The organism is Sorangium sp. So ce119 (assembly GCF_051524405.1).
Taxonomy (GTDB): domain Bacteria; phylum Myxococcota_A; class Polyangia; order Polyangiales; family Polyangiaceae; genus Sorangium; species Sorangium cellulosum_G.
In genome coordinates this window covers 6504532-6562202 of the sequence record NZ_CP150310.1, presented here as the reverse complement: position 1 = coordinate 6562202, position 57671 = coordinate 6504532, and the positions used below count along the sequence as shown (strand labels likewise).

At 70.4% G+C, this 57671-nt stretch carries 41 protein-coding genes (2 of these 41 only partly in view); 15 read left to right on the top strand and 26 right to left on the bottom strand.

Features of this window, described 5'->3' with window-relative positions; translation table 11 throughout:
• Positions 1-311, top strand: the 3' portion of a protein-coding gene (locus WME76_RS24700; protein WP_437954740.1) for a LysR family transcriptional regulator. Its footprint begins 640 nt before the window's first position; the window shows 311 of its 951 coding nt (coding positions 641-951); the start codon falls outside the window, past its left edge; it ends in the stop codon at positions 309-311.
• Here WME76_RS24700 and WME76_RS24695 read toward each other — a convergent pair.
• Entirely contained in the window at positions 292-609 is a 318-nt protein-coding gene (locus WME76_RS24695; protein WP_437954739.1) for a putative quinol monooxygenase, read from the bottom strand. The genes WME76_RS24700 and WME76_RS24695 overlap by 20 nt on opposite strands.
• A gap of 497 nt (positions 610-1106) precedes the next feature.
• Here WME76_RS24695 and WME76_RS24690 point away from each other — a divergent pair, with 497 nt between their 5' ends.
• Positions 1107-3536, top strand: a complete 2430-nt coding sequence (locus WME76_RS24690) for an alpha-glucuronidase family glycosyl hydrolase (protein WP_437954738.1) — start codon at positions 1107-1109, stop codon at positions 3534-3536.
• A gap of 48 nt (positions 3537-3584) precedes the next feature.
• Here the strand turns inward: WME76_RS24690 and WME76_RS24685 are convergent, their stop codons facing one another.
• Together WME76_RS24685 and WME76_RS24680 are read right to left on the bottom strand one after the other, a co-directional pair.
• Positions 3585-4814, bottom strand: a complete 1230-nt coding sequence (locus WME76_RS24685) for an SGNH/GDSL hydrolase family protein (protein ID WP_437954737.1) — start codon at positions 4812-4814, stop codon at positions 3585-3587.
• Positions 4815-5380: 566 nt separating this feature from the next.
• On the bottom strand, positions 5381-6982 hold the full coding sequence (locus WME76_RS24680) for a serine/threonine-protein kinase (RefSeq protein WP_437954736.1): 1602 nt from the start codon (positions 6980-6982) through the stop codon (positions 5381-5383).
• Positions 6983-7612: 630 nt separating this feature from the next.
• Here WME76_RS24680 and WME76_RS24675 point away from each other — a divergent pair.
• A complete protein-coding gene (locus WME76_RS24675) occupies positions 7613-10009 on the top strand; it encodes a hypothetical protein (RefSeq protein ID WP_437954735.1) in 2397 nt (798 codons plus the stop codon).
• A 98-nt stretch (positions 10010-10107) separates the two neighbouring features.
• Here WME76_RS24675 and WME76_RS24670 read toward each other — a convergent pair whose 3' ends face one another.
• On the bottom strand, positions 10108-10968 hold the full coding sequence (locus WME76_RS24670) for an alpha/beta fold hydrolase (RefSeq protein ID WP_437954734.1): 861 nt from the start codon (positions 10966-10968) through the stop codon (positions 10108-10110).
• A 429-nt stretch (positions 10969-11397) separates the two neighbouring features.
• On the opposite strand from WME76_RS24670, the gene WME76_RS24665 reads away from it, so the two are divergent.
• The 3 genes from WME76_RS24665 to WME76_RS24655 all read left to right on the top strand — a co-directional run bounded on the left by WME76_RS24665 (position 11398) and on the right by WME76_RS24655 (position 15586).
• On the top strand, positions 11398-12939 hold the full coding sequence (locus WME76_RS24665; RefSeq protein ID WP_437954733.1) for a sigma 54-interacting transcriptional regulator: 1542 nt from the start codon (positions 11398-11400) through the stop codon (positions 12937-12939).
• A 105-nt stretch (positions 12940-13044) separates the two neighbouring features.
• The gene (locus tag WME76_RS24660) at positions 13045-14685 is read left to right on the top strand and encodes a serine/threonine-protein kinase (RefSeq protein ID WP_437954732.1); all 1641 of its coding nucleotides are present in this window, start codon (positions 13045-13047) and stop codon (positions 14683-14685) included.
• A 10-nt stretch (positions 14686-14695) separates the two neighbouring features.
• Complete coding sequence (locus tag WME76_RS24655; protein ID WP_437954731.1) at positions 14696-15586, top strand: hypothetical protein; 891 nt, start codon at positions 14696-14698, stop codon at positions 15584-15586.
• 235 nt (positions 15587-15821) lie between these two features.
• On the opposite strand, the gene WME76_RS24650 is transcribed toward WME76_RS24655, so the two are convergent.
• From WME76_RS24650 to WME76_RS24625, 6 genes are all read right to left on the bottom strand, one after another.
• The gene (locus WME76_RS24650) at positions 15822-16970 is read right to left on the bottom strand and encodes a WD40/YVTN/BNR-like repeat-containing protein (RefSeq protein WP_437954730.1); all 1149 of its coding nucleotides are present in this window, start codon (positions 16968-16970) and stop codon (positions 15822-15824) included.
• Between the two features lie 93 nt (positions 16971-17063).
• On the bottom strand, positions 17064-17825 hold the full coding sequence (locus WME76_RS24645; RefSeq protein ID WP_437954729.1) for a hypothetical protein: 762 nt from the start codon (positions 17823-17825) through the stop codon (positions 17064-17066).
• Between the two features lie 11 nt (positions 17826-17836).
• Positions 17837-18115: a hypothetical protein gene (locus tag WME76_RS24640; RefSeq protein WP_437954728.1), complete on the bottom strand. Its 279-nt coding sequence runs from the start codon at positions 18113-18115 to the stop codon at positions 17837-17839.
• A gap of 16 nt (positions 18116-18131) precedes the next feature.
• Positions 18132-19133 carry a hypothetical protein gene (locus tag WME76_RS24635; RefSeq protein WP_437954727.1) on the bottom strand — a complete coding sequence of 334 codons (1002 nt, stop codon included), beginning with the start codon at positions 19131-19133 and terminating at the stop codon, positions 18132-18134.
• A gap of 402 nt (positions 19134-19535) precedes the next feature.
• The gene (locus WME76_RS24630) at positions 19536-21479 is read right to left on the bottom strand and encodes a Kelch repeat-containing protein (protein WP_437954726.1); all 1944 of its coding nucleotides are present in this window, start codon (positions 21477-21479) and stop codon (positions 19536-19538) included.
• Between the two features lie 3131 nt (positions 21480-24610).
• Positions 24611-25366, bottom strand: a complete 756-nt coding sequence (locus tag WME76_RS24625) for an SDR family oxidoreductase (RefSeq protein WP_437954725.1) — start codon at positions 25364-25366, stop codon at positions 24611-24613.
• A gap of 65 nt (positions 25367-25431) precedes the next feature.
• Here WME76_RS24625 and WME76_RS24620 point away from each other — a divergent pair, with 65 nt between their 5' ends.
• Positions 25432-26388, top strand: coding sequence for a helix-turn-helix domain-containing protein (locus WME76_RS24620; protein WP_437954724.1), 957 nt, complete (start codon positions 25432-25434; stop codon positions 26386-26388).
• Positions 26389-26395: 7 nt separating this feature from the next.
• Here the strand turns inward: WME76_RS24620 and WME76_RS24615 are convergent, their stop codons facing one another.
• Positions 26396-27193 carry a peptidylprolyl isomerase gene (locus tag WME76_RS24615; RefSeq protein WP_437954723.1) on the bottom strand — a complete coding sequence of 266 codons (798 nt, stop codon included), beginning with the start codon at positions 27191-27193 and terminating at the stop codon, positions 26396-26398.
• Between the two features lie 288 nt (positions 27194-27481).
• Here WME76_RS24615 and WME76_RS24610 point away from each other — a divergent pair, with 288 nt between their 5' ends.
• A complete protein-coding gene (locus WME76_RS24610) occupies positions 27482-28381 on the top strand; it encodes a hypothetical protein (protein WP_437954722.1) in 900 nt (299 codons plus the stop codon).
• Between the two features lie 87 nt (positions 28382-28468).
• Here the strand turns inward: WME76_RS24610 and WME76_RS24605 are convergent, their stop codons facing one another.
• Positions 28469-29107, bottom strand: a complete 639-nt coding sequence (locus WME76_RS24605) for a YdeI/OmpD-associated family protein (protein ID WP_437954721.1) — start codon at positions 29105-29107, stop codon at positions 28469-28471.
• Between the two features lie 305 nt (positions 29108-29412).
• Here WME76_RS24605 and WME76_RS24600 point away from each other — a divergent pair, with 305 nt between their 5' ends.
• The 3 genes from WME76_RS24600 to WME76_RS24590 all read left to right on the top strand — a co-directional run bounded on the left by WME76_RS24600 (position 29413) and on the right by WME76_RS24590 (position 32903).
• Positions 29413-29646 (top strand): hypothetical protein, encoded by a 234-nt coding sequence (locus WME76_RS24600; RefSeq protein ID WP_437954720.1) that lies wholly within the window; start codon positions 29413-29415, stop codon positions 29644-29646.
• A 42-nt stretch (positions 29647-29688) separates the two neighbouring features.
• Positions 29689-31251: an endo-1,4-beta-xylanase gene (locus WME76_RS24595; RefSeq protein ID WP_437954719.1), complete on the top strand. Its 1563-nt coding sequence runs from the start codon at positions 29689-29691 to the stop codon at positions 31249-31251.
• 530 nt (positions 31252-31781) lie between these two features.
• Positions 31782-32903 carry a substrate-binding domain-containing protein gene (locus tag WME76_RS24590; protein WP_437954718.1) on the top strand — a complete coding sequence of 374 codons (1122 nt, stop codon included), beginning with the start codon at positions 31782-31784 and terminating at the stop codon, positions 32901-32903.
• A 73-nt stretch (positions 32904-32976) separates the two neighbouring features.
• Here the strand turns inward: WME76_RS24590 and WME76_RS24585 are convergent, their stop codons facing one another.
• The 4 genes from WME76_RS24585 to WME76_RS24570 all read right to left on the bottom strand — a co-directional run bounded on the left by WME76_RS24585 (position 32977) and on the right by WME76_RS24570 (position 37155).
• Positions 32977-34722 carry a hypothetical protein gene (locus tag WME76_RS24585; RefSeq protein ID WP_437954717.1) on the bottom strand — a complete coding sequence of 582 codons (1746 nt, stop codon included), beginning with the start codon at positions 34720-34722 and terminating at the stop codon, positions 32977-32979.
• 87 nt (positions 34723-34809) lie between these two features.
• Positions 34810-35157, bottom strand: coding sequence for a hypothetical protein (locus tag WME76_RS24580; RefSeq protein ID WP_437954716.1), 348 nt, complete (start codon positions 35155-35157; stop codon positions 34810-34812).
• Positions 35157-36110 carry a lipase family alpha/beta hydrolase gene (locus WME76_RS24575; protein WP_437954715.1) on the bottom strand — a complete coding sequence of 318 codons (954 nt, stop codon included), beginning with the start codon at positions 36108-36110 and terminating at the stop codon, positions 35157-35159. The genes WME76_RS24580 and WME76_RS24575 overlap by 1 nt, the downstream gene beginning before the upstream one ends.
• Positions 36111-36192: 82 nt before the next feature.
• Positions 36193-37155 carry an alpha/beta hydrolase family protein gene (locus WME76_RS24570; protein WP_437954714.1) on the bottom strand — a complete coding sequence of 321 codons (963 nt, stop codon included), beginning with the start codon at positions 37153-37155 and terminating at the stop codon, positions 36193-36195.
• A 353-nt stretch (positions 37156-37508) separates the two neighbouring features.
• On the opposite strand from WME76_RS24570, the gene WME76_RS24565 reads away from it, so the two are divergent.
• Complete coding sequence (locus tag WME76_RS24565) at positions 37509-38168, top strand: helix-turn-helix domain-containing protein (protein ID WP_437954713.1); 660 nt, start codon at positions 37509-37511, stop codon at positions 38166-38168.
• 96 nt (positions 38169-38264) lie between these two features.
• On the opposite strand, the gene WME76_RS24560 is transcribed toward WME76_RS24565, so the two are convergent.
• The 9 genes from WME76_RS24560 to WME76_RS24520 form a co-directional block, all read right to left on the bottom strand.
• On the bottom strand, positions 38265-44303 hold the full coding sequence (locus tag WME76_RS24560) for an AAA family ATPase (RefSeq protein ID WP_437954712.1): 6039 nt from the start codon (positions 44301-44303) through the stop codon (positions 38265-38267).
• Positions 44304-44475: 172 nt separating this feature from the next.
• The gene (locus WME76_RS24555; protein WP_437954711.1) at positions 44476-45651 is read right to left on the bottom strand and encodes an endo-1,4-beta-xylanase; all 1176 of its coding nucleotides are present in this window, start codon (positions 45649-45651) and stop codon (positions 44476-44478) included.
• A 249-nt stretch (positions 45652-45900) separates the two neighbouring features.
• Complete coding sequence (locus WME76_RS24550; RefSeq protein ID WP_437954710.1) at positions 45901-46101, bottom strand: DUF6289 family protein; 201 nt, start codon at positions 46099-46101, stop codon at positions 45901-45903.
• Between the two features lie 328 nt (positions 46102-46429).
• Entirely contained in the window at positions 46430-48019 is a 1590-nt protein-coding gene (locus WME76_RS24545) for an IS1182 family transposase (RefSeq protein WP_437954709.1), read from the bottom strand.
• 100 nt (positions 48020-48119) lie between these two features.
• Positions 48120-49370: an ATP-grasp domain-containing protein gene (locus tag WME76_RS24540; RefSeq protein ID WP_437954708.1), complete on the bottom strand. Its 1251-nt coding sequence runs from the start codon at positions 49368-49370 to the stop codon at positions 48120-48122.
• A complete protein-coding gene (locus WME76_RS24535) occupies positions 49367-50311 on the bottom strand; it encodes a hypothetical protein (protein WP_437954707.1) in 945 nt (314 codons plus the stop codon). Before WME76_RS24535 ends, WME76_RS24540 begins: the two co-directional genes overlap by 4 nt.
• A complete protein-coding gene (locus WME76_RS24530; RefSeq protein ID WP_437954706.1) occupies positions 50308-51258 on the bottom strand; it encodes a cysteine synthase family protein in 951 nt (316 codons plus the stop codon). Before WME76_RS24530 ends, WME76_RS24535 begins: the two co-directional genes overlap by 4 nt.
• A 17-nt stretch (positions 51259-51275) precedes the next feature.
• Positions 51276-51857, bottom strand: a complete 582-nt coding sequence (locus tag WME76_RS24525; protein WP_437954705.1) for a phosphoribosyltransferase family protein — start codon at positions 51855-51857, stop codon at positions 51276-51278.
• Between the two features lie 334 nt (positions 51858-52191).
• Positions 52192-52578: a hypothetical protein gene (locus WME76_RS24520; protein WP_437954704.1), complete on the bottom strand. Its 387-nt coding sequence runs from the start codon at positions 52576-52578 to the stop codon at positions 52192-52194.
• A gap of 512 nt (positions 52579-53090) precedes the next feature.
• Between WME76_RS24520 and WME76_RS24515 the strand changes: the two genes are divergently transcribed.
• Genes WME76_RS24515 through WME76_RS24505 form a run of 3 tightly spaced genes read left to right on the top strand, consistent with a single transcriptional unit; the run spans position 53091 to position 57302 of the window.
• Positions 53091-54077, top strand: coding sequence for a PEGA domain-containing protein (locus WME76_RS24515; protein ID WP_437954703.1), 987 nt, complete (start codon positions 53091-53093; stop codon positions 54075-54077).
• A gap of 20 nt (positions 54078-54097) precedes the next feature.
• Positions 54098-55720: a hypothetical protein gene (locus tag WME76_RS24510; RefSeq protein ID WP_437954702.1), complete on the top strand. Its 1623-nt coding sequence runs from the start codon at positions 54098-54100 to the stop codon at positions 55718-55720.
• 37 nt (positions 55721-55757) lie between these two features.
• Positions 55758-57302: a hypothetical protein gene (locus WME76_RS24505; RefSeq protein ID WP_437954701.1), complete on the top strand. Its 1545-nt coding sequence runs from the start codon at positions 55758-55760 to the stop codon at positions 57300-57302.
• Between the two features lie 59 nt (positions 57303-57361).
• On the opposite strand, the gene WME76_RS24500 is transcribed toward WME76_RS24505, so the two are convergent.
• Positions 57362-57671, bottom strand: the 3' end of a protein-coding gene (locus WME76_RS24500) for an SGNH/GDSL hydrolase family protein (protein ID WP_437954700.1). 671 nt of this gene lie beyond the right edge of the window; the window shows 310 of its 981 coding nt (coding positions 672-981); the start codon falls outside the window, past its right edge; it ends in the stop codon at positions 57362-57364.

The window sequence follows — 57671 nt, the reverse complement described above, 5'->3', positions numbered from 1 at the left end:
AGCTGTATGCGGCGTACCGGACCGAGCGCGAGGACTGGGTCCAGAGCCTCGTCCACGCGGGCCTGGGCTTCGCCTTCATGCCGGAGCACTCGGTGCTGCTCTCCGAGGCCTGCCAGCGGCCGCTCGTCGACCCGGCGCTCCAGCGCACGATCGCGCTGGTCCGCTCGGGGGATCGCACGCCGACGTCGGCGCTCCAGCGCTTCTGGGACACGCTGCTCGCGCGCGCCGCCCGCGTCGGGCCGCGGGAGGGCGGCGGCGCCCAGCAGCCAAAGCGCCCTCTCGGGAGCGGCGTCAGGGCTTCGCGGCGATGATGTCGACGCGCTCGATGACGGGCGCGGTCGCGAGCAGCTCGGGCGCCTTCGCCATCAGCGCGGCCGCGATCGGGCCCTGGAGGTGCGCCTCGCGGCCGTCCTCGTCGGCGAAGGTGTCGAAGACACCGAACGTCGACGGGCCGATCCGCAGGGCGAACCAGTGAACGGTCCGCTGCTCCTCGACGGCGAGGCCGATGGCGCTGCGGAGGAAGGCCTCGACCTCGGCCGCCTTGCCGGGCTTGGCCTCGATCCGGACCAGGAGAGAGCGGGTCACAGCAGGAACATGGGGGGTCGTCATGAGCGTCTCCAGGGTTCGGCGGCGCGCTGCGCGCCGCGCTCGATGAGGAGGGTTGTGACGACGAAACGGCCGCTTCGCCCATCGATGTTCCTGATGGATCCATCCGCGGCGTCGATGGACGGACTCGCGGCATCCGTCTTCCCCGCTCCGGTGGGCACCCCCGACGCGGCCATGAGGCAGGCATGGGCGGCAGGCCACGGCAGCGCCCCCGGACGGCCGACGACCGCGCGCGCGCACCCGCGCGGCGGCGCGCCTCGGGCTGCGCCGCGCGCGGGGCGTGATCACTCCGGCGCGCTCCGGGAATTTATCGGGGCCGCGCAGCAGCGGCCTTCGTGTATAAAGGCCGTGGCAGCTCGCTCGTCACGGTCTTTGAGCTGGTCTTTTCACTCTTGCTCTCCTGGGTACCTCCACTGGAAAGGCTGATGCAGATGGCGCCTCCTTCGCACAATGAGAATTCAAGTCGCTCAGCCCGACCGCTCACCCGACGGTCCCGGTCGATGACGTTCCTGAGGGGGCCGCTCCTGCTCGCCGGGCTCCTGAGCGTCGCGCTGGCGAGCGCCTGTTCCTCGAGCGGCACCGGTGAGCCGAGCGAGACGACAGGCAGCGGGGGCAGCCCGAGCGGCACCGGCGGCGGCGCCTCGGTGGGCGGAGGCGACGGCGCCGGAGGCTCGGGCGCGGGCACCGCTGGGAGCGGCGGCGGCGCGGGCACGGGAGGATCGACCGGGAGCACGGGCGGGATGTCGGGCTCCGACGAGGAGTACCCCCTGCCGGATTCCCTGGCGGACGAGACCGGCGCAGACCTCTGGCTCAGGTACCCGCAGGTGCCGATTCCGGGGCGCCTCGCGGAGTACCAGGCCGCCTTCAAGCGCGTGATCAAGTCGGGGAGCGGCGCGAGCCTCGACATCGCCGAGGACGAGCTCGTCGAGGGCCTGAGCGGCTTGACCGGCGGAACGGTCGAGACAGGCGCGGCGGTCGAGGGGCCGGGCGCCGTGGTGATCGGGACGGCCACCGCGGACATCATCAAGGGCCTGCCGCTCGCGGCGCGCCTCGGCGCCCTGGGCCCGGATGGCTACCTCGTCGAGACCGCCGACGTGGGCGGCCAACCGGTGATCGCGGTGGCGGGCAACACGGAGGTCGGCGTGCTCTATGGCACCTTCGCGCTCCTCCGGCACCTCCAGAGCCACAGCACCCTCGAGGGGCTGTCGATCTCCGGATCTCCGAAGATCAAGAACCGCATCCTGAACCACTGGGACAACCTCGATCGCAGCGTGGAGCGCGGCTACGCGGGGCGCTCCATCTGGGACTGGAGCGCGCTGCCGGGCACCCTGTCGCCTCGCTACAAGGACTATGCGAGGGCCAACGCCTCCATCGGCATCAACGGGACCGTGCTCACGAACGTGAACGCCAACGCGCAGGTCCTGACGCCGTCGTACCTCGTGAAGGTCAAGGCGCTGGCCGATGTCTTCCGCCCTTATGGCATCAAGGTCTACCTCACGGCCCGCTTCAGCGCGCCGATCGAGATCGGCAACCTGAGCACGGCCGATCCGACCAACGCCAGCGTCAAGCAATGGTGGGCGAGCAAGGTCGACGAGATCTACCGGCAGATCCCCGATTTCGGCGGCTTCCTGGTGAAGGCGAACTCCGAGGGGCAGCCGGGGCCGCACGACTACAACCGGACCCACGCCGACGGCGCCAACATGCTCGCCGACGCCCTCGCGCCCCACAAGGGCATCGTGATGTGGCGCGCCTTCGTCTACTCGGACGACAACCCGCCGGATCGCATCAAGCAGGCCTACGAGCAGTTCAAGCCGCTGGACGGCAAGTTCAAGGACAACGTCCTCGTGCAGGCCAAGAACGGCCCGCTCGACTTCCAGCCTCGGGAGCCGTTCCATCCGCTGTTCGGGGCCATGCCCGAGACGCCCCTGGCGCTCGAGCTCCAGATCACGAAGGAGTACCTCGGCGAGGACACGCACCTCGCCTACGTCGGCCCGCTCTACGAGGAGGTCCTCAAGGCGGACACCTACGCGGACGGCGAGGGCTCGACCGTGGCGCGGGTCATCGACGGCACGCTCCATGGCCATGAGACCACCGCGATCGCGGGCGTCTCCAACGTCGGCGACGACGCGAACTGGACCGGGTCCCACATGAACCAGGCGAACTGGTACGTGTTCGGCCGCCTGGCGTGGAACCCGGACCTCTCCTCGGAGGCGATCGCCGAGGAGTGGGTCCGCCAGACCTTCTCGAACGACCCCCTCGTCGTCACGCCGGTGGTCCAGATGATGATGAGCTCCCACCAGGCGCTCGTCGACTACATGACGCCGCTCGGCCTGGTCCACATCATGGGCACCGACCATCACTACGGGCCGGCGCCGTGGGTGAGCGACCTGAGCCGCGCCGAGTGGAACCCGGTCTACTATCACAAGGCGGACGCGCGGGGCATCGGCTTCAACCGCACGTCGTCGGGCAGCAACGCCGTTGCCCAGTACTTCGCGCCGCTCGCGCAGGAGTTCGGGAGTCGGGATACGGTGCCGGACGATTTCCTTCTCTTCTTCCACCACGTCGGCTGGCAAGACGAGCTGAGCTCGGGGAGGACGGTCTGGGAGGAGCTCGTCCACCGTTACAGCCGCGGCGTCGATGAGGTGGGCGTCCTGCGAAAAGCATGGGAGTCCGTCGAGGGCCGCGTCGACGGCAAGCGCTTCGCTGACGTGAGCGAGTTCCTGGAGATCCAGCACCACGAGGCGCGCTGGTGGCGCGACGCCTGCCTCACCTACTTCGGCCAGGTCGGGAGCCTGCAGGTGCCGAGCGGCTACGCCCCCCCGGCGAACGCGCTGAGCTTCTACCAGGGGCTCCGCTGCCCCTCCGACGCAAAGAAGCCCCGCTGCTCGCAGGTCTACACGGGGGATCCGTCACCGGCCATCCTCCCGTAGCGCGGCCGGCCGGCTCGGCCCGGCCGGCGCGCGCTGGGACCGGATAGGCTAGGGGGAAGTCGCCTTGACGGCGGCGTCGACGATCGCGTCCAGGTTCACCGCGTCCGCCATCGCCTTGTATCCCGCGTCGTTCGGGTGCAGCTTGTCCGCGTCGTAGGCCGGGAGCAGGCGGCTCGGGTTGGCCGGGTCGCGCAGCGCCTTGTCGAAGTCGATCACGCCGTCGAAGGCGCCGCTGGTGCGGATCCAGGTGTTCAGCTTCTGCCGCTCCTGCTCGCCCTTGGCCGTTCCATAGTCGCCCTTGTAGGTCCCTGTCGATCCGGCGAAGGGCACCAGGGTGCCGCCATAGATCTTCAGCCCGGCAGCGCGGGCAGCCTGGATGATCTGCTGGTAGACAGGGATCAGATCCGTGGCCTTGGCGGAGCGGTCGCCGATGTCGTTGATGCCCGCCAGCAGGATGACCGCGCGCGCGCCGGGCTGGGTCAGCACATCGCGCGCGAGGCGGGCCGGAACGGGGTACCCGAACTGGAGCTGGGGACGGACGGTGAGCAGCTCGTTCCCGATGATCCCGGCGTTGACCACGGAGAGGGTCGGGCCCTTCCGGCTGGCCAGGCGCTCCGCGAGGAAGTCGGGGTAGCGCTGGTTTTTGTTCTTGGTCGAGAGGTATCCGTCGGTGATCGAGTCGCCGAGCGCGATCAGGGTGCCGACGACGTTCGGCGCGGCCTTGACGTCGACGCCCGAGAGGAACATCCAGCACGAGAGCTTCTGCGTGAACTGCTTGTCGGCGCCGGCCCCGGTCTGGTTGCCCGCGGCGAGGAAGCTGTCCTGCGCCGCGAAAAAGTGCTGTGTGGCCGGCCCTGTCTTGGCCGGGAGGTGGACGTTGACGGCCAGCGTCTGGAGCGCCTGGACCTTCAGGGGCACGGGGTCGCTCAGCGCCTCGGCGCCTGCGGCGATGACGATCGAGGGCTGACCCGCGAAGCGCAGCGCGTGCGTGGTCCCGGCGGTCGCGGCGGCTCCGTCCTTCGAGAGCGCGACAGACGCCGCGCCGACCTTGAGCGGCTCGGCGCCGCCGGCGTTGGAGATCCGCACGCGCACCGAGCTGCCGCCGGCGCTCAGGCGGACGATGTTCCGGACCGTCTGGCCGGTCAGGCCGACATCCGACGGGCACTCCTGCGCGTTGAACGTGCCGCCCGGCGTCGGGCTGGCGTGCCACGCGGCGACCCAGCGGCCGTCGGTCGCCGGATCGGCGGCCAGCGCGGGGCGAACCCAGGCACAGGCCATCAGCGCGAACACCGCGGCGGTGAGGGAAAATCGTGGTAGGCGACCGGTCTTCGGCCCTGGCGACGTGGCCAGGAAGCGCGAGGGGTCGCGGTGCTCCGAGGTGACTTCGTGAGGTCTGTGTCGATTGGACATCGGTTCTCTCCCGACTGTTCGCGTGGGACGCGGAAAGCTTCTCTGACTCCTTGGGGGGCTGCTCGCTCGTCTCGCCCGAGGTCATCCTCGAATCCGCACGAGCTGAGTCGAAGCTGGCGCTGCAGGCGCTTTCAGGGGGGCAGGATGCCAGCGCGCGGAGAGGGAAATGCAAACGTAAGGAGACGTCAAGCCCGAGCTGCGCGAGCGGCCCCGGACCGACAGCAACTTTCTCTACGATCGGGGCCTCGCCTGGAAAAATAGCGCCATGTTGAAACCTGTGCGCGGATCGCAGCGGTCGCCGTCAGCTCGGGCACGGCGCCTCACCCTGCGCGCGTGAGGCCGTTGAGCCCCTGGTCCTCGACGAAGCGCGGGATCCGGACCCGTCGCGCGGTGCCCCGGTCGACGCCTCCGTCGACGCCCACGCGTCCGCGCCATCACCGCCGGCGCGTCATCTCTGAAGGTCGGTCCTGCGTCGCGGGATCCCAGCGCCCGACGGCCTGGCGCAGATGGTCGAGCGATGCCAGCAGCGCGTCGTCATCCACGCGGATACCCGTCGCCGCGGGCAAGACCTCGGCGAACATCTGCCCGGCTTTCCTCAGGTCGCAGAACCTGTGCGGGTATCGCTGGCGAGCAACGAGAGAGAGTCCTGTCACGATGCTGCGCACCGCCGCCGCCCGGAAGCCCGCCCCTTCGACGACGACCGCCGAGCACCTGGTGAACGCGCTCGCCTCCGCGAGGAAGGCCGAGAGCGCGTCGCGCACAGGCGCCGGCGGGAACGACGCTCCACCCTCGATGATGGTGAGCAGCCCTATGCCGCGCGGATATCGCTTTGCGAACTCCCTGCACGCGTCGGCAAGGTGGCGCACGCCCTCCTGGGTCGTGTCCTGGCGCCAGATGGTGCAGAAGATCTGGCGCCAGGTCGCCAGGATATAGTCGTGGTGCCTGGCGACCAGGTGCCACGGCTCGACGGGCACCGTGGCGTTCGCGCCGAAGAGGGGCGCCTCCGCGACGACCGTCGTGGCCTCGTCGCCGATCTCCCCCTGGACGCGATGACCCGCGAGCGGTCGGTTCATGTCGTCGTCGGCGGCGTGGGCGATCGGGAGCTTCGCCGCGATCGTGGCGCGGGTCGCCGCGCTGGCCGGGACCAGGAGCTCGTCCCGCAGGCCAAAGCCGTCGGGCAGCAGCGGTCGGATCGCCTCGAGCATCGCTGCCGCGGTGGGGAACCTCTCGCCGATGTCGAGCCGGAGCGCGCCGTGCACCACGGCCGCCGCCTCGGCTCGAACCCAGGGCGCGACCGCCTGGACGGAGGGCGGCGGCCGCGAACAGATCGCCATGATCAGATCACCGAAGCCGGCGATGTGCTCGTACGGGAGCTTCCCCGAGAGGGTGCGGTAGAGCACCATGCCGAGCGACCAGAGGTCGGTACGGTAGTCAATGTCGCTGAGTCCCCGGGCCTGCTCGGGGGACATGTAGAGCGGCGAGCCGAGGATCCCTCCGGTGCGGGTGAGGCTCGTGGTCGGGCCGCCCTGATCCGCATCCCGCTTGAGCTTGGCGATCCCGAAGTCGAGGATCTTGACGACGATCTCACCCTCACGACGCCGGGCGAGGAAGAGGTTGGCGGGCTTGATGTCCCGGTGCACGACGTGTGCCTCGTGAGCCTTCTGGAGGCCGAGGCAGACCTGCGCCGCGATCCGGAGGGCGGCGTCGGGATCGAGGCTCCCGACCCTGTCGAGCAGTTGCTGGAGATCCTCTCCTTCCAGGAGCTCCATCACGAGATACGGCGCCTTCGTCTCCGGATCCGCCCCAGACTCGAGCACCCGGACCCTGTGCTCGGTGTCGACCGCGCCCATGGCTTTCGCCTCGCGGTGGAAGCGCTCCACGCTGCTCTTGCCCGGAACCAGGAGCTCTCCGTTCATGCATTTGAGCGCGACGTGCTCACCGGTCTCGACGCGCTCGGCCTCGTAGACCGCGCCCATCCCCCCTTGCCCGAGCAAACGGATAACCCGGTACTTGCCGTCGTGGAGCTGTCCGATCAAGACATCGATAGAGTAAAGGAGGCGGGCATGCGGACGCAACAGCCGCCCGGCCCCTGCCCGGGCGTCACCTCCTGAACGTGCCACGAGCGGCCTCGACAGGCTCGGGTACCTCCGCGTCCCGGGGCGCCCGGTTGTCTCAACGTGCTCAGGCAAGCCCTGGAGCCAGGAGCCCGGGCCCCATCTGCCTTTCCAGGACGCCTTTCCGGGTCGCGCGCGGTCCGGTCTCGGCGGTGACGCTGCGTGAGATTCGCCCGGCGGCAGCTAACCATCCTTCGCGGCCAACGATCGAGCGCGGGCCGACAGAGCGTCTGCGACGTATCCGCGTGGCGAGCGGTCCAAAGAGACGTCGTCCAGATCGCGTGTGCCTCTCGGGGGAAGACGGCTCGCGCGGGCTGCGTTCTGCCCACGCATGGATGCATCACGAGGTCATCGGCGGCGCGGCCGGCCGCGCGCCCGGCTGCGGCGGGCGGGACGACGCGGGCGAGGGCGCGCGGCGCTCGATGGGTGCGCTGCGGCGCAGCGGCGTTGAAATTTGCGTTGAATTTGCCGGGGCGCGGTGCGGTAATCGTTCGAGGAGCCCGCCGGGCGCCCGGGCGGCGCGGCGCGCGGGATCACCATGGACAGGCACGCGTGACGGGCGCACGGGACAGCGGCGGGGACCTCCCGGCAGGCGAGAGCATCCCGCCCGGCGAGAGCATCCCGCCCGGCGAGGGCGCTCCGGCCGCCGCGCACGGCGGCTCCGAGGGCGCGCCCGGGGCCGAGCTGCGCTCGGTGACGGCGGGCGGCGCGACGCTCTGGCTCGCGCAGTCGCCGGGGTTCTCGCTGTGGCGCGGCGAGGTGGCGGCGCCGGATCGGCTGCGCATCGAGGGGCGCGACGGGTACCTCCACGAGCTCCGGCTCGAGCCGGTGGGCGTGCTGCGGCTCGGCCGCGCGGAGCGCGTCGGCGACGAGCGCAACGACCTCGTCTACCCCGACGTGGCGTCGCGGCTCGCGGCCACGCTGCGCCACGACGGCGTGCGCTGGTGGCTGCGCCGCCGCGACGAGTGCAGCGTGCCCGTGCAGGTCGGCGCGCGGCACCTCGCGCGCGGGGAGGAGTCGCCGCTCGTGCACGGCACGTTCGTCTGCGTCGGGGGCATGCGCGCGACGCTCTTCGACCGCCGTTACGCCGCGCTGTCGGTCCCCGCCGGGGCGGTGGACCCGGCGACGGGGCTGCTCGCGCGCGCCGGCCTGGAGCAGGAGTGCGCGTCGCTCCTGTCGCGGAAGGGCCAGGGGGCGCTCGTCCTGCTGCGGCCCATCGAGGCGGCGCCGCCGGTCTCGGGCGCCGCGTCGCGCGTGGCCGCCGCCGTTGTCGCGGTGCACCGGCTGTGGCCGGAGCTGCCGGTCGGCGACGCGGACGGCACGGCGGTGGTGCTCGTGCGCGGCGGCGCGACGGAGGCGGCCGCGGCGGCCCGTCGCGCGCTGGAAGCCACGGAGGCGGCGGGGCTCGGGGCGTTCGCGTGCGGCTACTTCTCGCTCGCCGGGGACGCGGACGTCGCCGGCCGCGAGGTCGAGCTCGCCCTGCACGCCGTCGCCTCGCTCGCGGCGGAGCGCGAGCGCGCCGCGCCGGCAAGCGCCCGCGCCCCGGGGGCTCCGAGCGTGGCCGAGCTCCGCGACGGCGCGGCGGGCGCGCGGCTCGCGACGACGATCGAGGTGATCGATGCGTCGCAGAGCGGGCGCCGGGCGACGGTCCTGTTCGGCATCGAGGAGCAGAGCGCGCTCGGCGGCGTCGGGCCGCACGTGATCGGGGCGCTCGCGCAGGAGCTCGCCGCGGTGATCGCGAGCCACGCGGGGGCCGGCGCGCTGGTGGCGCCGCTCGCGCCGGGCGTCGTCGCGGCGTGCGTGCCGCGCCGGGCGGATCCGGCCGTGATGGCGAGCGCGGTGCAGTGCGACTGGCACGGGCGGCCGCCGATCCTCGACGGCAGGGTCGAGCTCGCGCGGACCCTGTCGTGGGAGCTCCTGCACGGCCTCGACGCGGGCGCGCGGGCGGCGGAGATCTCGCGCGAGTGCGGCGATCCGCACGGCGTGCTCTCGGCGCTGAGCGGCGGGCTGCCGTACCCGATCGCGGGGCGGGTGCGGGCCGCGATCGGGGCGTCGAGCGCGATCGAGCGGGTGAAGATGCTGTTCGACGTGCTCGAGGGCACGTGGCGCTTCATCGCGACGGTGCTCGTCTCTGCCTTCTTCAGCGGCGGCAGCGCGCCCCCGGGCTCGGGGCGCAGCGGCGGCGCGGGCGCCCACGGCGCGGGTGGCCACGGCGCGGGCGGTTCCGGCGGCGGCGTCCACCGCGCTGGCGAGCCCCCGCCCGGATGGAGCGCCGTGCTCGATTTCTACGGGCGCACGCGCACGCGCGACGGCCTGGCGCTCGGCGCGTGGCGCGAGCTCGCGCGCACGGCCGCGCGCGCGTTCGGCGATCGCGACGACCCGATCGGCTCGATGGCGAGGGAGGTGCTCGACGTCAAGCTGTCGCACAACCAGACCTTCGAGACGCTCTCGAACCTGATGCAGGCCGAGCGCAACCAGTTCGCGCACGGCCACTACACCGAGGCGCGCGCCGCCGCGGATCTGCCGGACTTCGAGCAGATGACGCGCGCGCTCCTCCGGGCGCAGCGGCCGCTCTGCGCGTGGACGCTGGTGACGGTCGAGAAGACGGAGCCGGACCTCTACGGCGATCTCCAGACGGTGGAGTTCATCGATCACACAGGCCCGTTCGCGTCGGGGACGCGGCGCCGGATCGGCCTGAACTCGCCGGTGCGCCTCTCGAACGTGGTCTATCTGGCCCGCTTCCGCGAGGGGCTGATGCTGCCGCTCGACCCGATGGTGCGTCGCCTCGCCCACGACGACCGGCTCGACCTCTACTGGATGGATCACCTCCCGCGGGCCAGCACATGCCACCTGAGCGCGGTCGTCGCGGGCAGGGCGGTGCGGGCGCCGTGCGACGCGCGGCGGATGCCGCCGCTCCTGCGGGCGCTGATCGACGCCGCGGGCGCGTGAGGGGCGAGGAGAGACAGCGGTGACGCGGACCGGCTCTGCCTGAGCGGCGACGGCCCGTCTCGCGCGCGAGCACGGGAGGAGCCAGCGGGCCCGGGCCGCTATCCGACCGAGGCGGCGGCCGCGACGGCCGAGGGCGCCGGCGCGGGGTCGAAGAAGCTCGTCAGGTGGGCGGCGACGACCTCGGGCGCGTGCACGTCGGGCGCGTTGTGGTCGGCGCCCGGAATGTCGGCGCGGCGGACGTCGGGCAGCGTCCGCTCGAGCTGCGCGGTGGCCTGCAGGAGGTACGCCTGGCTCCTGGCGCCGGCCAGGAGGAGCGTCGTGCAGCGCACGTCGCGGTAGCGCGCGATGTCGGTGCCGAGCGACCCGATCGCCTCGAGGTCGCGCGGCACGGTGTGCAGCAGCTCGGCCATCTCGCGGCCGTCGGCGCCGAGCAGCATCACGCGCGCGAGGACCGCGAGCAGCCACACGGGGAGCTCGATCGGCGGCCCCATCCGCAGGCCTCGCAGGAAGATCGCCATGGCACGCGCGCTGTGCCCCGCGTCGAGCGCGGCGCGGAACGACGGGACCCAGTCGAGCGGCAAGAACTTCTCGAGGCACACGGGAGGCTCGTAGAGCGCGAGCCGCCGCACCGGCAGGCGCCGCGCCGCCTCCAGCGCCACCATGGCGCCGCCGCTGTGGCCGAAGATCTGCGTCGCGCCGGTGGCCTGCATCACGGCGGCGACGTCCTCCACCTCCGTGTCGATGCCGCGCCAGGCTCCGAGCGACGGGCTGAGCCCTCGTCCGCGCCGGTCGACGGCGAGGACGCTGAAGCGGCCCGCGAGCGCGGCGGCCAGCGCGCGGTAATGCCTGGCGGCGCGCGCGCCGCCGTGGAGCACGAGGACGGGCTCGCCCGCCCCGTGCCGCTCCCACCCGATGCGCGTCCCGTCGGCCGATGTGGTGGCTTCTTCGACGATCTTCATGGCGGTGGTCCCTCCCGGAGGCCGCGCGCGTGCGACGCTGGCCGCGTGCCCCTGCTCATAAACGCGCCACGACGCGAAGGCCAGCACCTGTGACGCGGAGAGAAGGACCAAAAGAGGGCAGCGCGGAGAGAGGTAATCAAGAGACGAGTCGTCTCTGGTCGAGGTCGCGCTCCGCGAAGGACAACACGGTTGCGCTCGAGAAATCTCCGAATACTCCCCGCCTCCCTGTTCAATTTTCCGCTGAAAATGGCTGCAGAGGAGAGGATTCCGCACGTGGGGTAGGGTGCGGCGTGGAGGTGGTCTGAAATGGCAACCATCGCCGTCCCCCGCGTGGCCACGCACGTCGCCCTCGTCGACAGCAGAGCGTCTGTCGCGGATGGGCGCGACGAGACGTGACGCCGGCGCCGAGGCCTGCTGAGATGGGGGCCCATGCCCCCGTGGAACGACGACGACGCCGCCTCCACCGAGCTCGTGCCGCAGCCGCTGCGCCCCGCCGCGGCCGCCGCCGAGAGCTTCGCCCTCTCCGTCATGGCGGGCCCGGACGAGGGGAGCCGCTTCGTCGTGGCGCCGGGGCTGCCCTCGCGCGCGCTCGCCGGCACCAGCCCGGCCTGCGACATCACCCTCACCGATCGGCTCGTCTCGCGCCGCCACGCCGCGTTCGAGCTCGCCGGCCCGCGCCTCCGCGTCACCGACCTCGGATCGACCAACGGCACCTTCGTGCAGGGGATCCGCGTCGGCGACGCGTACCTCCAGGGCAGCGAGCTCGTCCGGCTCGGCGAGACGGTGTTCCGCGTCGAGGCGCTCGGCGTCACGCAGGCGGTGGAGCTGCCGCGCGCCGTGCGCTTCGGCAAGCTCGTCGGCGCCAGCGACGAGATGCGGCGGCTCTACCCGCTGTGCGAGCGCCTCGCGAGCTCGAGCGTGCCCGTCGTCATCGAGGGCGAGACGGGCACCGGCAAGGAGGTGCTCGCCGAGGCGATCCACGAGCAGGGGGCGCGCGCGGCCGGGCCGTTCGTCGTCTTCGACTGCACCGCGGTGCCGCCGACGCTCGTCGAGTCGGCGCTCTTCGGGCACGAGCGCGGCGCCTTCACCGGCGCGAACGAGGCGCGCCGCGGCGTCTTCGAGGAGGCGCACGGCGGCACGCTGCTGCTCGACGAGATCGGCGATCTCGACCTCGGCCTGCAGGCGAAGCTCCTCCGCGCCATCCAGCGATCCGAGGTGCAGCGCGTCGGATCGAACCGGTGGATCCGCGTCGACATCCGGGTGCTCGCGGCGACGCGGCGCGATCTCGAGCGCGAGATCCAGGCGGGGAGGTTCCGCGACGACCTGTTCTACCGGCTCGCCGTGGCCCGCATCGAGCTGCCGCCGCTGCGCCGGCGGCAGGGCGACGTCACCGTGCTCGCGCACCACTTCTGGCGGCAGCTCGCGGGGCGCGGCGCGCCCTTCCCCCAGGGCTTCGCCGAGCGGCTGGAGGACTACGACTGGCCCGGCAACGTGCGCGAGCTCTACAACGCCGTGGCGCGCCGCGTGGCGCTCGGCGAGGCCGCGCCGATCGAGACCACCCGGGCCGGCGTGAGCTCCGCGGGCGCGCCCGCGTCGACGCCGGGGCTCGCGCCGCCCGGGCCCGCGTCGACGCCGGGGCTCGCGGCGACCGGGCCCGCGTCGACGTGCGGGCCCGCCTCGGCGCCCGGGTCCGCCGCGTCGGCGCCGGCGCCCTCCACGCCCGTGCCCCCGTCCTCGTCCGCAGAGGAGAGCGAAGGCGCCGAGGCTGCGACATCCAACGACATCATCGAGGAGATCCTCGCGCTCGATCTGCCGCTGCCGCGGGCGCGGGAGCGGATCGTCGAGCACTTCGAGCGGCGCTACGTGCAGCGCGTGCTGGCGCAGCACGGGGGCAACGTCCGGAGCGCGGCGGCCGCGTCGGGCATCGCGCGGCGGTACTTCCAGATCCTGCGCGCGCGCCGGTCCACCTGACGCGCGGCCGGGCGCCGCGCGGCGGTGCTCCCGGGGACCACGCGCGCGGCGATCCACCCGACATGTCGCCGCGGCGCGCGCCCCGGCCATGATATCGTCGCGACGATGCTGCAGGCCCGGAGCCAGGGCGGCGCGCTCGCCGTCGTCCGCTACCTGCTCTTCGACGAGATCGGGGCCGGCGGCATGGCGACGGTGCACCTCGGCCGCCAGCTCGGCTCGGCCGGGTTCCGGCGGACCGTCGCGATCAAGCGGCTCTACCCGCAGTTCGTGCGGGATCCCGAGCTCGTCGCCATGCTGCTCGACGAGGCGCGGGTCGCGGCCCGCATCCGGCACCCGAACGTGGTCTCGACCATCGACGTGGTGTCGAGCGGCGGCGAGGTGCTGCTCGTGATGGAGTACGTGCACGGCGAGCCGCTGGCGCGCCTGCTGCGCGCGGCGACGCGGGAGGGCGGCGCGCCGCCGCCGCGCGTCGCCTGCGCGGTGCTCGCCGGCGCGCTCCACGGCCTTCACGCGGCGCACGAGGCCACCGCGGAGGACGGCGCGCCGCTCCACCTGGTGCACCGCGACGTGTCGCCGCACAACGTGCTCGTCGGCGAGGACGGGGTGGCGCGCGTGCTCGACTTCGGCGTGGCCAAGTCGGCGGGGCGCGCGCAGATCACGCGCGACGGGCAGCTCAAGGGGAAGCTGGCCTATATGTCGCCCGAGCAGATCGCGGGCGAGCCGCTCGACCGGCGCGCGGACGTGTACGCGGCCGGGGTGGTGCTGTGGGAGACGCTGACGGGCGAGCGCCTCTTCGAGGGGCGCGGCGAGGCGCTCTCCATCTTGCGGCTGCTGCAAGCGGGCGTGGATCCGCCGAGCGCGCGCCGGCCCGGGGTGCCGCCGGAGCTCGAGGCGATCACGCTGCGCGCGCTCGCGCGCGACCCCGAGGACCGGTTCCCGACCGCGCGCGCCATGGCGCTCGCGCTGGAGGAGACGGGGCTCGCCGCGTCGACCTCGGAGGTGGGCGACTGGGTGACGTCGCTCGCGGGGGAGTCGCTGGCGCAGCGGGCGGCGCTGATCGCGGCGATCGAGCCGGGAGGGGCGGGGGCGGGGGGCGAGGCGGGGGCCGCGGGGGCGGGGGGCGAGGCGGGGGCCGCGGGGGCGGGGGGCGAGGCGGGGGCCGCGGGGGCGGGGAGCGAGGCGAAGGCGGCAGGCGCGGGAGCGGAGGCGGGGAGCGAGGCGGCGGGCGCGGGGAAGGGGACCGAGACCGAGGTGGGGGCGGCGGCCGGGGGCCCCGGGGCGGGCCCGCTGCAGGCCGCCAATCGGCCGCCCTGGGCCGCGGTCGCGGCGACGGGCGCGCTGCTCGCGATCGCGGCCGCCGCGATCGGCCTCGCCCGCGCCGAGGCGCCGACCCTCGCCCGCGCGAAGGCCGGCGTCGCCGCCGCCGCGCGTGCGCGGCCGGCAGGAAGGCTCCTGGGCACCGCGCATCCCGCGCCCACCGCGTCGAGCGCGGGCCTGCCGGCGACGCCCGGCGCGCCGGCTGCAGCGGCCGCATCGGCCGTTGCCGCCACCCCTGACGCGCCCGCTGCGCCCGCCACCGCCGCCATCGCGCCCGCCACATCGGCCACCGCGGCCGCGCCGGCCACCGCGGCCGCCGGTGCCGGCGCGCGCCGGCTGCCGCGCCGCGCGCCGGCGCGCGACGGGTGCAATCCGCCGTTCATCATCGATGGGCAGGGTCACAAGCGCTACAAGCGCGAATGCTTCTGACGGAGGCCGGATGAACCAGCGCACCGCTCGCCGCTCCCTCGTCGTCGCCGCCGCCATCGCGGCGCTCGCGTACCTCCAGCCCGCCCGCGCCCGCGCCGGCGACGCCGAGGCATGCTTCACGGCCTCCGAGGAGGGCCAGCGCCTGCGCGACGACGGCCATCTGCGCGACGCGCGCGCGCGCTTCATCGCCTGCGGCGCCGTCGCCTGTCCCGCGCTCGTCCGGTCGGACTGCGCGGGCTGGCTCTCGGACGTCACGGCGCGCGTCCCGACGCTGATCCTGAGCGCGCAGGACGAGCAGGGCCAGGACGTGGCCGACGTGCAGGTGACCCTCGACGGCGCGCCCCTCGCCGCGCGCCTGGACGGCAAGGCCGTCGAGGTCGACCCGGGCGAGCACGTGCTCCGCTTCGAGCGCGCGGGCAGCGCTCCCGTCGCGCTGCGGCTCGTCGTGCGCGAGGGCGAGAAGCTGCGCCGCGTCTCGGCCCGCCTCGCGCGGCCCGCCACGGCGCGCGCAGGCGCGACCACGCCGGGCGGAGGCCCCATCGCGCCCCGCGAGGACCAGGCCGCGTCGCCGCCCGCGAGCTCGCTCCTCCTGCCCATCGCGCTCGGCGGCGTCGCCGCCGCCGGGGGCGTCGCCTACGCGGCGCTCGGCCTGAGCGCGCGCGCCGACGCAGACCGCCTCCGGACGACCTGCGCGCCGCGCTGCGCCGAGGCGGACGTCGATGCGGTGAGGACCAAGGTCATCGCCGCCAACGTCGCGTTCGGCGTCGGCGTGGCGGCGCTCGGCGGCGCGGTGGCCGCGCTCCTCCTGCGCGACTCCATGCCGGCGGCGCCCGCCGCCGCCGCGGTGCACGTCGTCCCCTTGCCGGGCGGCGCCGCCGCTGCGCTCGGCGCCCGGTTCTGAGGTTCGATTCACGCCACGGACCCGCGACCGGGCGGAGGTCGCCCCAGCATCACCGCCGCGCAGAGGCATAACCAGCTCTTGATGGGTACGCCAGGCTCCGGTCGAGCCGGAGGGCCCAGGCCCATGCGGACCATCCGGCCAGTCGAGCGGACGACGACCGCGTCAACGCGGACGATCAGGGACACTGGGCCCCCACCGGCATCACCAGCGCCGCTGAAACGTCCGTGCGCCTGGTCTACTCGACGACATCGATCGGCCCCTGCAGAATCGTCCCGTTAGTTCCGACGATGAGGATGTTGTCCGGCGCACTCCCCCAGAGCCCCGTAAGCCGGGTCTGAACGCCGCTCGGCTGCCGCGTCCAAGTCGCGCCGTAATCGCTCGAGCGCAGGACCGTGCCGTTCGCCCCGACCGCGTACACGTCGTTCGGTCCGGAGCCCCACACGGCATGGAGGTTCCAGCTCGTGCCGCTCGCTTGCTCCGTCCACGTCTGGCCCCCTGCGAAGTGGATTATGCCGCTCGGCCCGACAGCATAGATGTCCGTCGGCCCCGATCCCCAGAGCCCGAACAGGTGCTGTGTTGTCCCGCTCAGCTGCTCCCACCAGTTCTCGCCCCCGTCGGTGGAGCCCACGATCGTGCCGTTCGCGCCGGCGAGGTAGACAGTGTCTGCTCCGTGACCCCAGACGGCGTTTAGGTGCTGCGTGGTGCGGCTCCTCCTGGAAGACCAGGTGATGCCCCCGTCCGAGGATCGTAAGATCGTGCCGCTCGCACCGGCGACGTAGATCCTGCCCGCGCCGTTGCCCCAGACGGCGTTGAGCTGCTGTGTGGTTCCCGATGCCTGCGGCGTCCAGGTTTCGCCGTCGTCCGTGGAGCGCAGGATCGTCCCGCCGGCCCCCACCGCGACCACCAGACCGGGGCCGCTGCCCCAGACGCCGTTAAGCTGCTGGGTGGTCCCAGAGCTCTGCCGCGCCCAGGTCACGCCGCCGTCGGACGAACGCAGGATCGTGCCGCTCGTGCCCACGGCGCAGATGACCTCCGCCCCCGTCCCCCCTACTCCGTAAAGGCTCTCGGTCGGGTCGAGTTCCGCGCTCGCCCAGGATGGAGGCACGGGCGCGCGATCGATGCCGGACGTCTTCGCGCTCGGGTTGAGCGCCAGCGTCAATCGCGACAGGTACTCAGGGCCGATTAAGTCATTGTCCTCAGGGCTGGGGATCCGTAGCAGCACCTGGCCGTTCTTGCTGTATACCTGCGCCGGGAACTCGAGCTTGAACTCCGCCACGGCGTAGCGCACCGAGCCCGCGCGAGGCTTGTCGGCGTCCGCCTGCTCCACGTCAATCAGGATGTCCTGCAGGGTGGAGATCATGTCGTCAATGAGGAACCAGGTCATAACGCGAGCCCTCTCTTCGAGGTGTTGTGCCTTGATGCAACGGTCGCGCCGATCATCATGGCAGCGCGCACGGAGCCCTGAATAAGGAGTGATCTATTTCGGCAAATCGAGCGGCGGGAACGTGCCGGTCTTGAAGTCGATCTTGACCGAGCTGACGAGATCCACGCTCCGCGTCAACGCCGCTGCATCGTCGATCAACCGCACACGGAGGCCGAGCGAGGATCCGGCGCCTCCCTGTCCGGACGCGGCGCCGCCCGGCGATGTCGAGTCGTTTGCGCCGGCGCTCGGGCTGCTCGCGTACATGCTCACCCGCGTGGACAGCTGTCCACCGGTGACCACGACCCGCTGCATTCCCGCGCTGAGGAGGGCTCGTAGTTTCTCGTAGGATCTCTTAGCGTCGAGCTTCATCTTCGCGGTCGTGAACTGGAGGAGCAGATCCTGGCCGATGGACCAGGAGGGGCTAGCGCCTGCGATCGCGCTGTCGATGGTGCGCTCCTCGGGCGGATCCTTCGTGAGCGCGACGGAGGCGACGACCCCGAGGAAGTGCTCGATGAGCAGGAGTCTCTGGGCATCGTCGACTGCGACGGCGCTTGGGAGCTCCGCGGGCGAGCTCGGCGGCGCGATGGATAGGAGGGGGCAGATGATATCGATGACGTACTGCCGCGCCGTCGCCTGCTGCTCGGCAGCCGTGAAGCCGGCGGCTCTGCCTTGGTAGACGTCGAGTGGCACGCCCACGCTGGCCGCGAGCTCGGCATAGGCTTCGCTCTGCTCCATCGCCGAGTCCACGATCGCCTTGAAGACCTCGCGCATCATGGTGTTCGCGAGCTCGGAGAGGGGGAAATCGTTAGCGCTCACAGAATACCTCGTCAGCCTGTCGTAAGGACCAGCATGAGCGTCGCGCGCGTGCGCTGCCGCTCCGCCGCCGGCCGTGCCGCATCGGGGAATCGCACCAGGATGCGCAACGCCTCGGGCGCCGGCGCGGCAGCTATAGCAACGCTAAGCTCCACGGGGATGTGGAGCTCGAGACGATCGATCGAGAACGGGACCTCGCCCACGCTGCCGGCGGGCGCTACAACGCCTGACTGGCCCTTCGCCAGCTCGCGCAGAAGCTCCACGACGAAGTGAGCTAGGTCGGTCGTCATCACAGCGGCTCTCCTCCGCTCAGGCCGGCGTTGCGCTGGCCGTCGTGGGCGTCGTCGTTGCTGCCGGGTCGAACGCCGGGAAGAAGTCGGAGCGGAAGTTGATCTGCACGGCGCCTACGACGTCGACGCTAAGCGACGTCGCCGCGGTGTGCTTCTCGTTGACGACGCTCACTCTCATGCTCGAACTCGACTTCGACCTGCCGCCCCCGAGCGAGCCGCGTGCCCCGAAGCTTCGAGCGCCGGCGAAGCGCGCCAGCCTGCTCCCGTAGCTTGCGCTCAGACCATAGCTGAAGCTCGACGACTTCTGCGACGCGTCGACCTGGGTCACCGTCGAGCTGAGCTCGTCGCTTTCCTGGGACTCAACGTGAAAGGTGAGCTTGGTGCTGATCTGGCCGCCCGTGACGACGAGCTTCTGCATCCCGAGCTTGAGGATGGTCACGAGCGTGTCGTACGACGTCTTTACATCGCGCCTGATCTTCTCCTTCGCGAAGGAGTGGACGTCGCTCGTGTTGAGCACGATTGTCGTCGTGTTCGCCTGCGCGTCGATGTATTCGTCGATGAGGTGGTCGATCAGGATGTCAGCTCCGCTCGCACCGCGCGGCGCGTATATGTTAACGAAGAGCGATTTGATGGCAGAGGCGTGGTCGACGTCGAACGTGAGACTAGTGCCGGTGGGGTTCTGGCTGAGGGTGCCGCCTTCGTACAAGACCTTCGGCGGCGTCGTGTTCGCCGGGCTGAACGACGCGAGGACTACGTCATTGATATAGCCCGCCGCGGCGGCGTCCAGGTCTCCTACCGTCCTGGCCTGGTAATCGGCCAGGGTGCCGGAGACCTTCGCCACCAGCTCCCCGTAAGCCTCGAGCTGATCGATGGACGAATTGGTAAGCGCGTTGAACACGTCCTCGACGAGGTTGGTGGTGAAGTCGACGAAGGAGTCAAGCACCGCCGTCCCCCTAACCACGGCATCCAGCGCCTTCCCCGTGGCCGAGTTCTCAAGTTTGGCGATCGCTACCGAAGCCATTTGTATTTCTCTTTCTCTCCGAGGCACTGGACGCAGCATACCTGGCAGGGTGGCTCTCCTCGGAGCGAGCTCCCCGACCATTACGGGATACGAACACCGATGTGGCCCAGCTGGACAAACGTGCTGCGCTCACATCGATAGGATCATGTCACGCGGGTACCAGGAGTCAATCTCAAGGGCGGGCGCTGAACGTCGTTGTGATGCCGTTGATGTCATCAATGGATGATAGATGCGCCGCGATGATGAAACGGTCCCATCGACAGGTGAATTGAATCGCGTGATATCATCAGTTTGGCGTAAGTGTTCGGGGAGATTTATCGCGGCGCCTCGAGCCGGCGCGCGCCGAGGCGTTCCTCCTTGACAGCTCGTCGAGGAGTCAGCGTGCGCGAACTCGCGTGGCACTCAGCTGGAGCAGATCTCAGCTCGTGCAAGGATCTGGTCATCGAGCCCTACGCCGCCGGCGACCAGGATCTGGCCGTTGTTCAGGACGACCGTGGCGTGGCCGCAGCGCGCATCGAGCATGGGCGTACTGTGAGACCACGCGTTTGCGGCGGGATCGTAGAGCTCGACGCTCGCGGTCGCGCGGCTACGGTTGGATGCGCCTCCGGCGGCAAGGATCCTCCCGTCGGGGAGCGGAGTGAGCGAGAACAGGGCGCGCGCGATGCCGAGCGGCGCGGCGGAGGTCCAGCTGTTCGTGGAGGGATCATACAGCTCTATGGCGAGGAGGTCACCGTCACGGCCGTCAAGGCCGCCGGCGACGAGGATTTTGCCGCTCGCAAGCATGACCGTGCTGTGGCTGTACCGCGGGGTGCCCAGTGCACCCGCAGGAGACCAGGTGTTCGCCACCGGATCGTAAAGCTCCGCGGAGGCGAGGACGGTACCGCCGTTGCCAGAGCCAGCCGTTACCAGAACCCTGCCGCTGGGCAGCATGACAGCGGTGTGATTCCAGCGCGCCACGGCCATGGAGCCCGCAGAGGACCATGTATTCGCGGCTGGATCATAGAGCTCTGCGGTCGCCAGGCCGTTGCTGCCGTTGGTTCCACCGGCCACGAGCACCCTTCCGTCCCGCAATACGGTCGTGGTGGCGAAGCCTCGCCCCACGCCCATGGTTGGTCCGGCCGACCACGTGCTGGTCGTGGGATCGTAGAGCTCGGTCGTCGCGAGGTACCCCGGCCCACCAAGGCCGCCGATGACGAGCACCCGGCCGCTGGGGAGGAGCGCGATACCCGGGGCGATGCGCGGCGCGAGGAGCGCGCCTGCGCTTAGCCAGGCGCGCGCGGTCGGATCGTAGATCTCCGCCGTGTCGATCAACCCTGTGTCGTTATCGCCCCCTGCGATCAGGACCTGACCGTTGCCGAGCCGAATCGCGGCGCAGGAACCCCGCGGGGTCGCCATGTCAGCGACGGGCGTCCATTGCGGGAAAGGTGGGGGAGCGCTCGGCTTGGTCGCTGCAGCGGGGAGAGCGGCCGGTGGGGCAGAGAGTCCGGGGAAGATTCCAGTTCGGAACTCCAGTTTAACGCTGCCGAAGAGCTCTGCGCTGCGTCCGGCTGCCGCCAATTCCTCGCTGGGCAGCCGGACCCGGACCCCCGTCGTCCCGAGCGTACTGGAAGCGAGCTTGGCGAGCGTGCTCTGCGCCTTTCTCGACGCCATCTGCGCGTTCCTCGCGGAAGGCGCGACTGTGTCCGCCGTGCGAGCGAGCCTGGCGCGCTGCTGCCTTGCCGAGCTCACGACCCTGCGCCGCGCGAGTTCCTCCTGCTGCTGCGTAGCAGCGGCAGGCTCGGCGTCTCCCGGTGTGCTGAGCTGCATGGTCACCTTCGTGGTCAGCTCTCCCCCGGTGACGACGATGTTCTGCATGCCGGCGCCGAGCATCGCGCGCAGCTTGTTGTACTCACTCGCGGACTCCTGCTTGAGCTTCTCGATCGCGAACTCCGCTAGGAGACCGGTCGAGAGACGCCAGGAAGGGCTGCCGCCGCTCATCGCGTCGAGAATGGTGACCTCGGTCGCGCCGGCAGGGCCAGGCACAACCGCGACCACGGCGCGGAAGTGCTCGCCGAGGACCTGTCTGCCCTGATCGTCGGTTGCTATGGCGTCGGGGAGCGTGCTTGGCGGAGGGAGTGCGAGCAGGGGGAAGAGGACCTCCCGGATATATTTCTGCGCCGTCGCTACCTGCTCGGCCGACGTGATGCCGAGGAGCTTTCCTTGGTAGGCGCCGATGGGGACGCCGACACGCGTCGCGAGCTCGACGTAGGCATCGGTCTGCTCGACGGCGGAGTCGATGATCGACGAGAAGACCTCTCGCATCATTGTTGCCGTGAGCTCGGAAAGGGGGAACTCGTTGGTGCTCATCACGAACATCAAACCGCCGAGCGTGTCCGCCGTCAACCGGCTCTGGACAGAGTATGTCCGATCGTTCCGGCGCCACGATCCGGTCGCTCCGCGCGTGCGCATCCCGGAGATGACCCATGGAGGACGCCTTGTACGGGGCATCCCAGGCGTGTTTTCCGTCCTCATTCCTCGTGGAACTACGCGGCTGCACGGCAATGTACTCACCAACGTGGTGTGAATGATCGTACACGAAGCAGTGAACCCGTTGGATCTGCTGAACTTGCTGGCGGAGCAGTGAGTTGCGCGGCAAGCGTCGTGTTGACGATAGGGCGCCGCCGAAAATTCTTGACAGATCGGAATGGCTTCGCGCGGAATATTCTCACGGGGAACGGTTGAAAGATGACGAGGAGCGTCGTGATGAGCAGCACGAGAGGAGCGCCCCGTAGGCGCGAGGGTACTCATGACGGGATTGTGACGGGGAGGTTGCGGCGCAGGATGCTCGTGCTGGTGCTTGCCATCGCGGCATCGGCCAGCTGCCTCTCCGCACTTGATCCTGAAGGAGAGCAGGACAACGGCGTGAGCCACGGCATGCGGACGATGGGGGAGGACGCGCCCGCCGCCGGTGGAGGCGGCCTCGACGCCGGGAGGGTCGGCTTGGAGGGGGGCGCTCCGGCGACGCATCGCATCGCCGAGACGCACGCCTGTGGAGCGCCCTCGGACTGTCCTGCGCCGGACACCGCCCACGTCTCCGCGACGTCGAAGGGCGACCTCTGCGCTACGGGCGCGCCGGGGCCAGCTCCCCCGGACCAACAAATTCAAGGTGATTGCAAGCAGATCGAATGTACCGGGATACGACGGTGGAGGGAGAGGCCTGACGATCGCGACCGACCCGATGACGGAAGGGAGTGCACGGACGACAGCTGCGACGTGGACAGAGTTGTCCACGAAAACTTTCCGGCCGGCTTCCCGTGCCCGTTGACCCCGGGGATGTTCTGCGATGGGGAGGGCGCGTGCGTCGGATGCACGGACTCTGTATACGAGGCGCTGTGCTACCCGTATGCATGTGGGACGCTTACCTGCAATACCACATGCGAAGACGATGGCGACTGTGCGTCTGCAGCATACTGCCATGATGACGAATGTATCGAGAGAAAGCGGCCAGCCGAGCATTGCAGCGGGGATAACGAGTGCTCGACTGGGCACTGCATCGATGGGGTGTGCTGCGGCAGTGCCTGTGGCGACGGGGCACCGGACGACTGCGAGGCGTGCGATGTGCCTGGCCGGGAAGGGATCTGCTCTCCGCTTCCTGCTGACACTGTGTGCCGTGTGGCGTCGGGCCTGTGCGACGCGGCGGAGACCTGCACGGGCATCAGCGCGGAATGCCCCCCCGACAAGGTGGCGCCTGCAGGGGCAACCTGCCGCTGGATCGACGGGCCCTGCGATATCCCAGAGTACTGCAACGGCAGCAGCAAGAACTGTCCTATCGATGCCGTGAAGTCGTCGAGCGCGGTGTGCCGTCCGGCAGCAAGCGAGTGTGATGTTGCGGAGATGTGCAACGGCAGCAGCAAGAACTGTCCTGTCGACGCCGTTGCGTCGTCGAGCAAGGTGTGCCGTGATGCCTCGGGCCTCTGCGATGCGGCGGAGACCTGCACCGGCACCAGCGCGGTATGCCCGCCCGACAGGGTGGCGCCCGCGGGGGTAACCTGCCGTTGCATGGAGGGGCCCTGCGATAGCCCGGAGTATTGCAACGGTACCAGCAAGAACTGTCCTAGCGATGCTTTCGCGGTTGGCACTGTCTGCCGTCGAGCAGCTGGCGAGTGCGATGCCGCGGAGGTATGCAACGGAAGCAGCAAGAATTGCCCCCGCGACGTTGTCAAGCCTTATGGTACTGTCTGCTATCCGTTGGATGGCGAGTCCGATACTGTGAGCGAGTGTGACGGTGCCCACAAGAGTTGCCCATTCGATGGATATGAATGTCAGCCCGGGGACACAGCCATGGCCGAATGCTGCTATTACGGCCATGATGAGTGCTTTACAGATGAAGAGTGCCCAATTGTGCGCACGTGCCGCCCAGGGGTAATACACTGCTCGTCTAGCGGATACTGGGGCGATTGCGATCCTAGGTAGAAGCCATCTCATAAATGGCCGAGCAAGCTCAGTAGATCCATGTCGCATACTGTGCGAGTAGAGCGAGCGCTCCGAGCGCTTTGGCTATTCCGCGAAGGTGGACACCCTGTCATTGGCGAGTTTGCGCTCGCCGCCGCCTCCTTCGGACGTTCCGCTTCACCCAGGCGACGATCTTCTTCGCCTCCTTTGGCGTGAAGCCCCACTTGGCACGGGGCCCCTGGGAGAGCTTCCGGCCAGGAGGCAGCCCCCTGCCGAGCCGTCTCCGGATGGTCTGCATGGAGCACGCCGCGCGACGCGCCAGCTCCTCGAGCCCGACGAGCTCCGGCTTCGGGCCGAGGCGGGTCTTGTCCCGGAGCACCTTCCGCAGGACGTCGACCTGCGCGGGGGGTGAATACCCGCATCTTCCGGCTACCCTGACGAGGGACGGGTTCGAAGAGCGTGCCCTCGATCCGCCGGAGCGTCGTCTTCACCGATGCGGAGCATCCGGGCCACGGCGGTCGAGGTCAGGAGCCCGCTCTCCTTTATATGCCGGGTCTCCATGGTCATGGCCATGGGGTGATGTGCGCGCAGGTAGCGGGGGATGCCCTGCGAGTGGTGCGAGGGAAGGATGCGGATCAGCTTGCCGCACCCACGCGCACAGGTGTGCCCCTTCGCGTTCTCGGCTGCGATCCACGCCACCACCGAGCCCTTCTTTCGTGCCAACCGTACGCGCTGCCGGAACCGGACCCGTGGGTCCAAGGAACCAGGCTTGGGAGAGGTAGGGGGGCCCAGCCCCATCCGGTTGTGCCTTCCGCTGCTGTCCATGAACCCGGCGCAGGGCTCCCTCGAACGCCAACGCACCGGGCGAGGCAGAGAAACCGTTGCGATGGCGATGAAGGTCGTCGTGCCCGAGCTACCGGACAGGCAAAGGAACATCCGACGTGATCCGCTTCGTCGAGACGACTCGGGCTTCCGCGGCCGTCGCAGCACAGATCCAGTTCGCCTGCGTCGAAGCCGCTCGGCGGCGCGTCCACCCAGCGGCCGTGTCAGGCCGCGACGAGCCCGCCATCGATGGGCAGGGCGACCCCGGTCACGAACGACGCTTCGTCGCTCGCCAGGAAGAGGGCCACCCGAGCCGGCTCGATCGGATCCGCGAACCGGCCGATCGGGTGGCTCGCGAGGACTCGTTGCTCCACGGCCCGATCCTCTATCCACCTGTCGAACATCGCCGTGTGCGTGCCCCCAGGGCAAATCGCGTTCACCCGCACGTTGCGAGCCGCGAAGTCGATGGCCGCGGCCTTGGTCAGCCCGATGACGCCGTGCTTCGACGTCACGTACGCGGACAGACCAGGCGTCGCCACGAGGCCTCCGACGGAGGACGTGTTGACGATCGCGCCCCCGCCGGCCTTGAGCATCTCCGGGATCTGGAACTTCATCGACAGGAAGACGCCCTTCAGGTTGATGTCGATCACCCGATCCCACTCGTCCTCCTCGAGCTCGGGCACGCTCTTGATGACTTGCTCCACGCCTGCATTGTTGAACGCGACGTCGAGCCGCCCGTACCTCTTCACGGCGGCTGCGACCATGGCGGCGCAGTCGGCCGCGCGCGACACGTCCGTCGGAACGAAGATGGCTTCTCCCCCTCGGGCGACGATCTCCGCGGCCGTCCTCTCGCCCTCGGCCACCCGGCGCGCGGCGATGACCACCCTGGCGCCCTCCTGGGCGAACAACAGCGCTGCGGCCTTGCCGATTCCCATGTTTCCACCCGTGATGAGCGCGACTTTGTCTTGCAACCGTCCCATAGGATTCGCTCCGGATCTGTGGGCCTGATGAACGACAGGCCGTGCCCGCGACCTCGGGACGGAGGATGTCCACCCTCCGCCGGCGCGGCTTGGGCAAAATTGACAGGACCCGCGCAGCGCGCGATCCACGGAAACGGGCCTGGCGCAGCGCGCATTGGCCCACTAGGATCCGGGGCATGCCGAGCGCACTGCCAGCCTGCGATCCGGACGATCCGCTGCGCATCGAGATCGTGCAACCGAAGGCGCTCTCCGGCGTGACCGTGGCCCGCTGCCGCAGCGATGCCCGGAGCCACCGTTCCGTGAAGGACCGCTTCGCCTCGGTCTCCTTCACGGCCGGCCAAAGCGAGTGGCGGGCGCGCGGGCGCACCTGGACGGCGAGGCCGGGCGCGCTCGCGCTCATGCTCCCGGGTGAGGTGCATCGCGAGGAGAGACGCGATGGGCCGGCGCGCTTCCAGGCGGTGCTCTTCAACGACGCGCTGGTCAACGAAGCGCGCCTGTCGCTCGGAGGCCGGCCCTTCGCGCCCCCGCCAAGCCTGTTCTTCGAGCGCGGAGCGCCCGAGGGCGCGCCGCTCCTCACCCTGCACGCGCTCGTCCACGAGGGCGACGCCGAGCCCCTCGCGCTCCAGACCGCGCTCGCGGAGTCGCTGCGCTCCGTCGTCGCGCTCACCAGTCCGGGTCACGCCAAGCGCGGACGCCCGTACGCCTGGGGCGCCCCCCTGCGCCGCGCATTCGAGCTCATCCGCGAGCGCTTCGTCACCGCGCTCTCCCTCGACGAGATCGCGCTGCACGTCGGGCTCGACAAGTTCCAGCTCATCCGCGCGTTTCGCGACCAGCTCGGCGTGACGCCGTATGCCTATGTGACGCAACTGCGGATCGGTCGCGCCCGAGCGCTCCTCGCGCGAGGCGTGCCGCCGTCCGAGATCGCAGCGCGCGTCGGCCTGTACAACCAGAGCCAGCTCAACCGGCATTTCAAGCGCATCGTCGGCATCACGCCGGGACAGTTCGCGCGCGCCGTGGTGTGAGCGCCTCTCACGGCGCGCAGCGGGTGATCGTCACCTTGTTCAGGCCCAGCTCCACGAGCGGCTTGTCGTCCGCACCGGTCTCGACATGCGTCAGCTCGGTGACCACCTCGACCGGCGCGCACTGGCCGAAGATCGTGTACGCGCCGTCCAGCCAGTCCGTCGCCACCTCCGTGACGTAGAACTGGCTCCCGTTCGTGTCCGCCCCGGCATTGGCATAGGCCAGCGTCCCCGCTCGATGCTTCAGCGCGGAGATCTCGTCGGCGAACTCGTACCCTGGCCAGCCCTCGCCGTTGGCGAGCCGATCGCCCCCCTGCGCCATGAACTCCGGAATCACCCGGTGGAAGGTCAGTCCGTCGTAGAACCGCCGTTTCACCCAGCTGCCGGTCTCCGGGTCCAGCCAGGGCCGGCGCCCGCGCGCGAGCCCGACGAAGTTGGCGACCGCGTTCGGAGCCTGCTCCGGGAAGAGCTCGCAGGTGAGCGCGCCCTTGTCGGTCTCGATGATCGCGCGCAGCGGCCCCGGGCCCTCCGGGAGCTCGGCCAGCGCCTCGTCCAGCGTGAACACCCCGGCCTCTGGATCGGTATCGCCGGCGAGCACCTCCTCGGGCGCGTCCACGTCGGGGCCGCATTCCATGCTTCCACCGCCGCCCGCGCTCCCGCTCGTCGTCGAGGCGCTCGAGCTCGTCGCGCCGCCGCCCTCCCCACCCGTGCCGCCGGTCGAGCTCGTCGCGCCCTCGCCGCCGCTGTCATCGCCGCAGCCGGCGGCGAGAGGGATGGCGAGGAGCATCGAGACGCAAAGTAGGTTCACGGACGGATGAGGAGAAAAGGAGCGGATCTGCATCGGAGCGACACTTGCACGAACTCCACGGGAACGCACGCCCGACTTGCCGGGCGTCTCACGCGCTCTCTCCGGAGCTCCAGGACACCGACAAGGAATGTTCACGCCGATCGCCGCGCTCTGCTGCGGAGCCGGCGCGGCGAGCCGTCGAGCCCGGTTGCCCCGTTGCGCTCGCGTTCGCCGACCTCGGGATGGCGCCGGGGTGGGATGTCGCGGCGGCCCCCCGGGTCGATGTAAGATCCAACGAGGAGGTTCTTCATGCGCACCCATCGACATGTCTTGCTCGCGACGCTCCTGTCGGCCGTCGCCGTCGCGATGTCCGCTGTGCCCGGATGCGAGGACGACGAGCCACCGGCGAGCAACGGAGGCCAGGAGCCGACAGACAGCGATTTCATACCCAGGTACGCGAAGGCCCTGTGCGACCGCACGTTCGCCTGCTGCGACGCGGCGACCCGGGCCGCGCATGGCCTGGACGCGAGCTCCGCCGACGCGTGCGCCTCGGAGCTGGAAGCGATCCTCCTTGCCGTCACCGGCGGAGGCGAGGTGAACGGCACCTTCGTCCCGGAAAAGGCGGCGGCATGCCTCGCCGAGGTGGACGCAGCCCCCTGCGCCGAACTTCAGATCGTGGGTGTGCTGTTGGGTGTGAACGGCGAGTACACGCCATCCTGCCTCGATGTGTGGGACGGCTCCGTACCCGAGGGCGGGACGTGCGGCTCGGACTGGGACTGCGCCCGGGACCGCTGCGTGCGGACCACCGACGCGAGCGGGCAGACGGTGTCGGCGTGCAAAGCGAGCGCGCTGGCCGGAGAGCCATGCTCGTCGGCGTTCGACTGTGACGAGGCGCTCCGGTGCGACCAGCCCTCGCCGCCCGACGCGGGGACGTGCGCGCCACGGCTCGCCGCGGGCGAGTCGTGCGAGGGAAGCCTCGAATGCCAGGCGGAGCTTCGCTGCGGCGACGACGGCACGTGCCAGGCGCGCGAGCAGGCGGGCGGTCCATGCGCGTCGGACCAGGACTGCGCGGCCGGCGCGACGTGCGATGGCGCCACGTGCGCGCCGCTCGGCGCCGCCGGCGCGCCCTGCTCCTCCGATTCGGACTGCGCATCCTCCGCGTGTGTCGACGCGACGGGCACCTGCGCCGACGTCTGCAAGGGCGGCTGATCGATGTCGAGCTCGGCCGGGCGGGCGGGCGCGTCGAAGCCGCGGTCTGCTGCGTCGTGAGGTGGACTCAGGTGGTCAAACAGCGACTCACTCTGTAGCGGGCCGGGTCGCCTTCGACTGTCTCGGCCTCTCCGGCACGATGGTCTCACCGCGCGCCAGCATCGCCACCAGCGCAGCGATCTTCTTCGCGCGACCCGCGTCCGTCTTCATGTTGTTCGTGCGGAACGCCAGCGCGAACAGGTTCTGACGCCCCAGCGTCTGGAGCGTCTCACGCGCCCGTGGGTTCGCCTCGATCGCTGCGCGAAGGTCGTCGGGGAGGGTGGCCTCGGTCGCCCTGCGGATCGGCGCGTACGCCGCATCCCAGCGACCATCGGCCTTCGCCGCGTCCACGTGCCGCTGCCCGTGCGGCGTCATGCGCCCCGCGGCCGTCAAGCGGGCGATATGGCCGCGGTTGATCTGGCTCCAGACGCTCCTCGCCTTGCGCGGCGAGAACCGCTGCAAGAACGAGGATTCATCCAGGGATTTTTTGATCCCGTCGATCCACCCCCAGCAAAGCGCCACGTCGAGCGCCTGCGCGTAGGTCACCGTCGGCACGCCGGAGTCCTTCTTGTAGATCCGGAGCCACAGCTCCGTCTCCCGCGCGTGGTTTGCGGCCAGCCACGCTTCGAACGCGGCGTCGTCAGGGAAGCTCTTGATCTTCTTCTTGTCGGGAACGATGGGCGCCATCCAGTCTGCCTCGCAATGCGCCCATCCTACGCCGAGCCAGCAGCGACACCAGCGCGGAGGTCGTCGAACGCCGCCTCACCCGGCCCGCAGCCCCGATTACGCGACGCCCGCTGCCACACCGGGGTACAAGGTGCGATTCACGCCGCGGACCTGCTGCCGTCTCCCCCAGCGACGAGGCGGCCCGGGGTCGAGTGCTTCAAGGATGTTTCTTCTCGGCGTGGCGGGCGGAAGATCGGAATTGACATTCTTGATGTGAGCGTTCACAATCCCGCCTCATTCTTCGACTTTGCCCTGAGTGAGTCGTCATGAGCACCGGGATCTCCGTCATCGAGATCGAATTCTTCACCGACCCTGTTCGTTCGGTCGTGGCGGACACATGCGACGGCGCTGCCCGGAGCGCACAGAACGAACTTATCCGCTCCGCGCGCAAATTGAGCGAGCTTCATCCGCAGCGGCAATGGCCAGCGCGGTGGCACCTCGGGAGCCTTCAGCGCGCGGCGAGCGGCCCCGAGGCACGCAAGGGCAGCGTCGAGCCGTAGAACAGTCCGCGTTTCACTTACTTAGCACACGAGGAGAACACGATGAGATTTGGAACGAAGCATGCCTTGCTTGCGGCGGCGACGGGTATCCTCGCCGTGTCGTGCGTCATCGACCCCGAGGAGGCGTACGACGCCGAGACCGAGGAGGAGGGGTCGCTCGAGGGCGCCATCTCGATCGATGGGAGCGCGACCTACACGATCGTCGGCGCGCAGAGCGGAAAATGCGTCGAGGTGGCTGGAGGCAGCACCGCTGACGGAGCGGGATTGCAGATCGCCACCTGCAACGGCTCGACGCGACAACAGTTCCGCGTGGAGTCGGCAGGCGGCAGCTACTACCGCATCCGCAATGTAGCCAGCAACCGGTGCCTGGACGTCTCGGGCTCCTCCACCAGCGACGGCGCCCGCATCCAGCAATACTCCTGCTGGAACGGGCAGAACCAGCAGTGGTCGCTCACGGACGTCTCCGGGGGCGTGCGTGTCACGGCGCGCCACAGCGGCAAGTCCCTGGACGTTGGCGGCAGCGGGGACGGCGCAGGCCTCCAGCAGTGGGGCTGGGCGAACGGCGCAAACCAGAAGTTCTCGTTCCGGACCGGGGGGGGCGGAACGAGCAGCAGCTCGAGCAGCTCCAGCAGCTCCAGCAGCGCCAGCAGCTCCAGCAGCTCGGGCACGGGCGGCTCCGGCGGCGCGGGTGGCGGTGGCGGCGCCGGCGGCGGCGGCGGCGCGGGCGGTGGCGGCGGCGCCACGGGCGCGAAGTTCGTGGGCAACATCACGACCAGCGGCGCCGTGCGCGACGGCTTCTCGAGGTACTGGAACCAGATCACGCCCGAGAACGAGGGCAAGTGGGACGCCGTCGAGCGGACCCGCGGGAACAAGAACTGGGCCGCGCTCGACCGGATCTACAATTACGCGAAGGCGAACAACGTCGTCTTCAAGCAGCACGTGTTCGTCTGGGGCGCCCAGCAGCCGAGCTGGCTCGCGGGCCTCTCCGGGTCGGAGCAGCAGGCGGCCGTGAAGGATTGGATGCGGTCGTTCTGCGCGCGCTACCCGGACACGAAGTACATCGACGTGGTCAACGAGCCGCCGCCCCACACCACGCCGTCGTACAAGAATGGCATCGGCGGCGACGGCGCCAGCGGCTGGGACTGGATCGTCAACTCCTTCAAGTGGGCGCGCGAGTACTGCCCGAACGCGGTCCTGATCCTCAACGACTACAACAACATCGAGTACGAGAACGATCACCAGAACTTCATGAGGATCGCGCGGGCGGTGATCAACGCAGGTGCCCCGGTCGACGCCCTCGGCGCCCAGGCCCACGACGCCTACAAGATCAACACCAGCACCGTGAAGTCGTACATCGACAAGATGGCCGCGCTCGGCAAGCCCGTGTACATCACCGAGTACGACATCGGCATCGCGGACGACAACCAGCAGAAGCGGGTGATGGAGGAGCAGTTCCAGATGTTCTGGAACCACCCGGCCGTCCCCGGCATCACCCTCTGGGGTTACATCGTCGGCGCCACGTGGCGGGACAACACCGGTATCCAGCACTCGAACGGGACCATGCGGCCGGCCATGTCCTGGCTCATGAACTTCCTCGGCCGGTAACGGTCGGGCGGAGCGGCCGCTGCACCAGGCAGCGCGCCGCGATCTCGAGGTAACGACGCGGCAGAGGGCGCAGAGGGCATCGACGACCGATGCCTCTGCGCCCTCTTCGCCTTCCATCGCAGCGTCGAGGCGTGGACGGCGCCGGCAACCCATGTAACCGCGATCACGCGCTGGGCAGGTCGGCGCCGCTCGTGCGCGTTTTGCAAAGCGCGCTTACCTCGGCAGCTCACATTCCCCCGGATCCCAATTCCACCACTCGTCGATTGTTCTCCTGTCACTTGACAGCTCGACCCCGGACGCTGTAACCAGAAAGATCGGGTATGGACGCCGGGACGCCGTTTCTGCATCGCTTCCGCAGGACCACACGGGGCTCGCGCACCGCAGGCGATGCGTGCGCTGTATGGAAACCGGGCTGCACGTGGGATCTGCGTCCCTGGCTTGGTGTCGCGCTCGCGGAGGCATCTCGCTGCAGGATGGACTCTCACGGGAGTACCGCGCGCGATGGATCGAACCACCGACGAGGAGGTCTCATGACCACGGTTGGACGATGCTGGATGGCGGTCTTCGGGCTCATCATGACGACGGCGGCGTGTGGATCGAGCGACGGCGCGGGAACGGAGATCCCACGCATCGATCGGGCGCCAACGCCAGAGAACGAATTCAGGCCCGCGCAGCTCGAGGCGACGATCGATAACCTCATTGCCAGGGTCAATGAGGGCACGGTCGAGCCGATGCAGATGGTGGTCCTGCTGAAGAACCTCACCGGCTTCTTCGCGCCGATCGCCACGGGTGCGAACCGGGCGATGGGTGAGCTCGAGGTCACGGGAAACGTGCTCGGGCCCACTGCCCAGTCGACCGATACGACGACATCGCAGGAAATCCAGAACCAGCAGATCAAGCAGGCGGTGGTGGACGGCGCCGAAGGGATCGGCATCTCGCCCTACGATGACACGAACGCAGCCGCGATGGATGAGGCCGTCGCGGAGGGGGCCCACGTGGTGACGCTCGACGGCGACGTGCCGACCTCGAAGCGCTCGCTCTACGTCGGAACCGTCAACAAGTCTGCCGGGGCCACCGCAGCGAAGACCCTGCTCGCGATGCTGCCCCCGCCGCCAGGCACCGTGCTCATCCACGGCGCCTCCTCACCATCCTGGGTGGACGGGCACAATCGAACGCAGGGGGCGCGGGAGGAGATCGAGGCCGCCGGCTACACGCCCCTGGTGAGCGACGCCATCTTCAACGCCGAGGAGGCCGCCGACGTCGACACGATACAATTCCTGATCGGGGCGGCGGACCCGCCCGTCCTCGGTATCGTCGGCCTGTTCAACATCTCGTACAGGTGCGTGATGGGCGCCGACGTCGCGGGCGCACCGGGTATCCCCATCGTCGCGTTCGACTTCGATCCGAAGACCGTCGAGTACATGCGCGAGGGGCGCATCAAGGCCACACACACACAGCGGCAGTACTATCAGGGTTACCTCGTGCCCTACATCCTCTACGGCATCAAGACCATCGGTCTCGAGGGGACCAAGGAGATCCTCGCCCCGCTGATGGACGGCGATAGCACCGTCAACACCGGCATCGACATGATTCCGGCGGGCAAGATCGACGATTACAACGACTTCCTCGACAGGATCGGCGCGATCCAGTAGCGGCATCGCAGCTCGAGGGGCGTCATGCGCCCGGCGGCGGTCGAGCGGGCGATGGGGTCGCGGTCGAGAAACCCTACATGCCCATCGGGCCCGGCTCGTGGCGGAGGAGGACCTCGCCGCCGATCGGCGGGAGGGCGAGGGCGCGCAGGCCGCCGTCCTTCCAGTGCAGGAAGGCGAGCGAGGGGTCGTCGAGGTCGCGATCGAAGGTGACGGCGAAGCGGGTCGGCTGACCCGCGTCGTCGGCGAGGACGCGGACCGACCAGGCGCCGAGCGGGACGACGTCGCCCGCGCGGAGGGGGTGGCGCCTGGCGCGGACGACGTTCTCGAAGGCGCCGTCGAGGAGGCGGCCATCGACCGCGATCTCGAGGGTGCGGGCGTCGACGCGGCGGACGCGGTGGTCGCGGCCCGCCATGCTGAGGAGATCGACGGTCGCGGGCGGGGGGTCGAACGCGAGCTGGAGCCCGGAGCCGAGGTACATGCCGACGAGCGGATCCGAGAGCCCGATGCCGAGGACGCGCGTGCCCTCGCGCCGAGGGATCTCGGCGCGGGCGAGGACGTCGAGCGCGGTCCTCGAGGTGATCGTGAGGTGAAGGACGCCGAAGAGGAAGACCGGCGCGGCGAGCACGACGTGGAGGAGGCCGAAGAGGGCGACGCCGGCGCGCGCGGGGGCCGCGGCGAGGGCGCGCTCGTCCGGAGCGCGACCGGCGTGGAGGAGGACCGTGGCGAGCGCGGCCACGATGCCGAGGTTGGGGAGGAAGAGGACGCGATCGCCGGGGATGCCCGCGGCGCCGGGGAGGAGCGCGAGCGCGGCGCCCACGAGCAGCCAGCGGAGGGTGCGCGCGTGCTCGGGCGCGATGCGCCGCAGCGCGCGGCGGAGGAGCGAGGAGAAGGCGAGGAGCGCGAGCACGCCGAGGGCCGCGAGGACGCGCGCGGCGCGGGGGTCGAGGGCCGAGACCTCCGCGGGGACGCCGATCAGCGCGGCCTCGGCGAAGACGGCGAGGCGCACGGGGAGCGCGGGCAGGAAGGTCGACGCCTCGGCGATGGGGTCGAGGTAGCCGCCGGAGCCGTAGGCGCCGAAGTGGAGCGCCTTGTAGGTGATCGCGTAGACGAGCGCGAGCGCGACCCAGGGGGCGAAGGCGCGGGCGCGGCGGGCGAGCGGCTCGTCGCGGCCGAGGAGCTCGTAGGCGAAGACGTAGGCGAAGACGCCGAGCGCGGCCTCGCCGGCGAGGAGCGCGATCGCGGCGCAGGCGAGGGCGCCGACCGCGGCGCGGCGATCGCCGCGCTCGCGGGCGCGGAGGTGGAGGGCGAGCGCGCTGAAGCCGAGCGCGCCGACGATCGCGACGTGGCGCGACGAGGGCCAGCCGGCGGCCATCCAGTGGGCGGGGGCGATCGTGAACATCAGGGCCGCGGCGGCGGCGGTCCGCTCGGGGAGGAGGCGCCGGAAGAGGAGCGCCGCGGCGAGCACGGCGGCCGCGTACCAGGCCATCGAGTGCACGTGGTAGGGCAGCGGGTCGCGGCCGGCGAGCGCGTGGTCGAGCGCGAGCAGGCCGCTCGAGAGCGGGCGGAAGAACGAGAGGCGGAGCTCGGGCAGGGTCCACCAGGGAAAGGTGCCGCCGCCATGGATCTGGGCGCGCTGCTCCGCCGAGCCGTTCGCGAAGGTGTAGAGATGAAAGGGGCCCGGCACCGGGGAGGGGATGGTGCCCTCCAGGCGGAGGACCATCATCTGGTCGTCCGTGTAGAGCTCGGCGAAGAGGGACGGGAGCGGGAGGAGGATCGCGAGCGCCAACGCGATCCAGAGCGCGCGCGGGAAGCGGAGCATGGCGCCATCATGGGGGCGCGCGCCGGCGAGGAGAAGGAGGGATCCGCGCGGGCTCACCGTTCCGGGCAGTCGATGGAGAGCCGTGGTTCACGAGCCGACGCGCTCTGTCCCTCGACGGCCGGCCGGCGCGCCCGGCGCGCTGGGCTCGCCCTCGCCCGGCGTCCCCGCTGGCCCCTTCTGCTGCTCGACGACGTGGAGGACCCCATCGATGGTGTAGCCCGCGACCCGGTTGACGAGGCGGATCGCCACGTGGACGCCGGACACCATCGTGTCGTGGACGATCCGGATCCCCCGCACCGGCGCCGCGATCGGCGGGATCTGCTCCAGCAGGTCGAAAGGCAGCTTCGCCGCGTGCTTCTGCAGCCGCTCCACGGCCCGCGAGCCGTTGTCGACAGCATCCTGCACGAGGTCCTTCAGGCCGCGCCACCGCTCCATCACGCCTCCTCCTCGCACCACGCGCGGATCTGCGCGTAGACGTCCGGGTCGCGGGCCAGGCGCAGGTGGCCGAGCGCCGGCATGATCCGCACGTGCTCCTGGGGGAACGGCGAGCACCGGTCCCTGGCCACCGCCCTCCCCGTGGCGCTCCTCAGCGAGACCACCGCGTCCCCGAACAGGAGCGAGAGCCGCGGGTCGGCCGTGAGCGCGCCGGCGATGAGGTGGTGGCGGACGTGCGGGAGCAGGGGCACGGGATGGCGCCGGTTCTGGAGCAGGGCGTCCGCGTCGGCGCCCTCCCAGTCCTCTCGACGCAGGTTGGCATAGGCCAGGTCCTTGATCCCGCCGCTGCGGAGGTTCGCGATGTCGGCGATGAGCTTCGTGTACGGGTTGTCGATGCGCCCGAGCGCCCACGTGACGACGTTGCCGAGGCGCTCCATCGGGGCGCCGAGGTGCGGTGTGCCGAGATAGAAGGCCCGCTTCAGCAGGGGCAGCCACCTCCGCGGCTTGCCGCTCGCCGCGTGCGCGGCGCTGCGCGCGACAAGGCCGCCCATGCTGTGGCCGATGATGGCCAGCTCCTCCACGGGAACCGGATAGCGACAGACGAGCTCCTCGAGGAGGACATCCAGGACCTCCCCGTTCTCGGAGACGCGGAGGCCGCTGTTGTACCGCACGTAGAGCGGCGTGTAGCCGAGATCGCGCGCGAGCCGCGATCCGTACGTCTCGCCGTCCGGCATCGTCCAGACGCCCTCGGTGCTCATCAACCCGTGCACGAGCACGACGACCCGCGGCGTGGCCGGCGCCGCGGCGTCCGCGGGGAGCGCCCCGGCGAGCGGCACGGGGCGCCCGTCGCGGACGAGCTGCATCGCGGTCGCAAGGCCATTGGTGGTCCGCTTCAGGTAGTCGCCGAGGACTCCATTGAGGACGGCAATGGCCGATTCCAGGTTGCTTCCCATGCGACGAGCCGGCCAGCATCCTACCACGGCGCCGCGCCGGGCGCCCCTCGCCGATCGGCGCCCCCCGCTCTCGAGGCTTCGCTTATCGGGAGTCGACCCGTCCGAGCGGGTTGGCCGCGCCGGTCAGCGCGCTTTGCGCTTCCTGCCAGGCGGAGTCTCCGGGGTAGAGCGCGCTGCGGAGATAGGCCCAGGTGAGACGCTGGACGGCAGCCACGCGCGCGGGGTTCTCGTCCGTCGTCTCGGCGACGTCGTATCCCGAGACCCCGCCCAGCCCGTGCCCTGCGCCGAACAGGGTGACCAGGGACTTGGGGCCCGGGGAGAGGTGGTAGGGATCGGCGTGCCAGTCGGGGCCTGCGACCGTCAGGTGAGGAGAGCCGTCCTCGTCGCCGGCGACGACGAGCGCGGGCGTCGTCATCGTGGAGAAATCGATGGTGGAGAAGATAGGATACTTCGTGGCCGCGAGCTCGCTGAGGGCATCGCCGCCTCTGCCGGGCGCGGCGAGCAGCACGCCCGCCTTGATCCGGGGCTCGGCGAGGCGGACTTCCGTTCCGTCGCGCGGATCCTTGTGCCGCGCGCCCAGCAGGACGCTCGCTGTGTGCCCGCCCATCGAGTGCCCGGCGACGGCGACCTTGCTCCGATCCAGGCGCCCGGCGAGCGCGGCGACGGCGCCCTCGATCGCGTCGAGATGATCGAGGATGCGCTTCATGTCCTCGGCCCGCGATCGCCAGTACAGCGGCGCCTCGGGGTGATCGGAGTCCCTGAACGGGAGCGTCTTCGAGTCGAGGTGGGTGGGCTGGATGACGACGAAGCCGTGCGCCGCCCAGTAGCTCGCGAGCGGGGCATAGCCGTTCAAGGAGGAGAGGTGGTTGGAGGGGCCGTGGCCGTGCGAGAGCAAGAGGATGGGCAGTCCGCTCCCGGTCACGGGCGCGGAGACGCGCACCTGGAGGTCGACGGCGCGGCCGGGGGCTGGCAGCACGACGGGGCTGACCGAGAGGACCGGCGTGGGCGCGCGGGAGGTGTCGGCTGCGGGGGTCGGTGCGCTCATGACGCTGCGCCCCCGCTCGCCCCGGTGACGACAACGACGTGGTCTGAGAAATCTCGGTTGCTCATGCGGTACCTCCACCGCCTTCGTATCTCCCGCCGCCGCCCTCCGATTGGAAAGATCGGACATTTTCATCGGTCCTCCCGCGCCGGCTTGACCGGCCGCAGCGGGCGCGCGAGACTACGAGGGTGCCGCGCGCGATGGACTCTGCCGCCGTGACGTCATCGCTCTCCCGCGTCGTGGAGGATGTCCGCGCCGTCGTGCCAGTCGCTGGACGCGCCCTTCACGTCGAATGGCTGCCCAACGGGAGAACGACCCTTGTCTTTCGAGTGATCGAGGAGGGGCGGAGAGGGGATGTGTGCGTCGCGGGCCCGCGGACGCGGGCGCTGTTCAAGGACGCAACGGGCGTCGCGCGGGCGGTGATGCTTCAGTTCAAGCCAGGCTGGTCGGCGCCGCTGCTGGGCGTGGCGGCGAACGCGCTGACGGACCGGATCGTCCCGCTGGAAGAGATCTGGGGCCGTCCGGGCAGCGACCTCTGCCAGGAGCTCCTCGCGGCGCGAGGCCTGCCGGAGGTGCTTGACCGGCTCTCTCACGCGATCGACCTTCGTACCCACCAGGCATCGGAGCCGGCGTCGGCGCGGCTCGCTCGCCGCGCGGTGCGCTTGCTCGAAGGAGACGAGGTCCGGGTGGAGAGCGTGGCGGAGCGGCTTGGCGTCACCGCGCGGCATCTTCGCCGCGCCTTCACGGAGAGCGTCGGTATCGGGCCGAAGGATTTCGCGCGGAGCGTTCGCCTGCAGCGCGCCGTGCGGAGGGCGGCGACCTCGAAGGACTGGGCACATATCGCCGTAGACGCGGGCTATTACGACCAGGCGCACCTCATCGCCGATTTCCGGGAGCTCGTCGGGCTGACACCGGGCGCCTTCCTGAAGCGCGCGGGCGATCGGGGCGCTCGCTCCGGCTCCGGCGAGGCGGGGGCCGATCTCCACGACACCACGGAGCGACGCGGGATCGGCTGACCCCCAGACGGGCGGCGCGATGTCTCGATGCCGCGGCGCGCGGCCACGACGGGTGAGGGCGTCCGGGTCGACGCGGTGCCAGGTGGCCTGGGACGCCTACGCCGGTGAGGGCGAGGAGCTCTGACCGTCTGCCGCCGCTTCGATCTCCGCCGGCTCCAGCGGGAGCTCCACGAGGAACGTGGCGCCGGCGCCTGGCCTGCTCTCCACGCGGATGGTGCCGCCGTGCGAGGTCACGATCCAGCGGACGATGTAAAGGCCGAGGCCGAGTCCGCCGAAGTTCCGGACCGACACAGCGCGCTCGAAGCGCTCGAAGATCCTGGCGTGATCGGCCTCGGCGATGCCCGTCCCGTGATCCCGCACCGAGAGCAGCGCGCGCCCTTCGTGCCGGCGCACGACGACGTGAATGAGGCCACCGGCGCCGTACTTGATCGCGTTGGACAGGAGGTTGACGAGGACCTGCTCGAGGCGCGACGGATCCCAGCGCCCGACCACGGGCTCGTCCAGGTCGAGCTGGACGCGACAGCGCGCGCTCGCGAGCTGCTGACCCATCCGCTCGACGGCCTCGCGCGCCAGCGACGCCAGATCGACGGGCGCGCGCGCGAGCGTCATCCGCCCGGCGTCCAGCCGCGTCACGTCGAGCAGCTCGTCGACGAGGTGCCCGAGCCGCGCGATCTGGCGACCGATGACCTGGAGCGACGCGTCGATCCGCTCCGGGGCGACCTCCGCGCGCTGGTAGCGACCCAGCAGCCGCTCCATGAGGTGTGCCTGCATCTGCAGCGAGGTCAGGGGGGTCTTGAGCTCGTGCGAGGCGACGAGGAGGAATTCGTCCCGCCGCTGGATGGCCTCCTGGGCCTCGGCGTACAGGCGGGCGATGTCGAGCGCGAGCGCCGCGCGGCGCCCCAGCTCCTCGGCCAGCCGCAGCTCGTCGGGGCCATAACGGCGCCGAGGCGTGGTCGCCAGCAGGGTCATCACCCCGAAGCACCTGTCGCGCGCGAGGAGCGGGACCCGGAGCCATGCGTGGATGTCGAGCTGCTCCAGGAGGCGCCTGACGGGCTGGTCGAGCCGGTGCACCTGCTGGGAGAGGGGCGCGGCGGGGCCCGCTTCGCCGCCGGACCCGGCCGATGGCGCCCCCGCAAGACGCAGCGCCTCCCTCAAGGCCTCCACCTGCTCGCAGGGCACCCCTGCGGCGGCTGCGCTGCCCGGCGCGCGGTCGTTCAGGGCTGCGTCGACGATGCACTGGTCGGCGAGCTCAGGCACCGCGAGCTGCGCCACGCTCTCGAAGGTGGCGCCATAGCCGAGCATCATCAGCTTCCGGCTCGCCTCGGCCAGGAAGCGCTCGGCCTGCTCGGCCCGCTTGCGCTCGGTGATGTCGGTGGAGATGCCGCCGAGCGCGCCGGGCGCGGGCCCCCCGTCGAGGGGGAATTTGACCGACAGGAAGGTGTGCGGCCCGTCGTCGAGCCATACCTCCTCCTCCCACTCCATCGGCGTGCCCGCCTCGAGCACCCGCCGGTCGTGGTCTTCCACGGCCGCGGCGAGCGGAGCAGGGAACAGATCGGCGACAGTCTTGCCGAGGATCTCCTCGACGGGCAGGCGCAAGGTGTTGCTCACGTGCCGGTTGACGAGCAGGTGTCGGCCTTCGCTGTCCTTGACGTAGATTCCCGCCGCCGAGTTGTCGACGATGGCCTGGAGCATCTGTTGATTCGCCTTGAGCGCCTGTTGCGCTCGCCGCCGCTCGGCGTTCTCCTGCTCCACCTCCGAGAAGAGCATCGCGTTCTCCAGCGAGATCGCCGACTGCGAGGCGAGCAGCTCGATGACGCTGAGCCGCGCGGAGGTGAAGGCGCCGGTGACGAGGTTGTTCTCCAGGTAGAGCAGGCCGACGAGCCGGGTCTCGCGCACGATCGGGAGGCACAGCACCGATTTCGGGCGCTTGCGCCGGAAATACTCGTCCTCCATGAAGGGGTGCCGGGCGGCGGCGTCGTCGAGCAGCACGCGCTCGTGGCTCCGGCGAACATAGTTGAGGACGGACTGCGGCAGCGCGGCCGAAGGCGCCTCGCCCGCGCCGAGCAGCCTCGCCGCGCCCCCCGGCGCCTCGATCGCCGCAGCCCACAGGCGATCTTCCCGGACGAGGAGGACGCATCCCTCCTCGGCGCCCGCGTGCTCGACCACGAGGCGGAGCAGCGTCTCGAGCAGCCGCGGTAGCTTGATCTCGCCGGAGATGCTCTGCGCGGACTTCACCACGGACAGGACGTCGAACTGCTCGGCCCGCACGGCGAAGGTGATGGTAGGGGCCATCGGCCTGCGCTCGACGAGGTGGGGGTAACGCTGATCGAGCTGCTCCACCTTGGCGTGGGCGCCCCACGCGAAGTAGCAGGCGCGGGCCCTGCGCAGGTAGCAGTCGGCGGGGGTGGTGACCCCGCGAGCGCGGTAGAACCCCGCGGCGAGCTCGCAGGCGATCGCCTCGTGCTGGACGAAGCCGCCCTCCCGCGCCGACGCGATGGCCTGCTCGTAGAGAAGGATGGCCTCCAGCCCGTCCCCCAGGAGCCGCGCGATCTCGGCGCGGACCAGGGCGTGCTTGTGAAGGAAGTTGTCGGGGCCGCTCCTGGCCCACTCCCCGAGCTGCCGCTCGCACTCGAGCAGCGGCTCGGGGAGCTCCCCGAGCGGCGTGGGTCGCGCCTCGTCGCAGAGGGCCGCGAGCGAGAGCGCGAGATAATAGAAGTTCTCGGCGGTGACCGCGTGCGGCTCGTGCCTGAAGGAGTGCTCGACCTTCACGCGAGTCGCCGCCGCGCACGCCTCGCCGGGAGAGCCGAGCACGAAGAGCGCCTGGGCCTTGGCGCTGTGATGATGGTTGAGGACGGGCCGCAGATCCCCCTCCTCCAGCCACGCCTCGAAGGCCCGCAGATCCAGCTCGGACCCGTCCAGCGTCGAGAAGCGGACCGGCCTCCCGCGCAGCGTCTGGATCATGGCGTGGCCGCTGAGGAGGGCGCAGTACCCGAACGTGTGACCGAGCCTGCGCACGAAGCCGAGGCGCTCTTCGACGTCGTGGAGCACGTCCTCCAGCGGCTCGCCGCAGAGCAGCGGGAACAGCGCGGCCCAGACGCTGTTGATGCACGCCATGTTCAGGTTACCGGACTCGACCGCGGCGCTGAAGCCGGCGCGCGTGTACGGATACGTCTCTCTGTAGTGGCGTGTCCAGAACACGACGTGCTGTCCGAAGAGGGTGAACGCCGTCGATCTCGTGGTGAGCAGGCCGCTCCTCTCCGCCAGGTCGTGGCCGAGCTTGCCGAGCCGGTACGCATCCCGGTATCGCCCGGACCTCGGGCCGAACAGCCTCGCGAAGATGGTGTACGCATGCGCTGACGTCTCGGCGTTGCCATGACGCAGGCTGAGCTTGACCATGCGCATGGCGACGAGATAGTGCAGGTCCGGGTCCACGAAGAGCGCGGGACCGATCATGCCGTCCAGCACGCCCATCGTGGTTTTTGCCTCCGGGTGCGTCATGGGGGGCAGATGGATCAGGTCCTCGATGGGACGATCGCCCAGGGCCTGCCAGAAGCTCTCGGTCTCCTCCTCGATCTGTGCGCCGGCGGGGTGGAGCGGCAGATCGATGTCGCAGGCGCGGAGCCACGAGCGCCCGATCTCCACGGCGCGGTCGCATTGCCCGCGCGTCAGATGGAAGGCAAGGATGAGCGTGACGACGGCGGCCGTCTCGCTCCGGGTTATCGCGCGATCGCGGAGCTCTTCGAGGAGCCGCTTGGCTTCCTCGAAGCCGCCGGTGATGTACGCGGCGTGCGCGCGCTCGAGGGTCAGGGCATAGGCCAGCTCGTGCTGCGTCTCCCAGGGGTCCGGCGCGAGCAGGGAGAGGCCAGCGGCGAAGAGCGCGGCGGCGGACTCGTAGGCCACCGCCGCCTTGGCCTTCCTGCCCGCGCGCAGGTTCAGCGCGGCGAGATCGTCCCGCTCCGCCCGGGAGCGCAGGAGCGCGGCGCCGCGGTTGAGGTGGCCGACGACCTCGAAGAGCCCGTCGTCGCGCTCCTCCGCGCGCTGCGCTTGGAGGAGCAGCCGCCCGATCTCCAGGTGCATCTCGGCGAGCTGTCCCGCCGGGATGAGCGAGGTTGCGGCTTGCTGCACCCGGTCGTGGAGGAATCGATAGCCAGAGCTCCGGCGGAGGAGCAGCCCCTCCCGCACCGCCTCCTCGAGCGCCTCGCGGAGCTCCTCCGCCGCGCGCCTCGCGACCACCGCGAGGGTGTCGAGGTCCACGCTGCTCCCGAGGCACGCGGCGAGCTTGAGCGCGTCCTGCGCCCGGGCCGAGAGCCGCTTCAGCTTGCCCGCCATCAGCTCGACGACGTTGTCGGTGAACCCCTTGTCGCGGATCGCGGCGATGTCCCATCGCCACCCGCCCTGCTCCGCGTCGAAGGCGATGAGCCCCTCCTGGTGCAGCGCGATCAGGAACTGGAGCACGAAGAACGGGTTGCCGCCGGTCTTCTCGTACACCAGCCGCGAGAGCGGCTCGGCCTGCGCTTCGGGCGCGTGGACCGCCTCGGCGACGAGCGCTCCGACATGGGCGGCCGAGAGCGGCTCGAGGACGAGCTCGGAGACGGCGGCGCCGCGCTTCCGCGCCTCGGCCAGCGTGAGCCGCAGCGGGTGCGCGGGGCCGACCTCGTTGTCGCGGTACGCGCCGATCAGCAGCAGGTGCTCGGACCCGGCGTAGGTGGCGAGCTGCTCGAGCAAGAGGAGGCTTCCCGCGTCGGCCCACTGCAGATCGTCGAGGAAGAGCGCCACGGGGTGCTCCTTCCGGGCGCACGCTGCGACGAAGCGCTGGAGCGTCGCGTGCAGGCGACTCTGGGCCTCGGTGGGCGGGAGCTCGGGCACGGGCGCCTGTGGGCCGAGGAGCAGCCCGAGCTCGGGGAGCACGTCGGCGAGCAGCCTTCCGTCAGGGCCGAGGGCCTCCCGCAGGCGCTGTCGCCAGCGCTCGACCTGCTCGTCGCTCGCGCCGAGGATCTCCTGCACCAGCGCCCGGAACGCCTGATGGAAGGCGCGGTAGGGGACGTCCCGCGCGGTTTGATCGAACGTGCCGGAGAGGAAGAACCCCCGCTCCCGCACCACCGGCGTGTGCAGCTCGGCGACGAGCGACGACTTGCCGATGCCCGCGTAGCCCCCCACGGTCACGAGCTCTGGCCGGCCCTGAGCCACCACGCGCTCGAACGCGGCGAGCAGCGCCTCGACCGCGCGCTCGCGCCCGTACAGCCGCTGCGGGATCTGGAACCGGTCCGAGACGTCGCGCTGGCCGAGCGGAAAGGCGTCGATCGTGCCGGTCGCCCGCCATCGGGCGAAGCACTCGTCCAGGTCGCGCCGCAGGCCGGTCGCGCTCTGGTATCGCTCCTCGGCGGCCTTGGAGAGCAGCTTGAGCACGACCGCGGACAGGAGCGGCGGAATCGAGGGGACGAGCGCGTGCGCCGGCGGCGGCGTCCGCGCGATATGGCAGTGGACCCACTCGACGGGATCGCCGGCCTGGAACGGCAGGGTGCCAGTCAGCATCTGGTGAAAGGTGACGCCGAGGGAGTAGAGATCGGTCCGCTCGTCGATCCAGCGGTTCATCCGGCCTGTCTGCTCGGGCGCCATGTACGCCAGGGTCCCCTCGATGAGCCCGACGGGCGCGAGGTGCTGGTGCTCGCGTTGCGATAGGCAGGCGATCCCGAGATCGGTGATCTTCACCTGCCCGGTCTCGGGGTTGTAGAGCAGGTTCTGGGGCTTGATGTCCTTGTGGATGATGTGGTGGCGGTGCAGCTCGGCGAGCGCGTCGGTCAGGCGCAGGGCGAGGGGGAAGAAGCGCTCGAGCGGCGTCGGCCCTCCGAGGAGCCGTTCGAGCGAGCTGCCGCCGAAGTCCTCCAGGACCAGCGCCACCTGATCGCCGAGCCGCTCGACCGCGTGCGGCCGGACGATGGCGGCCGACGCCTCGACCGCCCTGGCGATCTCGTGCTCGCGGCGCAGCCGCCTGAGGGCCTGGGGGCTCGCGTGGTCGCGTCGCAGGACCTTGAGCACCACCGGTTGGCCGTCATCTCGACGCCGGGCTCGGTACAGGACCGTATCGGCCCCTTCGTACAGGAGCTCCAGATCGACATAACGTGAAGTGGCCAGCATACCAGGAGCTCTGGAGGTTGCGGAAGAGGCTCCCTAGGCACTGCATCCCCACCGCGGATGTTGCCAGAACCACCGCGCTTCGCCACGGGCAAACGAGGCGGCTCTCGCGCCGGCTTGCTCGCAGGTAGGGCGCCGCCGCCCGGAGGCGCTCGCGCTCACCGCGCGCGAGGGATCACTCCCCGCGACCGAGGAAGTCCATCAGCCAGGTCATGGCCGGCCGCGGGGTGCCGTCCCGGCGCAGGAGGCCCGTGTTGGTTCGCCAGGTGGCGCCGACGACGTAACCCCACAGGGTGATGCCTTTGACGGCGCTGTGGTTGTAGAACATCGTGAACTGCTCCTCCATCACCTGGCGCTGCCGGTCGTCGTCCGCGAGGTCGATGTCGTACTCGGTGATGTACACGGGCAGGCCCGTCGCGGCGAGCCCGTCGATGTAGCCCTTCACGACGTCGGTCTCGATCTTGTACGCCTCGTGGGCCTGCGCGCCGATGGCGTCGACCGGGGCGCCCGCGTCGAGCAGCGTCTTCACCAGCTCGACGAAGTGTCTGTGTTCGGTCTCGTACTCGATGTTGTTGTAGTCGTTGAGGATCAAGGTCGAGCCCGGGCAGAACTCGCGAGCCCATTTGAAGGAGTTGACGATCCAGTCGTGGCCGCTCGCGCCATTGCCCCCGATCGCTTCCTTGAAGGAAGGCGTCGTGTGGGGCGGCGGCTCGTTCACGACGACGATGTACTCCGTGTCGGGGTACCGCTCGCAGAACGCCTGCATCCAGCCCCGCACGGCCTGCCGCATCTCGTCCGCGGAGAGAGTCCCGAACCAGGCCGGCGTCGGCGTACCCCACACCATGGCGTATTGCGTGAAGGGAATCCCGTGAGCCTGCGCGTAGTCGTAGACGGGGTCGAGCCTGCTCCAGTCCAGAACACCGCGGGACGTCTCGATGGTGGTCCACCTGCCCACGACCTCGGGCGTGATCTGGTCCCAGTACCGGATGAAGTCGTCGCGCACGACGTTGTTCGTCGTGATGTTGCCGACGAACTTGCGGGGGCTCGCGCCGCCCGAGCCGCCGGCCCCGTCGCCCGAACCGCCGGTTCCGGAGCTGCCAGTCCCGGAGCCTCCGGAGCCGCCGTCGCCGGAGCCGCCCGTGCCAGCGCCGCCGGCGCCCGCGCCGCCCGTGCCAGCGCCGCCCGTGCCAGCGCCGCCCGTGCCAGCGCCGCCGGTCCCCGTCGTGCCGGCGCTGCCGCCATGGCCGCCCGCTCCCGTCGAGCCGGCTGCGCTCGATGAGCCGCCCGGACCAGCGTCAACCGTGTCCGTCCTGCCTGAACAGCCGGAGAGGGCCGAGAGGGCGACTGCCACCGAGGTGGCGCCGCACAACCATCGAGAAGAACGATTCTTTTTCATGCCATGCGCTCGTGGGCTGAAGGACCGCGATCGGCAGCTCCAGAGGAAAAATCAATCGACAGCAGCACGAGCTGGGGAGCACGCGCTCCAGAGATCGACCCCTGGATTCCCGCTGGCCGTCGGATCGACTGTACACGGTCACGAGAGCTGGTGAAAGGTGAGGTGCGACGGCGCGTGTCGCCGTCCATCTCCGGCGCGCGGCGGTCAGGGAGGAGGCGGGGTGCAGGTGAAGCAGCCGCCACACTCGTAGTGCGACGTCTTGCTGCCCCACGCGATCGGGTTGTTGCAGCAGTCACGGCCGTACTGGCCGACGACCGTCGTGTAGCTCTCGTCGCTGTAATAGGTGCAGCTTGCCCCGGGCGCGGCCTCGCTCGAGGGGACGAGCAGGGCAGTGGTTCCCAGCATCGCTGCACCTGCCGTCAGGGCAGCGAAGAAGAGCCGCAAGCGGGTAGCAGTTCCGAGCCGACGCATGGACGTTCCTTTCGCGATGGAGGCCTGTTCCGGCCCCCTGGTTGATGCGAGATACCTTAGACCGAGCGCTCGACCCGGGCAAGCGCTCCGGCCGGAGCGCCCTGTGCGCGCCATCAGCGGATCCATTCATCCGGCTCGGTCCGGTCGGCTCGGCGCGCTTCACGATATGTCACTTAACATTGCACTTCTTCATCATCGCGCCGCGCCATGGCGCCGGCGCCTAGAGCGACAAACATATTGAAAACCATTTAATTCCGGCAGGTTACGCTGCCTGCTGCAGCAGGCGTTGGGCCGCCTCGAGATTCTGGATCGCTGCTGCGCGCCGGAGGTCGAACAGATTTCTCCTGGCGCCGATGTAGCGTGCAGTGTGGCCCTTCCGTGCCGCGATGTGGGCGAGCGCATGCTCCACAGCCACCCGCTGGCGGAGCACGGCGCGACCTGCCCCCGTCTGCTGCAGCTTCCGGAATTTGCGCTGCAGAGCCTCGTCCTCCGCGATGGACACGGTCCGCCCCCGTCCCGAGGCGGCTTGGGTGCACCTGGCTCGGAGGGGGCACGCGCCGCACTCTTCAGGATCAAACTCGACCGTGTCGCCCGGCTCGAATACCTCGACCTGTCCTGCCGGACAGGTGATCGTCTTGGTGCGTAGGTCGATCTTAAAGTCGCGCTTGCTGAACAGGTTGGGGCTGCGAGCACGCTGTCCCCAAGGCTTCGAGAACACCTGGCCACCGTCGCGGATCACGTCGTCAACGACGGGACTGTTCACATAGGCGCGATCGATGTGGAGCTCGCCGAGGCGCAACCGCTGATGTTGAATGTCCTCGGCGATCGGTGCGGCCCCCTCTTCCTCGGGGCGATTCGCTGGCGTGACCGCGCAGGCGACGATGACGGGAAGGTCAAGGTCGCGTGCGATGTGTTCCTTGTAGCCGTCGAACCGTTTCGAGCGGCTCTTTCTGCCGTGGCGCATCTCGGCGTCCTCAATGGCGACGCGGCGGTCAGGCGCAACGCCTTGCCGGATGCGAACGGCCCCATCCTCCGCCAGTTCCAGGTCTTGGTCCCGAACCTGTGTGACCGCATCCAAATAGAAGCGGAGCGGCTGCTCGACGACGTCGCCCAGATGGCGGTCCACCCACTGCTGCAGCGATGAGACCTGCCGCTCCAGGATCTGAATCGCCGCCGCCTTCTGTTTCGGGTCGCTCCAATCGAGGTCGAGCCCGGCCTTGATGCTGGGAGCCAGCAGCAGCGGGATGCCCGCCTTACGACAGATCTCCTCGGGCGGGCGCTCCGTGATCTTCGACACGACGCGGACGATGCTGCGTGCTGCATGGCCGAGCAGGTTGATCGTGTCCTCAACCCGCCCGGCTCCCGCTAAAGGGCGGCTATCGATGGCCACGCGCAGCGCTTTGGACACCGCGCGCCTCTCGCTCTCCGTCATCGCGCCCGAGCGAACGAGCGCCACGGTCCGCTCCAGCAGCACCCGGTCCATCTCATGCTCGACCATCCGCTCTCGGAACGCCTGCAGCGCGCCCTGCGAGAATGCGGGCGTGGCCGCCCCCAGGCAGCCGAGCACCATCTGCCAGCGAAGGTCGACGATCGACAGCTCCACCGCCTCGGCATCCGATGCGCCGACGTAGCCCTGGAGCAGCGTGACCATGCACATCAGCGCCGGCGAATGCGGCGGCTCACCTGCTCCCGTGGTCCGGTACATGCTCTCCAGCTGCTCCTGGAACGTCTCGTCGAAGAGCTCGTGCCGGTGCAGCCTGAGAAAGCCGAACAGGGCTCGCACCCGGGTCAACCGCTTCATGAGCGCCTGTTCCTGCCGCGACAGCTCCACCGGCGGCAACCATCGTTCCATCCGTGCACCTCCGGGCGCGGACGAGACCATTGCTCGGCGAGACCGTCGAGCCTTCCATCGAAGCGCTCGGGATTACCACAAAATCAAACTGATCGGTCCTCTAGTCGAGCTCGTAAAGGCCGCTCAGCTCCAGGGCGCGTATCGCCTCGTAATCCCTGCGGAGGACCTCGGGGTCCTCGTGGATGAGGTAGACATGGCCTGACGAGGAAAACGCGTCGACGGTCTTCCTCAGGCGCGCGCCGGGGCGAGCGTAGAGGCACATGTCGAAGAACGACGGCAGCCGCCGGATCTCGTCCAGGCGATCCAGAGACCGCAGGACGCCATCGCGAGGGACGATGAGCGACACGTACCGCAGCCGCTTCGTCATCCGGTAAGGGACGCCGACCCTCCGGAGCAGCTCCGCGGGGCGCACGTAGGACTCGACCGCGAGCTCGACCTGGCTGCGCTGCATGCACGCCGAGACCGCGGCGGGGATGATCGAGCCGGCCAGCCGGGCGCCCGTCTCCAGCAGGATGGGGCCGCGCGCGGTCATCATGATCTCGCTGTGGGCGGGGCCGACCCGGACCCCGAGCGCGTCGAGGACGCGGACGACATAGCCCCGCAGCGCGGCCTGGGGGGCGCCCTCGAACGGCAGCGGCTCCTCCCAGTCGTAGATGCTGCCGGCCCCGGGCACCGTGCGCTTGTGGTACTGCCATATCTCCGCGACATGGTGCCTGCCGTCGGCGCTGACCGTGTTGACGAAGTACTCGGTCCCTTCCAGGAACTCCTGGGCCAGGACGTCGCGGTTCTGCCGGCCCGTGACGCTCCTGCTCGAGGTGATCCGCTGGAACGCCGCGGCCACCTCCGCTTGCCCCCGGCAGAACATCACGTTGTCCGACCCCGAGCTGTCGACCGGCTTGAGCACGACCGGCCAGCGCTCCAGCGCGGACGCCCACGCCACGACGTCGTCCTGGCGAGCGGACTTGAGCTGCCTCGCCACAGGGACGCCCGCGCGCCGCAGCGCCTCGCCCATCTCGAACTTGTCGCGCCGCGCCCGGCTCAGCTCGGGGGCGTTGCACGGGAGCCGCATCCGCGCGGCGAGCGCGTCGCCGAGCTCGACCCCGAGCTCGCAGCCGATCATGAGCAGCTCGACCCCGCGCGCGGACAGCGCCCGGGCCGTCGCGTCGACGTCGCCGTCGTGCGCCACGCTCGCGACGAAGTCGTCCGGGTGAAACGACGCGGCGCCGATGTCGGGGATCACCTGCGTGCTCTGCACATGAATGCACGAGAAGCCGTGCTTCCGCAGCTCGGCGGCGAGGTACTGGCCGGTCGAGTACGCGTCGACGATGGCCGCTGTTCTGGTGGCGTTCATTGCGGGCTCCTCTCCATCTTGTAACGGGCCACCACGCTGGTGGAGACCAGGAGGGTGATGAGGACGATCAGCGCGAGCGAGGTGACCGAGAAGGCGATCCTGTCGTCGAACATCTGGAGCAGGAACGTCAGGATCGGCGCGGCCGTCACGATCAGGGCGACCGAGACCGGCTCGAGCCGCTGGATGCCGACCTGCAGCAGGTACAGCGGGAAGACGATGCCGATGATGGACAGCGAGAGCGCCGGGATCATGATGTCGAGCCGTACGAGCGCCCCCCCGATCGCGGTCCTGCTCAGCGCGAAGGTGACGCCGATGAGCAGGAGAAAGCGGACGGACATGATGGCCGACGCGCTGAGCCCCCGCTCGGCCAGCCTCTTGGAGTAGATGAGGCTCCCGGCGCCGAAGACGCCCGACGCGACGCCGCTGACGAGCCCGAGCAGCGTCCGAGCGCCCGTGGCGGGGGCGCGGGCGATGGACGACCACGACAGGAGCAGCACCGTGATGAAGATGCCTGCCGCGCAGCACCACTCGATCTGCAGCACGCGAGACTGCCGCCTGAGATAGCGCCCGAGAATGATGGTGCAGATCGGCCCGATGGCCACGGAGATCCCGTTGACCAGCGCCGGCTCCACGTATTTCAGCGCGTAGAAGAGCCCGACCCAGGTCACCGCGGTCGTGAGGTTGAGCGCCAGCACGTCGGACGGCCGCTCGAGGGCGATCGCGACGAACCTGCTCCTCCGGAGCAGCTCCCTCGCCGTGAAGACCGCCCACGCGCTGGTGAAGCAGAGGAACATCAGCAGCATCGGGTCGATCCGCTGGAGGACGTTCCCCGCGTAGACGTCCAGCGCCGCGGAGAAGAGGCTGAAGGCGCCGACCGCGACGACGCCCGCTGTGTCGACGCGGGGAGACGGGCGCCCGAGGGCCGCCGAGGCGGTCGTCACGGCGGGCCCCCCACGCAGCCGTAGTTCCCGTCCCAGACGCTGAAATACTTCCACGCCGAGTCGAAGAGCACGGTCACGATGTTCTTCCCCGGTCCGAGCCGCCGCGCGTGCCGCAGGGCGATCGCGACATTGCCGCCGGCCGTCGGCCCGACGAAGAGCCCCTCCTGGTCGATGAGGGCCTTCATCATCGTCCAGCCCTCCTCGCCTGACACGACCTCGACGTCGTCGACCAGGTCCTCACGGAGGACGCTCGTCAGCTTCCCGGGGCCGAGCCCCATGAGGTTGTGAGAGCGCTGCTGGAACGGCGCGCCGTGGCGCCTGGCGTGGAGCGGCGCCGACCTGTCCACCTCGATGGCGACGGTCCTCATCGCGGGGAAGCTCGCCTTGAGCTCCTCGGCGATCCCCGAGAAGGTCCCGCCGGTGCCGATGGCGCAGATGAACAGGTCGACCACCCTGTCCAGGGCGCGGAACGCGCTGACGATCTCGGCGCCGCACCGGCGCCAGGCGCGCCGGTTCAGCGGGCTGGTCGACTGATCGATGAAGTAGCTGCCTGGGTGTTTGCGGACGTACTCCCGCGCCTGCTCCTCGGCGTGGGTGAGGAACGACTCGCCGTGCGTCTCGATGATCTCGGCGCCGAACGAGCGCATCTGCGTCTTGCGCTCGATCGTCATCCCGGCCGGCATGAAGACGACCACCTTGTAGCCCCTCTCCCTGCCGGCATATGCAAGCGCTGCGCCCCCATTGCCCGTCGAGCACTCGACCAGGGTCATCCCCGGCTCGATCAGCGCCTGTCGCTCGAGCTCGTGAATGATGTACGCGAAGATGCGGTCCTTGTGGCTCCCGGTGGGGTTCTTGAATTCGCACTTCGCGAAGACGGCGGCGTCGCCTGCATCGCAGACCCGCCGCAGCGGGTAGAGCTCCGTCGGCGGCAAATGTCTCTCGCACATCGAACGACGCGCCTCCATCAGGCCGCCTGACGCGAGTTCGAGACGACCCTGGTCCGGCGCAGCGAGGGATCGATCGTCACCTGGATCAGCGATTTCACCTCGAGGCCGAAGCGGGACCGGATGAGCTCGGAGCCGCGGTTGTCCACCTTCTCGACCGCGACGAGCACCTCGACCACGAGCGCTCCGGCCGACTGGACCGCGTCGATGAGCGCGGCGAGCGTCCCGCCGGTGCTGATCGTGTCGTCGACGATGACGACCCGATCCCCGGCGGATATCCCGTTCACGTACAGCTTCCCGGCGAAGTACTCCGACGCGATCGGGACGGTGAGGGAGTGGGTGAGATCGTAGCTGTACCAGCGGGCCACGGCGAGCGGCAGCCGCTTCATGACCGCGACGACGGCGCCGAGGATGGCGCCCTTGTCCTCCTCGACGAGCAGCTTGTCGGCGCTGAACGCGCCGAGGCCGCACAGCCTGTCCCGCACCTCGAGCAGGACCTCGGGCCTCAAGGCAGGCTGCTGATCGGTGAACTCGTTGATGGTCGTGAAATGCTTGCCGCTCTGCACGGCGGGCGCGTTCTCGTACACTTGTTCCAGGAGCATCGGTCTAAGGACCCTTGGTTCATGGTTGCTGTCCCGTGCGCGCTCGGCGCCGGCAGCTCAGGTGTCCCGCTGTCGCGATCGTCCAGACGGGGACCGTCGCTCCCTCGGCAGGGCGGCGCAGAGCGCCGCGGCGCCGGGGTCGGCCGTGCGTGCGCAGCCGGGGCGCGCGCTCTGCGTGCAGCGGAGCGCCCGGCGTGCGCTGGATGGCAGAGCAACCCACGTGCCGGGCCGCGGAGAGGGGCGGCGCGGCGCTGAACGCGCGGGGGTCAGGTCGCGGGAGGGCGTGGAGGCACGCAGGGTTGCGCGATCGAGCAACGGCCTGACAGCCGATGGTTCAGCGAATCTGCCTGAGCAGCGCTTCACGCTCCCTGGCGAGGCGCCCTCGCGGGTACTGCCGCGCGTGGGTCTCGAGCAGCCGGCGCGCCTCGACGTAGCCGAAGGCGCTATCGGTCTCGATGGCCACACGGGCCCGCAGGATCAGGCCCCTCTCGTGGACGCTGGCGGCCGCTCGATCGGCGCTCTCCGGTGTCGCGACCCGAGAAACCGTCACCGCCGCTCGAGCGGGCGCGCTGCCCGCTCCATCCTCGGCGTGCGCGTCCTCGGCGCGCGCGCTTTCTTGTGCCGCCGGCGACGAGCCGTCTTGCCCGGCGTCGGTGGCTCCTGCGGCGCGCTCCACGCCGCCCTGTGCGGCGGGGGCGGCGCCTGGCGCCGCGCCGACCACGGCCGGCTGCGGGCACGGTCCCGGGCCGGGTGAGAGCGGCACCCCGCAGCCGGGGGCGCCGGTCACCACCAGGAGCGCACCTTGGACGAGGATCCTCAGGCCCAGAGGCCTGGGGAGGCGCCGGAAGCCCTCGAAGCTGCCGGAGGTACATGCTGGCTTTCCCATGCTGGTAGCACGTCTGAGCAGGCCCCTTGGGGTCAGCAAAATGCACGAGCGAAGACAATTTGGTGGGATAATGTAGGTAAAAGTGCGGCGGAGATGTCGGCGTGAGCCGGTGAGGCCGGACGAAACAAATCATTGCGGCATCGGTCTAGATTTTCTCGTTCCAAAGTTCGTTCGACAGCCATTGGCGAGGATTGACGCCACGAGGTGGGCGTAAGTACCGTCCGTGAATGCGCGGCGTCGCACAACCGCTGTTGATTTGCTTGATGCTTGGGGCCACTGCCGGCCTTGCGAGCTCGGCAAGCGCTCAGGCTGGCCAGGCGACGTCACGGCGGAGCGAGGGTTCGCCGGTGAAGGATCTCGTCCGCCGCGGTCAGAAAGCTCGCGCTGCGGGGCGGTGGACCGAGGCCTACGAAGCCTACAAGGCAGCCTTGGAGGCGACCGACGCTGCGTCCAGTCCGGTGGCAGGGCGCGCGGAGCTCGCTGGCGAGATCGGCCTGTGCGAGCTCGCGCTTCGCAGGTACCGTGACGCGGCAGAGCACCTGACCCAGAGCCTCGAGCGCCGCGAGGTGCTGCCGATCCAGCTCCAGCGGCGCTTCGAGGTAGGACAGGTCAAGGCGGCGTTTTATGTCGGGACGCTCCTGCTGTCCGTCGATCCGCCGGACGCCGAGGTGCTCATCGACGGCAAGCCCGTCGCCCAGGCCGCGCGGAGCTACAAGGTGTTCCTGGAGCCTGGACGGCACCTGGTGCGGGCCCGGGCGCCGGGCCGCGAGGAGGCTCTCCATTCGATCAGCGCCGTGGCGGGCGTGGAGCACGAGATATCGATGCAACTCCCGCGCGCGGCCGTGAGCGGCGTCAAGGAGGCGCCGGCGACACCGAGGCAAACACCGACGGGGGCTGCCGCCGCCAGGCCAGCGCGGGCCGCCAGCCCGTGGGATTCCTGGCCAGGAGCGCTGCGGATCACGGGGATCGCCGTCACGACGGCCGGGATCTCCGCGGGCACGCTCCTGATGATCCGGGCTGGCAAGATCGACGATGACCTGAGCGCCCGGCGTGACCGGCTCCTGAGCGAGCCGGCCGCGAGCCCGTCGATGTGCTGGCAAGCGCCCCGGAATTCACCGTGTGGCGAGCTGCGGCGCCTGCGCGATGCGCGCAACCTGTCCGGCCGCGCGGGCGTGGCGACGGTCATCGCGGGCGGCGTGGTCGGCGCGGTGACCGCCGCGTCCTTCTTCGTGGATCTGTCGTTCCTGGGGGGCACGCCGGCCCGGGAGCGGGTCCATGTCTCGCCGGTCGCGAGCGGGGGCGAGCTCGGCGCACGGATCGAGGGGCTGTGGTGAGCACACCGGGAGCCGCGGGGATGGGTTCAGTGGCAGGCCGCGGCGGGCTGATGTCAGCCGTCGCTCTCGCGGCCTGCGCGTGGGGAGCCAGCGCGCTGACAGCCTGCGCTTCCTACTCCGAGGATTGCTGGGACATCGTGGCGTGTTCACCCGCACCGGAGCCTCCGCGCGACCCGTGCGAGGGAGAGCCCGGTACGGCGCCAGCGCTCGACAAGTGCGGGGTGTTCGTCAGCGAGCAGGGCGACGACAGGGACCCGGGCACGCGGGACGCGCCGGTGAGGACGTTGCGACACGCGATCGGGCTCGCCGCGGGCGGACGGGGTGACGGCGAGGCGCCGACCCGGCGCGTGTACGCTTGCGGAGGGGCGTTCGAGGAGGCGATCGCGCTGCCCTCGGGGGTCGACCTCTGGGGCGGGCGTCTGTGCGACGGCGGTGATGGGTCGTCGTACGGCGGGGCGTTCGGCGGGCCGGATCGATTGACCACCATCGCGCCGCCGGCGGGGATCCCGCTGCGGGTGATCCAGGGAGAGGGAACGTCGACGATCTTCGGCGTACGCGTCGTGGCGGCGGATGCGTCCGCGGCCGATGGCAAGTCGTCGATCGCGATGATCTTGAGCCCGGGGGCCACGGCGAAGGTGGTGGCGAGCGAGGTCGCCCCGGGCCATGGCAAGGACGGGGAGCCGGGAGAGGACGCGCCGAGCGACCGCGCAAACGACGGTGTGGTCGGGAACGACGGCGCGGATGCTTGCACCGCCGATGTGGTGAGGGGAGCGCTCCCGGTCGTGACCCTTTGCGATCAGGGCATCGAGTCCACGAGCGGCCACGGTGGGCATGGCGGCATCGATTCAGGCGGAGATGGCGCCGCAGGACAGCCGGAGCCTGCGCTGAATCCGGCGCACGAGGGGCTCGGAGGGACCGGCGCCGGCAGCGGGATGTGCACGGCGGGGGAAGACGGCGCGGCGGGGGCTGACGGCGGCAGGGCTGCCGGAGCGGCGGGCGCAGGTTCCCTCGGCGTCGACGGATGGACAGGCGTGCGGGGTGAGGACGGGAAGAGGGGCGGCGTCGGGCAGGGAGGAGGCGGCGGTGGGGGCAGCAAGTCGCCTGAACCCATGACCGCGTGCCCGGCCGGTCGCCCCCAGGGCGGCGCGGCCGGCGGCTCCGGAGGGAGCGGCGGCTGCGGTGGCCGGGGAGGCAAAGGCGGCGGTTACGGCGGCGCGAGCATCGGAATCGTTGCCTTGCAGGGGAGCGTCCTGACGGTCGAGGCCAGCGAGGTCATCGCCGGCAACGGTGGTCACGGCGGTGTCGGGGGAACGGGCCAACCCGGGGGCCTGGGCGGCTACATCGGCCGAGGCGGGAAGCCTCGGTTTGCCGGCAACGCGTGGCGCGGGTGCGACGGTGCGCCAGGCGGCGATGGCGGCCGCGGCGGGGACGCCGGCGGCGGCCTCGGTGGCTCCTCGTTCGGCATTGCGTCGGTGGGCGCCACCGTGACCATTGCCCTGGACGCCTTCGTCACCCCGGGAAAGGCCGGTGGGGGCGGTCTCGCAGGCAATGCAGCCCTGGGTGACGAGGAGGGACGGGGGGAACCGGGACGCGCGAGCTTCTGGTATCGGTTCGATTCGCCGGACCCGGAACCGCCGCAATGAACGACGCCCTGCCAGGCGCAGCCGTCAGGAGACACGGATGAGGAGAACCACCGCCGCCGCCCTGTTTCTCATCTCGTCGCCGTGGACGATCGGCTGCGGGACTGCGCCCGAGCTGGACGGTCCTGGCGAAGCCCCTTGCGGAGACGGCTCGTGCCAGAACGAGCCACCACCGGAGTCCGTCTGCCTCGAGCACCTGGCCGCCGATATCCTCGATGACGGCTGCGGCGTGTTCGTCGCCGGGCTCGCCGGCGGCGGCGACGACGAGAACCCCGGCACGAAGGCGAAGCCGGTCTTCTCCGTGCAGCGAGCCATCGATATCGCACGCGAAGGACGAGGGCGCGTGTTCGTCTGCAGCGACGGTTTCGAGGGCAACGTGAGGCTGCCCGCCGGCGTCGATCTTCACGGAGGCTGGAACTGCTGGCGCTGGGGGCGCGACCCCTACAACAAGGTGTCCACGCTCCAGGTGATAACGAACTCCGACCCTGTGGTGATCGTCGAGCCGGCGGGCTCGAGCGACACGGGGGCCGCCGACGGGGTATCGACGATCGCGTACATGCGCATGCGGTCGAACGGCCCGATCTCGGTGCTCGTCCGGTCCAGCACGGTGGTGGAGATCCTCCAGAGCGAGGTCATGACGTCCTACGGGTGGGGAGGCGGCCACGGGGAGGAGTGGCCTTGGCCGGAGCGAGGAGAGGACGGCCCGGATGGTCACTTCGGTGGTGACGGGTGCTCTGCCGCGACCGTCGCCGGGGGGGCGGCGGTGATGAACCTCTGCGGCGACGGCGCTTCAAGCACCGGCGGCAAGGGCGGTGACGGGCTCCCGGACAGCGGCGAGGACGGTGGCGCCGGCGCGCCCGCTCCGATGCCGAACCCCACGAGCTCGGGGCGCGGTGGCCACGGGGACCGCGAGGGCAGCGGATGTCATGGCGGATCCGAGGGAATCTCTGGCGCTTTCGGGACGGTCGGCGCGGCCGGCGAGGGGATCGGGCGCATCACCGAGATGGGATGGGAGGGCGACAGGGCAGCCGATGGCAGCAGGGGCATGCCGGGCCAAGGCGGCGGCGGGGGCGGCGGCCTGCGAGGCGGTCTCGCCGCGTGCGGCGTGGCCACGCTGGGCGGCGCCAGCGGCGGCGCCGGAGGCGCGGGGGGCTGCGGCGGCAGGGGCGGCCGAGGGGGCGGCAACGGGCGCCCGAGCATCGGGATCGTCGCGCTCCACGCCGAGCTGACGGTGCGCGACACGGTGATCATGACGCTCGACGGGGGGCAGGGCGGCGATGGCGGACCGCCGGAGCGAGGCGGCAAACCCGGCCGGGGTGGGCCGGGAGCCGCCCTGAGCGACGGCAGGTGGGCCTGCGCCGGCGGCAAGGGCGGCTACGGCGGCACGGGCGGCTACGGCGGCCCCGGGCGCGGGGGCGACTCGATCGGCATCGCCTATCTCGATGAGGACCAGCTCACGCTCGAGGGCGTCGGCTACGAGCTCGGCCCGCCAGGGAAGGGCGGCATGAGCTGGAACCATGACGGCAGCACCGTGTCGGCGGAGGATGGCGTCGCCGTCGAGACGCTCCGGTTCCCGGAGCCGTGAGGGAGGGGCGTCCGTCGGCTGCCAGATTGGGTGTGAGCGGCTGCGTCCGCCTTTCGATTTCAGCGGAGGTACGGACTCAACGCCTCGAACCAAACATCGGCCATGCGGTTATACCCTGCCTGGTTCGGGTGGAGATTGTCGCCGAGGAGGGTCTGCCTGTAGTTCGTGTCGTTGGTGAACGCTGTGTACATGTCCACCAGCACGATGTGCTGCCCCATGCTGACGCGCGTCGAAACCAGGTCGGGCATGGCCGCGTTGTAGGCCATGATGGCGTTGTTCGTGGCGTCCGTTCTCGTCGGCACGATCTGCGCGAGCACCACGAGGATGTTCGGATCACGCATGAAAATCGAGTCGAGCAGCTTGCCCAGG

Bases quoted from the DNA above. Each gene is read 5' to 3' on its own strand.
- WME76_RS24695 (WP_437954739.1), bottom strand. From the start codon at position 609: ATGACGACCCCCCATGTTCCTGCTGTGACCCGCTCTCTCCTGGTCCGG.
- WME76_RS24690 (WP_437954738.1), top strand. From the start codon at position 1,107: ATGACGTTCCTGAGGGGGCCGCTCCTGCTCGCCGGGCTCCTGAGCGTC.
- WME76_RS24685 (WP_437954737.1), bottom strand. From the start codon at position 4,814: ATGGCCTGTGCCTGGGTTCGCCCCGCGCTGGCCGCCGATCCGGCGACC.
- WME76_RS24670 (WP_437954734.1), bottom strand. From the start codon at position 10,968: ATGAAGATCGTCGAAGAAGCCACCACATCGGCCGACGGGACGCGCATC.
- WME76_RS24665 (WP_437954733.1), top strand. From the start codon at position 11,398: ATGCCCCCGTGGAACGACGACGACGCCGCCTCCACCGAGCTCGTGCCG.
- WME76_RS24660 (WP_437954732.1), top strand. From the start codon at position 13,045: ATGCTGCAGGCCCGGAGCCAGGGCGGCGCGCTCGCCGTCGTCCGCTAC.
- WME76_RS24655 (WP_437954731.1), top strand. From the start codon at position 14,696: ATGAACCAGCGCACCGCTCGCCGCTCCCTCGTCGTCGCCGCCGCCATC.
- WME76_RS24650 (WP_437954730.1), bottom strand. From the start codon at position 16,970: ATGACCTGGTTCCTCATTGACGACATGATCTCCACCCTGCAGGACATC.
- WME76_RS24635 (WP_437954727.1), bottom strand. From the start codon at position 19,133: ATGGCTTCGGTAGCGATCGCCAAACTTGAGAACTCGGCCACGGGGAAG.
- WME76_RS24630 (WP_437954726.1), bottom strand. From the start codon at position 21,479: ATGAGCACCAACGAGTTCCCCCTTTCCGAGCTCACGGCAACAATGATG.
- WME76_RS24625 (WP_437954725.1), bottom strand. From the start codon at position 25,366: ATGGGACGGTTGCAAGACAAAGTCGCGCTCATCACGGGTGGAAACATG.
- WME76_RS24620 (WP_437954724.1), top strand. From the start codon at position 25,432: ATGTCCACCCTCCGCCGGCGCGGCTTGGGCAAAATTGACAGGACCCGC.
- WME76_RS24610 (WP_437954722.1), top strand. From the start codon at position 27,482: ATGCGCACCCATCGACATGTCTTGCTCGCGACGCTCCTGTCGGCCGTC.
- WME76_RS24605 (WP_437954721.1), bottom strand. From the start codon at position 29,107: ATGGCGCCCATCGTTCCCGACAAGAAGAAGATCAAGAGCTTCCCTGAC.
- WME76_RS24600 (WP_437954720.1), top strand. From the start codon at position 29,413: ATGAGCACCGGGATCTCCGTCATCGAGATCGAATTCTTCACCGACCCT.
- WME76_RS24595 (WP_437954719.1), top strand. From the start codon at position 29,689: ATGAGATTTGGAACGAAGCATGCCTTGCTTGCGGCGGCGACGGGTATC.
- WME76_RS24590 (WP_437954718.1), top strand. From the start codon at position 31,782: ATGACCACGGTTGGACGATGCTGGATGGCGGTCTTCGGGCTCATCATG.
- WME76_RS24585 (WP_437954717.1), bottom strand. From the start codon at position 34,722: ATGCTCCGCTTCCCGCGCGCGCTCTGGATCGCGTTGGCGCTCGCGATC.
- WME76_RS24580 (WP_437954716.1), bottom strand. From the start codon at position 35,157: ATGGAGCGGTGGCGCGGCCTGAAGGACCTCGTGCAGGATGCTGTCGAC.
- WME76_RS24575 (WP_437954715.1), bottom strand. From the start codon at position 36,110: ATGGGAAGCAACCTGGAATCGGCCATTGCCGTCCTCAATGGAGTCCTC.
- WME76_RS24570 (WP_437954714.1), bottom strand. From the start codon at position 37,155: ATGAGCGCACCGACCCCCGCAGCCGACACCTCCCGCGCGCCCACGCCG.
- WME76_RS24560 (WP_437954712.1), bottom strand. From the start codon at position 44,303: ATGCTGGCCACTTCACGTTATGTCGATCTGGAGCTCCTGTACGAAGGG.
- WME76_RS24550 (WP_437954710.1), bottom strand. From the start codon at position 46,101: ATGCTGGGAACCACTGCCCTGCTCGTCCCCTCGAGCGAGGCCGCGCCC.
- WME76_RS24545 (WP_437954709.1), bottom strand. From the start codon at position 48,019: ATGGAACGATGGTTGCCGCCGGTGGAGCTGTCGCGGCAGGAACAGGCG.
- WME76_RS24540 (WP_437954708.1), bottom strand. From the start codon at position 49,370: ATGAACGCCACCAGAACAGCGGCCATCGTCGACGCGTACTCGACCGGC.
- WME76_RS24530 (WP_437954706.1), bottom strand. From the start codon at position 51,258: ATGTGCGAGAGACATTTGCCGCCGACGGAGCTCTACCCGCTGCGGCGG.
- WME76_RS24525 (WP_437954705.1), bottom strand. From the start codon at position 51,857: ATGCTCCTGGAACAAGTGTACGAGAACGCGCCCGCCGTGCAGAGCGGC.
- WME76_RS24510 (WP_437954702.1), top strand. From the start codon at position 54,098: ATGGGTTCAGTGGCAGGCCGCGGCGGGCTGATGTCAGCCGTCGCTCTC.
- WME76_RS24505 (WP_437954701.1), top strand. From the start codon at position 55,758: ATGAGGAGAACCACCGCCGCCGCCCTGTTTCTCATCTCGTCGCCGTGG.